General features: G+C 70.2%; 49 protein-coding genes (1 of these 49 running past the window's edge). 25 read left to right on the top strand and 24 right to left on the bottom strand.

The genetic code is table 11. The features are described from left to right. Positions 1 to 643, bottom strand: the 5' portion of a protein-coding gene (locus tag ACIA1L_RS21060) for a LacI family DNA-binding transcriptional regulator (protein WP_396074537.1). It extends 422 nt beyond the left edge of the window; 643 of the gene's 1065 nt are visible here — the first part of the coding sequence; its start codon is at positions 641 to 643; the stop codon falls past the left edge of the window. 111 nt (positions 644 to 754) lie between these two features. On the opposite strand from ACIA1L_RS21060, the gene ACIA1L_RS21055 reads away from it, so the two are divergent. Both ACIA1L_RS21055 and ACIA1L_RS21050 read left to right on the top strand, forming a co-directional pair. After that, positions 755 to 1357, top strand: a complete 603-nt coding sequence (locus ACIA1L_RS21055) for a DUF2975 domain-containing protein (RefSeq protein ID WP_396074536.1) — start codon at positions 755 to 757, stop codon at positions 1355 to 1357. Beyond that, positions 1357 to 1605 carry a helix-turn-helix domain-containing protein gene (locus tag ACIA1L_RS21050; RefSeq protein WP_396074535.1) on the top strand — a complete coding sequence of 83 codons (249 nt, stop codon included), beginning with the start codon at positions 1357 to 1359 and terminating at the stop codon, positions 1603 to 1605. Before ACIA1L_RS21055 ends, ACIA1L_RS21050 begins: the two co-directional genes overlap by 1 nt. A 1-nt stretch (position 1606) precedes the next feature. On the opposite strand, the gene ACIA1L_RS21045 is transcribed toward ACIA1L_RS21050, so the two are convergent. The 4 genes from ACIA1L_RS21045 to ACIA1L_RS21030 form a co-directional block, all read right to left on the bottom strand. Further along, positions 1607 to 2524, bottom strand: coding sequence for a methyl-accepting chemotaxis protein (locus ACIA1L_RS21045; RefSeq protein ID WP_396074534.1), 918 nt, complete (start codon positions 2522 to 2524; stop codon positions 1607 to 1609). Next, positions 2521 to 3078 (bottom strand): PAS domain-containing protein, encoded by a 558-nt coding sequence (locus ACIA1L_RS21040; protein WP_396074533.1) that lies wholly within the window; start codon positions 3076 to 3078, stop codon positions 2521 to 2523. Before ACIA1L_RS21040 ends, ACIA1L_RS21045 begins: the two co-directional genes overlap by 4 nt. A gap of 133 nt (positions 3079 to 3211) precedes the next feature. Next, positions 3212 to 3802 carry a DUF6461 domain-containing protein gene (locus tag ACIA1L_RS21035; protein WP_396074532.1) on the bottom strand — a complete coding sequence of 197 codons (591 nt, stop codon included), beginning with the start codon at positions 3800 to 3802 and terminating at the stop codon, positions 3212 to 3214. Between the two features lie 44 nt (positions 3803 to 3846). Continuing rightward, complete coding sequence (locus ACIA1L_RS21030; protein WP_396074531.1) at positions 3847 to 4419, bottom strand: TetR/AcrR family transcriptional regulator; 573 nt, start codon at positions 4417 to 4419, stop codon at positions 3847 to 3849. Between the two features lie 58 nt (positions 4420 to 4477). Between ACIA1L_RS21030 and ACIA1L_RS21025 the strand changes: the two genes are divergently transcribed. Beyond that, positions 4478 to 5461: a DUF2867 domain-containing protein gene (locus ACIA1L_RS21025; protein WP_396074530.1), complete on the top strand. Its 984-nt coding sequence runs from the start codon at positions 4478 to 4480 to the stop codon at positions 5459 to 5461. On the opposite strand, the gene ACIA1L_RS21020 is transcribed toward ACIA1L_RS21025, so the two are convergent. From ACIA1L_RS21020 to ACIA1L_RS21010, 3 genes are read right to left on the bottom strand one after another with little or no spacing between them, the layout of a single operon-like run. Beyond that, positions 5427 to 6101, bottom strand: coding sequence for a DUF6891 domain-containing protein (locus ACIA1L_RS21020; RefSeq protein ID WP_396074529.1), 675 nt, complete (start codon positions 6099 to 6101; stop codon positions 5427 to 5429). The genes ACIA1L_RS21025 and ACIA1L_RS21020 overlap by 35 nt on opposite strands. 34 nt (positions 6102 to 6135) lie before the next feature. Further along, the gene (locus tag ACIA1L_RS21015) at positions 6136 to 7089 is read right to left on the bottom strand and encodes an anti-sigma factor RsbA family regulatory protein (protein WP_396074528.1); all 954 of its coding nucleotides are present in this window, start codon (positions 7087 to 7089) and stop codon (positions 6136 to 6138) included. Continuing rightward, on the bottom strand, positions 7086 to 7871 hold the full coding sequence (locus ACIA1L_RS21010; RefSeq protein ID WP_396074527.1) for an MEDS domain-containing protein: 786 nt from the start codon (positions 7869 to 7871) through the stop codon (positions 7086 to 7088). Before ACIA1L_RS21010 ends, ACIA1L_RS21015 begins: the two co-directional genes overlap by 4 nt. 347 nt (positions 7872 to 8218) lie before the next feature. Between ACIA1L_RS21010 and ACIA1L_RS21005 the strand changes: the two genes are divergently transcribed. Then, positions 8219 to 9028 carry a hypothetical protein gene (locus ACIA1L_RS21005; protein ID WP_396074526.1) on the top strand — a complete coding sequence of 270 codons (810 nt, stop codon included), beginning with the start codon at positions 8219 to 8221 and terminating at the stop codon, positions 9026 to 9028. Positions 9029 to 9089: 61 nt separating this feature from the next. Here ACIA1L_RS21005 and ACIA1L_RS21000 read toward each other — a convergent pair whose 3' ends face one another. After that, the gene (locus ACIA1L_RS21000) at positions 9090 to 9917 is read right to left on the bottom strand and encodes a metallophosphoesterase family protein (protein ID WP_396074525.1); all 828 of its coding nucleotides are present in this window, start codon (positions 9915 to 9917) and stop codon (positions 9090 to 9092) included. Positions 9918 to 10061: 144 nt separating this feature from the next. Between ACIA1L_RS21000 and ACIA1L_RS20995 the strand changes: the two genes are divergently transcribed. Genes ACIA1L_RS20995 through ACIA1L_RS20985 form a run of 3 tightly spaced genes read left to right on the top strand, consistent with a single transcriptional unit; the run spans position 10062 to position 14178 of the window. Beyond that, positions 10062 to 10679 (top strand): RNA polymerase sigma factor, encoded by a 618-nt coding sequence (locus ACIA1L_RS20995; protein WP_396074524.1) that lies wholly within the window; start codon positions 10062 to 10064, stop codon positions 10677 to 10679. Next, entirely contained in the window at positions 10679 to 13339 is a 2661-nt protein-coding gene (locus tag ACIA1L_RS20990; RefSeq protein ID WP_396074523.1) for an EAL domain-containing protein, read from the top strand. The genes ACIA1L_RS20995 and ACIA1L_RS20990 overlap by 1 nt, the downstream gene beginning before the upstream one ends. Before the next feature lie 29 nt (positions 13340 to 13368). Then, positions 13369 to 14178 (top strand): SAM-dependent methyltransferase, encoded by an 810-nt coding sequence (locus ACIA1L_RS20985; RefSeq protein WP_396074522.1) that lies wholly within the window; start codon positions 13369 to 13371, stop codon positions 14176 to 14178. Positions 14179 to 14802: 624 nt separating this feature from the next. Here the strand turns inward: ACIA1L_RS20985 and ACIA1L_RS20980 are convergent. Then, positions 14803 to 15291 carry a hypothetical protein gene (locus ACIA1L_RS20980; RefSeq protein ID WP_396074521.1) on the bottom strand — a complete coding sequence of 163 codons (489 nt, stop codon included), beginning with the start codon at positions 15289 to 15291 and terminating at the stop codon, positions 14803 to 14805. Between the two features lie 348 nt (positions 15292 to 15639). Then, positions 15640 to 17019, bottom strand: a complete 1380-nt coding sequence (locus tag ACIA1L_RS20975; RefSeq protein ID WP_396074519.1) for a hypothetical protein — start codon at positions 17017 to 17019, stop codon at positions 15640 to 15642. Between the two features lie 354 nt (positions 17020 to 17373). Between ACIA1L_RS20975 and ACIA1L_RS20970 the strand changes: the two genes are divergently transcribed. From ACIA1L_RS20970 to ACIA1L_RS20960, 3 genes are all read left to right on the top strand, one after another. Next, a complete protein-coding gene (locus tag ACIA1L_RS20970) occupies positions 17374 to 18063 on the top strand; it encodes a hypothetical protein (RefSeq protein ID WP_396074518.1) in 690 nt (229 codons plus the stop codon). Between the two features lie 17 nt (positions 18064 to 18080). Beyond that, on the top strand, positions 18081 to 19385 hold the full coding sequence (locus ACIA1L_RS20965; protein ID WP_396074517.1) for a primary-amine oxidase: 1305 nt from the start codon (positions 18081 to 18083) through the stop codon (positions 19383 to 19385). A 61-nt stretch (positions 19386 to 19446) separates the two neighbouring features. After that, positions 19447 to 20070 carry a DUF305 domain-containing protein gene (locus ACIA1L_RS20960; protein ID WP_396074516.1) on the top strand — a complete coding sequence of 208 codons (624 nt, stop codon included), beginning with the start codon at positions 19447 to 19449 and terminating at the stop codon, positions 20068 to 20070. Here the strand turns inward: ACIA1L_RS20960 and ACIA1L_RS20955 are convergent. Beyond that, the gene (locus ACIA1L_RS20955; RefSeq protein WP_396074515.1) at positions 20067 to 21179 is read right to left on the bottom strand and encodes an acyltransferase family protein; all 1113 of its coding nucleotides are present in this window, start codon (positions 21177 to 21179) and stop codon (positions 20067 to 20069) included. The two genes, ACIA1L_RS20960 and ACIA1L_RS20955, sit on opposite strands and share 4 nt — an antisense overlap. Positions 21180 to 21230: 51 nt before the next feature. Further along, the gene (locus ACIA1L_RS20950; protein ID WP_396074514.1) at positions 21231 to 23456 is read right to left on the bottom strand and encodes a putative bifunctional diguanylate cyclase/phosphodiesterase; all 2226 of its coding nucleotides are present in this window, start codon (positions 23454 to 23456) and stop codon (positions 21231 to 21233) included. A 128-nt stretch (positions 23457 to 23584) separates the two neighbouring features. Between ACIA1L_RS20950 and ACIA1L_RS20945 the strand changes: the two genes are divergently transcribed. Continuing rightward, positions 23585 to 24427 carry a GDSL-type esterase/lipase family protein gene (locus ACIA1L_RS20945; protein ID WP_396074513.1) on the top strand — a complete coding sequence of 281 codons (843 nt, stop codon included), beginning with the start codon at positions 23585 to 23587 and terminating at the stop codon, positions 24425 to 24427. Positions 24428 to 24434: 7 nt separating this feature from the next. On the opposite strand, the gene ACIA1L_RS20940 is transcribed toward ACIA1L_RS20945, so the two are convergent. After that, on the bottom strand, positions 24435 to 25547 hold the full coding sequence (locus ACIA1L_RS20940; protein ID WP_396074512.1) for a sugar ABC transporter substrate-binding protein: 1113 nt from the start codon (positions 25545 to 25547) through the stop codon (positions 24435 to 24437). A gap of 211 nt (positions 25548 to 25758) precedes the next feature. Here ACIA1L_RS20940 and add point away from each other — a divergent pair, with 211 nt between their 5' ends. Both add and ACIA1L_RS20930 read left to right on the top strand, forming a co-directional pair. Beyond that, positions 25759 to 26727, top strand: coding sequence for an adenosine deaminase (gene add, locus ACIA1L_RS20935; protein ID WP_396074511.1), 969 nt, complete (start codon positions 25759 to 25761; stop codon positions 26725 to 26727). Between the two features lie 126 nt (positions 26728 to 26853). Next, the gene (locus tag ACIA1L_RS20930) at positions 26854 to 27624 is read left to right on the top strand and encodes a hypothetical protein (RefSeq protein WP_396074510.1); all 771 of its coding nucleotides are present in this window, start codon (positions 26854 to 26856) and stop codon (positions 27622 to 27624) included. A 6-nt stretch (positions 27625 to 27630) separates the two neighbouring features. Here the strand turns inward: ACIA1L_RS20930 and ACIA1L_RS20925 are convergent, their stop codons facing one another. Beyond that, positions 27631 to 28899 carry a hypothetical protein gene (locus ACIA1L_RS20925; RefSeq protein ID WP_396074509.1) on the bottom strand — a complete coding sequence of 423 codons (1269 nt, stop codon included), beginning with the start codon at positions 28897 to 28899 and terminating at the stop codon, positions 27631 to 27633. Positions 28900 to 28984: 85 nt separating this feature from the next. On the opposite strand from ACIA1L_RS20925, the gene ACIA1L_RS20920 reads away from it, so the two are divergent. From ACIA1L_RS20920 to ACIA1L_RS20900, 5 genes are all read left to right on the top strand, one after another. Next, positions 28985 to 30079: a diguanylate cyclase domain-containing protein gene (locus ACIA1L_RS20920; protein ID WP_396074508.1), complete on the top strand. Its 1095-nt coding sequence runs from the start codon at positions 28985 to 28987 to the stop codon at positions 30077 to 30079. A gap of 37 nt (positions 30080 to 30116) precedes the next feature. Continuing rightward, positions 30117 to 31148, top strand: a complete 1032-nt coding sequence (locus ACIA1L_RS20915; RefSeq protein WP_396074507.1) for a delta-60 repeat domain-containing protein — start codon at positions 30117 to 30119, stop codon at positions 31146 to 31148. Positions 31149 to 31337: 189 nt separating this feature from the next. Beyond that, entirely contained in the window at positions 31338 to 31679 is a 342-nt protein-coding gene (locus ACIA1L_RS20910; protein ID WP_396074506.1) for a PadR family transcriptional regulator, read from the top strand. Next, on the top strand, positions 31676 to 33094 hold the full coding sequence (locus ACIA1L_RS20905; protein WP_396074505.1) for a hypothetical protein: 1419 nt from the start codon (positions 31676 to 31678) through the stop codon (positions 33092 to 33094). Before ACIA1L_RS20910 ends, ACIA1L_RS20905 begins: the two co-directional genes overlap by 4 nt. 51 nt (positions 33095 to 33145) lie before the next feature. Beyond that, a complete protein-coding gene (locus tag ACIA1L_RS20900) occupies positions 33146 to 34627 on the top strand; it encodes a diguanylate cyclase (protein ID WP_396074504.1) in 1482 nt (493 codons plus the stop codon). Positions 34628 to 34693: 66 nt separating this feature from the next. Here ACIA1L_RS20900 and ACIA1L_RS20895 read toward each other — a convergent pair whose 3' ends face one another. The 6 genes from ACIA1L_RS20895 to lysS form a co-directional block, all read right to left on the bottom strand. Further along, positions 34694 to 37054 carry an ATP-binding cassette domain-containing protein gene (locus ACIA1L_RS20895; protein ID WP_396074503.1) on the bottom strand — a complete coding sequence of 787 codons (2361 nt, stop codon included), beginning with the start codon at positions 37052 to 37054 and terminating at the stop codon, positions 34694 to 34696. Between the two features lie 117 nt (positions 37055 to 37171). Beyond that, positions 37172 to 38647 carry a sulfatase gene (locus ACIA1L_RS20890; protein WP_396074502.1) on the bottom strand — a complete coding sequence of 492 codons (1476 nt, stop codon included), beginning with the start codon at positions 38645 to 38647 and terminating at the stop codon, positions 37172 to 37174. Between the two features lie 18 nt (positions 38648 to 38665). Then, entirely contained in the window at positions 38666 to 39739 is a 1074-nt protein-coding gene (locus ACIA1L_RS20885) for a sensor histidine kinase (protein ID WP_396074501.1), read from the bottom strand. A gap of 49 nt (positions 39740 to 39788) precedes the next feature. Beyond that, positions 39789 to 41561, bottom strand: coding sequence for a carbohydrate-binding module family 20 domain-containing protein (locus tag ACIA1L_RS20880; protein WP_396074500.1), 1773 nt, complete (start codon positions 41559 to 41561; stop codon positions 39789 to 39791). Between the two features lie 174 nt (positions 41562 to 41735). Beyond that, positions 41736 to 42788 carry a LacI family DNA-binding transcriptional regulator gene (locus tag ACIA1L_RS20875; protein ID WP_396074499.1) on the bottom strand — a complete coding sequence of 351 codons (1053 nt, stop codon included), beginning with the start codon at positions 42786 to 42788 and terminating at the stop codon, positions 41736 to 41738. A gap of 70 nt (positions 42789 to 42858) precedes the next feature. After that, on the bottom strand, positions 42859 to 44595 hold the full coding sequence (lysS, locus tag ACIA1L_RS20870) for a lysine--tRNA ligase (RefSeq protein ID WP_396074498.1): 1737 nt from the start codon (positions 44593 to 44595) through the stop codon (positions 42859 to 42861). Positions 44596 to 44727: 132 nt separating this feature from the next. On the opposite strand from lysS, the gene ACIA1L_RS20865 reads away from it, so the two are divergent. After that, entirely contained in the window at positions 44728 to 46239 is a 1512-nt protein-coding gene (locus ACIA1L_RS20865; protein WP_396074497.1) for a putative bifunctional diguanylate cyclase/phosphodiesterase, read from the top strand. A gap of 7 nt (positions 46240 to 46246) precedes the next feature. Here ACIA1L_RS20865 and ACIA1L_RS20860 read toward each other — a convergent pair whose 3' ends face one another. Beyond that, positions 46247 to 46912: a response regulator transcription factor gene (locus tag ACIA1L_RS20860; RefSeq protein WP_396074496.1), complete on the bottom strand. Its 666-nt coding sequence runs from the start codon at positions 46910 to 46912 to the stop codon at positions 46247 to 46249. 120 nt (positions 46913 to 47032) lie between these two features. Between ACIA1L_RS20860 and ACIA1L_RS20855 the strand changes: the two genes are divergently transcribed. Then, positions 47033 to 47626, top strand: a complete 594-nt coding sequence (locus tag ACIA1L_RS20855) for an RNA polymerase sigma factor (protein ID WP_396074495.1) — start codon at positions 47033 to 47035, stop codon at positions 47624 to 47626. A 52-nt stretch (positions 47627 to 47678) separates the two neighbouring features. Beyond that, the gene (locus tag ACIA1L_RS20850; RefSeq protein ID WP_396074494.1) at positions 47679 to 48194 is read left to right on the top strand and encodes a hypothetical protein; all 516 of its coding nucleotides are present in this window, start codon (positions 47679 to 47681) and stop codon (positions 48192 to 48194) included. Positions 48195 to 48248: 54 nt separating this feature from the next. Here ACIA1L_RS20850 and ACIA1L_RS20845 read toward each other — a convergent pair whose 3' ends face one another. Continuing rightward, positions 48249 to 49559, bottom strand: coding sequence for a S8/S53 family peptidase (locus tag ACIA1L_RS20845; protein WP_396074493.1), 1311 nt, complete (start codon positions 49557 to 49559; stop codon positions 48249 to 48251). Between the two features lie 67 nt (positions 49560 to 49626). Between ACIA1L_RS20845 and ACIA1L_RS20840 the strand changes: the two genes are divergently transcribed. Continuing rightward, a complete protein-coding gene (locus ACIA1L_RS20840) occupies positions 49627 to 52317 on the top strand; it encodes a CHAT domain-containing protein (protein WP_396074492.1) in 2691 nt (896 codons plus the stop codon). Between the two features lie 47 nt (positions 52318 to 52364). On the opposite strand, the gene ACIA1L_RS20835 is transcribed toward ACIA1L_RS20840, so the two are convergent. Beyond that, positions 52365 to 53204 (bottom strand): aldo/keto reductase, encoded by an 840-nt coding sequence (locus ACIA1L_RS20835; protein WP_396074491.1) that lies wholly within the window; start codon positions 53202 to 53204, stop codon positions 52365 to 52367. Positions 53205 to 53632: 428 nt separating this feature from the next. Here ACIA1L_RS20835 and ACIA1L_RS20830 point away from each other — a divergent pair, with 428 nt between their 5' ends. The 3 genes from ACIA1L_RS20830 to ACIA1L_RS20820 are packed head-to-tail and all read left to right on the top strand — an operon-like array spanning position 53633 to position 57582. Further along, on the top strand, positions 53633 to 55024 hold the full coding sequence (locus ACIA1L_RS20830) for an aldehyde dehydrogenase family protein (protein ID WP_396074490.1): 1392 nt from the start codon (positions 53633 to 53635) through the stop codon (positions 55022 to 55024). Beyond that, positions 55014 to 56306, top strand: a complete 1293-nt coding sequence (locus tag ACIA1L_RS20825) for an aminotransferase class III-fold pyridoxal phosphate-dependent enzyme (protein ID WP_396074489.1) — start codon at positions 55014 to 55016, stop codon at positions 56304 to 56306. The genes ACIA1L_RS20830 and ACIA1L_RS20825 overlap by 11 nt, the downstream gene beginning before the upstream one ends. Before the next feature lie 22 nt (positions 56307 to 56328). Then, complete coding sequence (locus ACIA1L_RS20820) at positions 56329 to 57582, top strand: ATP-grasp domain-containing protein (protein WP_396074488.1); 1254 nt, start codon at positions 56329 to 56331, stop codon at positions 57580 to 57582. The last annotated feature ends 89 nt before the right edge of the window (positions 57583 to 57671 follow it).

Here is a 57671-nt window from a genome sequence, read left to right as displayed (position 1 = left end):
GGACGCCGGCCGTGGCGAGGACGTCCCGCCAACCCGCGACGCGTTCCTGAGCTTCCGGCCAGTCCTGCGGGCCGGCGACGTGATGGACAGTGTGGTGGCCCAGGTCCAGCAGATGCCGGGTGGCGAGGCGGGCGCCGTTGACGTTGTCGCCGCGAACAGTGGAGTCGGCGGCGGGGTCGTGCGTGCCGCCGATGGCGACAACCGGAAGGCCTGACCGTGCCTGGAGGATGCCGCTGGTCACCGCTGGCTGAGGAGTGGCGGCAATGATGCCGTCGACGCCGTGCTGGGCGAGACGGTGGACCGCGTCGACCACCTCGCGGTGTTCCCGGGTGCGGATCGTCGCGATGCTGACCAGGTATCCGGCGGCACGGGCGGCTTCCTCGACGCCGTCCAGCAGGGCGGCCGGGCCGAACCGCGCGGTCTCGAAGCCGATCAGGCCGACCAGGTGGGAGCGCTTGGTGACGAGGGCGCGAGCGGCCAGATTGCGGCGGTAGTTCAGTGACTTCATCGCCTCGAGTACGCGGGTGCGGGTCTCGGCTTTGACGTTGGGGTGCTCGTTCAGCACGCGGGACACCGTCTGGTGCGAGACGCCGGCGAGTTGGGCGACATCGCGCATGACCGTGACCCGCTTCTTCGGTGGCACCCGGCCCCCTCGCCGATCTCCTCGTCGTGGCCGGTCACAGTCTAGATCGGGTTGACGTGACGACCCTCTTTATCGATACTCAATGCATCGACTTTCGATAAGGAGCTTCCTGTGGCGCCAACCCCTCGCCGCTCTGGCCCCCTGCGCCCGCTGCGGGTCCTGTTGACCCTCACCATCTTCGGCAACGTCGTGACTCTGCTCCTCGCGGTCATCGACTGGATCAGTGGTGGGCGGATCCGGACCGAGTTCCTTGCACCGCCCGAGGCGCTGAACAACCTGCTTCCCGACCCGCTGCAGCCAGCCTTCACGTCGAAGCTCGACGACCTCGTGGTGGTCACTATCGCCGAGCCCACCCTGGTCCAGAGAATGCTGGAAGTCGTCGCGGGGGGCGCGGTCGGCGCCGTTGCCTGGTTGGTGATAGCCGTCCTGGCCCGCCGGATCGTCGATTCGGCCCTGCGCGCGGATCCGTTCACCGTCAGCACCGCCGTCCAGCTCCGAAGGCTGGGCGTCATCATCCTCGCCGCCGGTGGACTCGCCGAAGTCATCGGCATGGCGGCGGCGTACGCGCTCTACCGCAGCGTGTTCTCGGACTCCGCCTACACCGGCCCCATCCTCGGCTTCTGGTGGTTGCCCCTGGGCCTCGCCGTGCTGGCGTTCGCCGCTGTCGTGCGACACGGCTGCGCGTTGCGCACCGAGCTCGACGAGGTCATCTGATGCCGCCCGAGGAAGACCACCGCATCGAGATCCACATAGACCGGCTGCTGGCCGCCCGCGGCATGACCCTCACCGAGCTCGCCGGCCAGGTCGGCCTCACCCTGGCCAACCTGTCGATCCTGAAAAACGGACGTGCCCGCGCCATCCGGTTCAGCACCCTGACCGCACTCTGCGACGCGCTCGACTGCCAACCCAGCGACCTGATCACCGTCCGACGCCGACCGTCGGTGCCCACGGGCGACCAATGACCTAGGCGCTGCCGGTGAGCCGCTGGATTTCGGCGCGCAGCTGCTCGGCCATGTCGGACAGCCCCTGCTGTCCGTCATGGTTGCCGCCGCTCGCGGCGGCGGCCACACCAACCACCTGATGGTCCATCTCACCAATCACCCCGGCGACCTCGTTGATCGCCACCAGCGCGTCGGAGGCAGCACGTTGCGCCGCCTCGACCTGGGCGGCGATGTCGTCCGACGACCGGTTCACTTCGTCGGCCAGGGTCTTCACCTCGCTGGCGACCACGGCGAATCCGCGGCCCGCGTCGGCAGCCCGGGCGGCCTCGATGGTGGCGTTGAGTGCCAGCAGCCGGGTCTGCGCGGCGATCCGCTTGATCAGCGCGACCGCGTCGGAGATCTGCTGGGAGGACCGCTCCAACGTCTCCATGGTGATGACGGCGCTCTGCGCCCGGTCCACCGCGTGGCGCGCGGACGTGGCCAGGGCGTCAGATGACGCGCCCAGCTCCGTGGAGGCGGCCGCGACCTGTTCCGCGACCGCCTGGACGCGGCCCGCCAGCTCGACCCGCTCCGTTTCACCCTGCGCCACCAGCTCCGCGGTCCGGTGCATGTGCTCTCGGGCTTCGTTGATGCCGTTGGCGGCGTCCCGGTAAGCGCCGTGCAGGCCGCGGGCGAGGAACTGCCGATGGTATTCGCCGCGCCGGACGGCTGCGAGCGACGCCGCCGATTCCCGGACGAACGCGTCGTTGACGTCGATCACGTCGTTGAAAGCGTCCCGGAGGCGCTGCAGCTCGGCCGGCCCCTCCTGGTACGGCACGCGCGCCTCGAGGTCCCCGGCCTGCAGCCGGGCCAGGGTGGCGAGCACCGCCCGAACCGTGGACCTGTACGCCTCGAGCTCGGTGGTCGTCTCCGTCGTGACGGGACGGGTCAGCAGCTTCATCGGTTGGCTCCCGGGGTGGTCGTGCCGGTGGTCAGGGCCCAGACGAACTCGTCGTAGTTCTGCCCGCGTTCGGTGAGCATGCTGTCGAGCAGCCGGCCCGAGGCCTCCAACGCGTCGGCGGGTCGGGAGTGCTTCTGTTCCTCGGCGCTGAGGCGGGCGTACAACGCTTGGATCGCGGTCACCGCTGCCCGGTCGGGGGAGCGCCGGTTGGAGTGGAACCCGGTGATCTGACCGTTCGCGTCGAACGAGGGCGTGACGTGCGCGAACACCCAGTAGTGGGCGCCGTCGCCGGCCAGGTTCACCACGTACGCAAAGATTTCTTGCCCGGCGAGTAGCCGCTCCCACATCAGCTTGAAGATCACCCGTGGCATGTCGGGGTGCCGGATCATGTTGTGCGGCTGGCCGATCACCTCGGACTCCGGGAACGCCGACAGCTCCAGGAACAGCGCATTGGCGTACTGGAGCACGCCCTTGCGATCCGTCTTGGTGACGATCAGCCGCCCCTGGTCGAAGGTGCGTTCCACCCCGGTGGGGCGTACGGCCAGTGATCGCATCTCAGCTCCGCGAGGCTAGGGCTAGGTGACGTCTGAGCCCATCGGTCCCGCCATGCCCGCCTTGAACGTCGGCAGCCGTTCACCACCCGCTTTCACCGCGCAGCGTTGCCGTACGGTTGCGCCGCGCCGATTGTCAGAACGGCACTGTGGCACACAGGTACGCAGAGTCGTCGAGAAGTTCTGCGGTGAGGGTCACCCCGGTGATGATGTCGGCCAATGCCATGGCGGCCGCCAGGTAGTTGCTGTCGTAACCCCATTCTCCGCCGTCCGGGCCTTCGAATCCCGCTCGCTGGAGCATGTCGTCGAGCTGACCTGCTCGGACACCGGTGGCGTTCTCGGGCGCCACCAGGTCGAATTCGGCCTGCACGATACCGTCCTCCGCCCACATGAAGGTGGTGTCCAGGTTGATTGTCCGCAGGTGTGACACCAGGGTCGTGCCCGTGGAGAGCCGCTCGGCGACGTCCCGGATCACGCCGCGGTATCCGAACGGCTCGAACAGGAGCGTCCAGTTCGCCACGGTCGACGCTGCGACGACACCTCCGGCGTCGCCCACCTCCTGCGTTTCGTGCCACACCGCTGTCATGTTCGGCACCGTGCGGAGGTGATCGCCGTCCAGCAGTGTCAGGACCTCCGCGGGAGCGCGGTCTTTCACCAAGGTCAGGCAATAGGAGTCGGAACCGTCGTCGTCGGCGAACCAGGCGTACTGAGCGGAGAGGCTGGTCATCAGGCCAGCTTCGCAGAGGGAGCGGAGTCAGCTCAGGTCGTTCGTCAACGGGCGGTGAGCAGGGTGATGACCTGGTCGATGTAGCGGCGGCGGTCAGCTTCGGTGGTGGGTAGCGTGCCTGGCGCGACGTGAGCTGTCTGGGCGTGGCCGAGGTAGGCGGTCACCGCGAGCAGTCCCCGGTGCCGGGCCTCGGCGGCAGGCCAGCCGAGCGCGGCGAACAGCCCCGCCGTGTACGCCACCCGACGCTCGGTGACTCGGGCGAGCACCGGGGCGACGTGCGGATGGTCGGCGGTAGCCAGCATCGCCAGTTCGATGGACCCGTCCGCCTCCAGCACCGTGGACTCCAGGACCAGGCCGATGAGTAACCGGAGCCGGGTCAGTGGATCGGGCTCCGCGTCGACGTGGCCGATCACGGCGTCGGTGTGTTCGCGTTCCCAGCGCAGGACCGCAGCCTCGATCAGGGCGTCCCGGTTGGCGAAGTGCCAGTAGAAGCTGCCTTTGGTGGTCCCGAGTCGGACCGCGAGCGGTTCCACCGCGATCGCCGCTAAGCCGCCGCCGGCCATCACGTCCAGCGCCGCCGCGGTCCAGTCGTCCGCGGTCAGTCGTCGCCCACCCATGACCGTACGGTACCGTATGGAAAACCGTACGGATGCGTATGGAAGTGAGGTGGTTGTCATGGTGCTCAATGTCCACGAACGCTCGCTACCGGCTTCCGCGGCGGAGGTAGGCCGGCTCATCGACCGGATGGGTTCCCCCGGTGATCCGCTCTGGCCGTCACCCGCCTGGCTGCCGGTGCGCTTCGACCGGCCGCTCGCGGTCGGCGCCGACGGCGGGCACGGGTCGATCCGCTACCACGTCACCGGGTACGAGCCGGGCCGGCGGGTCGAACTGACCTTCCATCCGCGAAGTGGTCTGCTCGGCACCCACGTCCTGGAAGTCGAGGAACATGGCCCGAATGCCTGCGTGCTGCGGCACCGGCTGGCCGGGAAGCCCATCGGCCCTATGCGGTTACTCTGGCCCACTCTCGTCCGGGTCTGTCATGACATCGTCATCGAACACCTGCTGGACAACGCCGAGCGTGCCGTGACGGGCACAGTGGCGCGGCCCGTCCGCTATCCCTGGCGGGCACGCCTCGCCGTCGTCGTGGAAAGCGTCCGGGTTCGCGAGGTGCCTGTCCCCGCCGAAACCCTGCTGTCCGGCTCGCTCCCGCAGCCAGACCTGGCCGACGCCTTCGCGCTGCGAGTGCCGCCCGGCACCACCACGGATCCCCAAGAGTGGGCAGACGCGGTGTTCCGGGATCCGCCCCGGGTCGTGGTCGCCCTCCTGCACCTGCGGAATTGGCTCGTCACGCCGTTGGGCATCGAGCGCGGCGACGAGTCCGCCTTCGACACCATCGCCGCCACGGAGCGGGAAGTGCTGCTGGGCACCGACGCCGGGCACCTGAACTTCCGGGCGGGTGTCCTGGTCGAGCCGGACGCTGACGGGGCCACGATCACCGTATCCACGCTGGCCGCCACCCGGTCTCGTGCCGGCCGCGCCTACCTCGCGGTCGTACGCATGGTGCATCCCCTGGTGGTCAAGGCGATGCTGCGGCGGGCGGGCCGGACCGCCGTCGCGCCGTGGCTCAGATCAGTGGGGCGTACCAGCGTGCGCCGGTGAGCAGAATGCGGGTGCCCTGATCACGGTTCCACTCGACGTTCATGCCGTGCCTGCGGAGCACCGGGAAGACGCGCTCGTCCAGCAGCCGCTCCAGGTCGAGCTGGTAACGCGCCTCCTTCTCGGCCTCCGGCAGTGCGTCGTACGCGACGTCGTCAAAGTCCGCGGGCGGATAGACGCCGTAACCGAGGTAGACCGAGCCTTCCGGGCTGGTGATCAGCGACTCGGTGTCCTGCTGATGGAACCAGACGAAGCCGTGCCAGTGCCGGGAGTCGTCACGCTCGTCGTGGATCTCGGCCGCAGCGCAGGTGCCGCAACAGGAAAAGTTCTCCCGGGCCAGCACGCCGAGACTGTTGAGCTCGCTGAAGGCCGACGACAGGTTGCTGCTGACGACACCCCAGGCCCGTTGCTGGTCGCGGCGGATGCCGAGCGCCGTTGCGTACGCCGCTGCCAGCTCCGCATCGGTGACGCCGTGCCGTTCCTCGTCGTCGTCGAGATATTCGACAAACTCCGCAGCGTCGACCTCACCGCGGACGATCCACTCCCAGATCTCGGCCTCGAGCTGGGCGCGGCCCGGGTCCGCGATCCGGTCAGGCAGGAAGCGGGCGCCCTCAGGACGGTCGTTGTAAACCCAGGTATTCACGCCGGCGATCATGACATGGCCGCAAGCCGGCCGCTCAGCCGGTGGCGCCTGCGATCATGCGGATGGTCCAGCCCTCATCGTCACCGGCCGCGGCGACGTGGGCGCAGGCCTGGTGGGCGATCCATAGGCCGCGTCCGCCGGTCGCCGTGCCGGTCGCCGGCAGGAGGCCCGCAAACGGGTTCTTCGGCCCCGTGCCGGCGTCGGTCACCGTCACCACGATCCGGTCGGCGCCACCCCACACCCGCAAACGGACCGGCGCGGTGCCGTACCGAAGAGCATTGGTGACCGCCTCACTCACCGCGACCACCAGGTCGTCCACGTCGTCCGCCGGCACGCCGCCGCGGTCGGCGTCGTGCACCGCACGCCGCGCCGAACTCGGCGTCGGCGCCTCCAACAGCACGGTCGGCTCCTCCGCCTGCAACGGATCGGGCACCGGAGGTCGCTGCTCACCGAGATAAAGCCGAGGATCCGTGTACGCGACGCTGTCCTCATGCCGCCCGCCCGGCACCGCGAACCGCGGATGCGTCCGGGCCACATCCGACAGCACCGCCTCCGGAGTCGTCCGGGTGTCGTACGCGCACATGCTCCACAGCGGGAACTCGTCGTATGCATGGTTGATCGCCGACTCGTAGCGTGCCCACCAGTCCCAGGTCGTGCCGAGGGACTCGGTCGGCACCTCGCCGATGATCCGGATCTGACCGGCCCCGTCGGCAACATGACCGGCCAGCAGATCCCGATAGCTGCGAATCGCGGCGGACGGCCGGGCGTACATGGCGCCGCCGGACAGGAAATCCACCTTCGCCCCCACCGGCAGCGCGTCCCGGATCAGGCTGCCGGTGCGCTCGCCGAGAGCCACGATGGTGGGCTCGCCGGCCTCGATCCCACCGAGCAGGAACGGCACGGCGACCGTGAGCAGCTCATCGTCCGAGGCGTACCGCACGGCGGCGTGGAAATAACCCGGGTGCCCCGCGGCCGCTCCCGTTCTCATCGGACGTGCTCCACCCGCAGCGCGGTGAGGCGCAGCAGGGCGGTCAGCCGGGCGGGGACAGAGCGCCGGGTGCGGAGGACGGCCGTCACGCCGCGGCGGCGGGCGTACGCGTCGAGGTCGGCCAGACTGTTGTGGTCGATGAAGGTGAGCTGTCTCGCGTCGATGATCAGCTCCTTGCCCTCGGGCCGCAGGTCGGCGCGGTCCAGGGCCTGGTCGAACAGGTCGCGACAGGACCAGTCCAGCTCCCCGGCGAGCCCGGCATCCACGTCTCCGGGCACGGCGAACAACCGGAACGGCGCGTCGGATATCGGATGGAGGCAGGCGAGCTCGGCCACCGCGGCGCCGCCGAGCTCACCGCGGTTGTACCCACACAGCGCCGAGAAAGGTGCGTCCCGCATGTAGCGGTCCACCAGGTGCTCGTAGCGCGTGAAGGCGGCGAGCTGGTGCGGTGTGCGTACCAAATTGGTGGCTTCTGCAGCGATGCGCAGCCCGCGATAGCCGGCCGCGATAGCCCGCTCGGTGGCGGCCGCGTAGGCGGCCACGCCGGCCGCCGGGTCGATCACCGCGCCCTCCGGGTAGTGATCACCGAGCCGCACCAGCTCCGGCGCGAAGTCCCAGCCCCGCGGTGCCGGTGTCGGTGCGATGTACCAGAGCTGTTCGCCTGCGGCGATGCCCGCGGCGAGGAACTCCCGGGCCGCGCTGTCGAACGCGGCGGGCTCGTCGTAGGCCACGCAGACATGCTCGCCCGCGCGTTGCCGCGGAGAATCGGTCGTCGTCGCCATGCTCCGATGATAGGAGCTTCGGCCGCCGCGGTGAAACGCCGGAATATGCGGGGGTACGCCCGTTTGTGGCAGCCGGCCGGCGGGACGCGCACCCGCTGGGTTGGTCGGCACCGTCTGTCGTGGAGCGTGCGTCGACTCGCTGGTACGAGAAAAATAATGCAAATAAAAGTCGCCGAAATTGAACCGCCTTAATCTGCGCGTGATCTGAACTGATTCGCCGTCCGCACTCGTACCGACTGCCGTACGCCGATACCGAAGTGCGACGACGAGGAGTGGTGATGAGACTGCGTCAGCGACGGGGTTCCGGGGTCAACCGTAAGGCGATCGGCGCCGCAGTCTTCGCCGGCGTGCTGGTGGCCGGCGGATTGACCGGCCTCCAGTTCGCGAACGCCGGTGAGCAGGCCGCGGCCGCGGAAATCGTGGTAGTCGAGGGTCAGAACTTCGACATTGCCGGCTGCGACAAGCTGGAGATCAACGGCGGAGCGGTGGTCTGCGACGGTAAGCAATTGCAGGCCGAGGACCAGGCCGGTGCCGCCGAGGCGGCAGCGCAGTCAGCGGCGCAACTGGAGCTGGCCTGCACCCAATTCGCGACCGACCAGGCCGCGGCAGAAGCCGAGGCTGCCGGCGAGGAGCAGGCAGGCGCGGGCGAAGAGCAGGCAGGCGCGGCCAAATCCCAGCGGGTGAAGCGAGCTATCGCGAAGCGCTGGGCCAAGAAGGCGGAGCAGATCGCTGCCAAGCGCGCGGCCGCAGGTCAGCAAGGTAAGGGCAACGCTGGCAAGGGCAAGGGCAACGCTGGTCAGGATGAGGCTGGTCAGGACAACGCTGACCAGGACGCCGCTGACCAGGATGCCGCTGTCGTCGCGGCGCGGGAAGCGTTGCTGACCGCCTGCCTGACCTTGGAAGAGGCCAAGGCTGCCGCGGGTCAGGACGCCGGTGACAACGCCGACGACAATGGTGACAACGCCGGCAACGACAATGCCGGCAATGACGACGCTGGCAACGACAATGCCGGCAACGACAACGCCGGTGGCAACAAGGGTGCCGATGCCGGTAAGGACAACGCCGGCGGGAACAAGGGCGGCAACGCTGGCGAGCAAGAGGACAACGCCGGCGCGCAAGGCCACGGTAACGCCGGTGGCAACAGCAAGAAGGGCTGACCTTTCAGCGGTGTGAGACGGGTGGCGCGGTCCTGGGCGGGGCCGCGCCACCGCACTGCGTTCAGGCGGTGAACACCCTGTTCAGCAGGGTCGGTGCGCCGGGACGCTTGCCCCACTCCCGCGGGTAGCCCAGCGAAACCTCGTGGAACGGCACCCCGTCCTGCCACGTCACCCGAGGAATATGCAGGTGACCGTAAATCGCGGCGGCGGCACGGAAACGGACGTGCCAGTCCGCAGTCAATTCAGTGCCGCACCACTGCGCAAACTCCGGATACCACAGCACCTCGGTGGGATGCCGGTGCAGCGGCCAGTGACTGACCAGCACGGTCGGCAGCTGAGGATCAAGCGCGGCCAACCGCCGCTCCGTCGCCGCGACTCGGTCCCGGCACCAAGACTCCCGATCAGGGTACGGGTCGGGATGCAGCAGTTCCTCGTCCGTGCACACCACACCGGTGCGGTACGCGTACGCCAGCGACTCCTCCTTCGTGGTGGTTCCCGGCGCACGGAAGGTGTAGTCGTACAGCAGGAACAGCGGTGCCACGATCGCCGGGCCACCCTCGCCGGTCCAGATTGCGTACTCGTCCTCCGGGGTGCGTACCCCCAGGCCGCGGCACATGTCGACCAAACGCTCGTAGCGCGCCACGCCGCGCAGCCGGACCGGGTCTTTCGCATGCGTCCAGAGTTCGTGGTTGCCCGGCGCCCAGATCACCTCGGCGAACCGCGAGCGTAGTGTCCGCAGCGTGGCCTCGATCTGCCCGAACGTCTCGGCGACATCCCCGGCCACGATCAGCCAGTCGTCCGCGGACTCCGGGTGCATGTCGTCCACGAGGCGGCGGTTCTCCGCGTACGCGACGTGCAGGTCGCTGACGGCGTACAGGGTGCCCGGCACGGCGCCTCCCAGTCTTCGACGGCTTTCGATCACGATCTTGGCAGATCGGCACCCACGTTGGGAAAAATCTCGTCCACCTGTGTCACGCCACTGCTCTCCAGTGGACCTAATGATGGGGAGCGGAAACGGAGAACGGAGCGATGGGTGGTCAAGGCGCATGACGTGGACGACAGCGAGGTGGACAGCGGCGGGCCGGGTGCACCGCGGCCGCTGATCGCTGACCCGCCCCCAGCGGCCGAGATCGAGGAGTTTTTCCGGCGTTACTGGGCCGGACTCGTGCGTCACCTGCTCAGCGAGGGCGCCGACCGGTGGGAGGCGCAGGACGCGGTCGCCGAAGCCATCCGCGAGGCGCTGCGACGCTGGTCCGAGCTGACCCACCCGGTCGCCTGGGTGCGTGCCGCCGCCCGCTCGCACTGGCTCAAGCAGCGCCGCGCCACCGGTCGCGGCGACGTTGAGGTGCTGGTCGCCGACGTCACCGAGCTCAACGAGGGTCGCACCGACGACCCCGAGCTCATGACGTACGAATTGACCGAATGGTTTACCGGTGTTCTCGCCCAGCTGCCGCCAGCCCGCCGCGAAGCCCTCGAACTCTCCGCTCAGGGCCTCACACCCTCCGAGATCGCCCGCCACGTCGGGAAATCTCCCGAGGCGGTCCGCACCGCTCTCAAACTGGGCCGTAAGCAGGCCGTCGCCCTCTGGCGTGCCGTCCCGGGTCCACGCGTCGCCCGCCGCCCCGGCAACCCGGCGGGAGGTGACAACTGATGGCACCTGTCCCGCACAGTGGCCGGCCCGATCCCGACCTCACCCACGCGATGATGATTGCCGCGCTCAACCGGGCCCTCGCCGACTGCGGCTACCCACCCGTCCCCGACGACCCCACCGGCACACCTGGAACCGGCGCCTCTGCACCCCCTTCTCCGTGGGCTACTGCGTCTGCCTCGGCCCAGCCCTCGTTCGGCTCGTCGGCCCCCGACTCGCCGCTGCCCTCATCGGCTGTCCCCGCCAACCCGGCCGTGTCGCCCGCCAACCCGGCCGTGTCGCCCGCTGACCCGGCCGTGTCGCCCGCTGACCCGGCCGTGTCGCCCGCTGACCCGGCCGTGCCGCCCGCCAACCCGGGGGTGCCTGCGCTGCCCGCCAACCCTGACGTGACGGGCGTGCCCGCTTTGTCGCCTGCTGCATCTGGGGGTAGCGGTGCCGGGACCGCGGATGCTCTTTGCCGGGGAAACGATTGTCCTTTGGTGGCCGGGGCGGTGGACTGCGGCTGCCTGCCGCCAGGGGAGCTCGGCGACCTGGTGGGAAGTGCCGCTGACCGGCTCATCGACGAGGCCCGGCGCCGCGCCGACGGGATCGTCGCCGCCGCCCTGGAAACCGCCGTCGAGTACACCGATGCCGCCCTGCACCAGGCCGCGCGCACAGTGCAGACCGCCGGTCTAGTAACCCCGGCCGTGACGACACCGCCGGGTGTGGCCGCGCCAGTTCTGCAGGCGTTGTCAGACGGCGCAGGCGGCGGCCGATCTGTCGGCGAGCGATGGCTCGCGGCCGCCACCGCCGCAGGCGTCTACCTGCCCCTGGACGAGTGCGGTGCGGCTCAGGCGTTGGACACCTTTGCGGCCCGCATGCGCAACGCTGCCGGTGCCGTTCCGCCCGATCTGGACGCCGCGTACCGCGTTGGTGGCGAGGTCGTCGCTCTCGGTCTCGGCCGTCCTGAGGCCTTGCCCGCCTCGCTGACCGTCCTGCTCGACCACCTCGCTGACGGAGATCGGGTCCACCGCGGTGCTCGGCAAGCCACGGGCGGGTTCGCGGCAGGCTTCGCGGCCGCCCTCCAGGCGAACATTCTTGCCCAGCAAGAGTCGCTGCACCGGGCCACGCAGCGGGCGGCGCGGGAGTTTCAGCTTGCCCTGCACACCAGTGAAGCCCGGCATCGACGGCACGCCTACTACGACCCGGTCACCGGCCTGTCCAGCCGCAGCCGCCTGCTGCACCGCTTGCGGCAGGCGGTGCACGGAGACGACACGACTCGACACGCCGGGCTCTGCCTCGTCGAACTCGGCGGTCACGGTTCCGCCGGCGAACGGTTCGGTGTCCACGTCGCCGACCAGGTGCTCGCCGAGGCAGCCCGTCGCCTGCAACTCGCGGTCCGGCATCCCGACTACCTGGCCGCCCGCTACGGCCCGCACAGCTTCGCGGTCCTGGTGCAGGACAGCGGCGGCGTCGCCCACCTAGTTGACCTGGCGGAACGCATCGTCCTAGCCCTGCGCGAGCCAGTGTTCCTGCCCGCGGCCGGCCACACCGTCACCCTGCTGACCCACGTCGGTGTCGTCGACATGCCCACCGCGGTTCTCGACCCCGGCAGCCTGCTGATCGACGCAGAGATCGCCCTTCGCCGAGCCCGGTGCACACCGCATGGCTGGGCGGTCCACGACAACCAGCCTGCCGCCCACCAGCCTGCCGCCCACCAGCCTGCCGCCCACCACCCGCCCGGCTCGGCAGCAGACACAGCTGATCTCCGTGCCGTTACCCAGTCTGTTTCCCCCACGGTGAGGGCTGGTTCTGCCCTAGGCACACCTCGGAGCATCGAGACGGCTACGGGATGGGCAGCTCCCGCTGGCAAGACCAGCCCCGGCGCTGCGGCCGGGTTGGTCACCGGACCGCCGGCCTACCAACCGATCATCGACCTGGGCGGCGGCCGGATCGTCGGGCTGCACACCCGCACCACCTGGCGGCATCCCCATCTCGGTGCCCTCGACCTCGCCCAGATCGGCCAGCTCACCGGCGATCAGCACGCCGTTGCCCGGCTCGCCGCAGCCCTGCTGCACCAGGCCTGCCGCCAAGCAATGCAGTGGGACGGCGGCGAGTCAGGCCCCTTCATCGGTGTCGATGTGCCGATCCGCCAGATCGGTCACCCCGAAGCCGCCGACGTCGTTCAGCACGCCCTGACCACCAGCGGCCTGCCACCCCACCGCCTGCACCTCCACCTATCCGGCCCGGACGCGGTGCCTGCCGGTGCACACAGCCACGCCGTGCTCCATACGCTAGCCAGCCTCGGTGTGCGTCTCATCCTCGACGACTTCGGCACAGGCTCCAGCAGCCTGTCCTACCTGCGCGGACTTCCGCTGCACGGGCTGCGCACCCCAGCCGGCCTGTTGCACCCGGCGAGCGACCGCGACCCGTCGCTCGGTGCGGCGGTGGCCGATCATGACCTGTTGGCCGGTATGGCGGGAATCGCCCATGCGCTCGGACTGACCTTGACCGTGCACGGCGTCGACGATGAGCTGCGGGCGGACATCCTCGCCGGCACTGGCTGCGACAACGCCCAAGGCCTTCGGTATGTCGCACCGGCCACACCACATCAGGTGCCGGTTCTCCTCCGCCGGTCTCTTGTCGGGTTGTCCGGCCGGGATTGCGGGCTGGTGACCCTGTGATCGACCACAGTGGAGTAAGCTTTCCGGGCATGTCGAATGCCGAGGCGGATCCCGCGCACCGGCCCAGCAGCGCGCGAATCTACGACGCTCTGCTGGGCGGCAATCACAACTTCGCTGCCGATCGTGCGGCGGCGCAGCAACTCCTTGCTGTCATTCCCCGCGCCGGGGAGATGGCCCGGGCCAATCGGGCGTTCCTCCACCGGGCGGTGCGCTACCTCCTCGACCGGGGCGTTCATCAGTTCCTCGACATCGGCAGCGGCATCCCTACCGTCGGCAACGTCCATGAAATAGCCCAGCGTGTCGTGCCGGACGCTCGGGTGATCTACGTGGACATCGACCCGGTGGCGGTGGCGCACAGCAACGACATCCTCCACGGCAATCCGAACGCGGCAGCCATCCAGGCCGACATGCGTTTCCCCGAGGCCATCCTCCACCATCCGCAGGTAGGCTCCCTGCTCGATCTTGGCCAGCCGGTGGGGCTTCTGCTGGTTTCCATGTTGCACTTCGTCCCCGACGACGACGCGTTCACGGCGGTTGCCCGGCTCCGGGCAGCCCTGCCCGCCGGCTCCTACATCGTCATCTCGCACGGCGTTTCCGAAACACCCGCGGATGCGGCCGAGGATCAGATCACTGCGCTTTACCGCCGTACCGACGTCTCCAACGCCCACGGTCGCAGCCGAGCCGAGATCCTCTCCTTCTTTGGCGACGCCACGCTGGTGCCGCCCGGCCTCGTCTGGGTGCCCGAGTGGCCGCGAGGGGGCTCTGGCGACCCCCACGACATGGCAATCGTGGCGGCGGTCGGTCAGTTGGGTGCGTCCGAACCCGCCGCGCAGGGCTGAAGAGGACGCCGGGGGCGGGGGGCTGCCGGCGCCTTGACGAAGTGCCGAGGCGACCGTCAACCCGGTCACACGGCAAAGCGAGCGGCTCGACGCCTCCCTGACCGCCGGCTGCGCGTCGCTCACCGGGGACCGGACGACGACCATCGCGGCACCCGCCGAAGGCGACGACGGCTGAGAGCCTGTTCTTGAACTTCTCGATCAGGTTTTAGGCAGTCGTACGCTCGCGGTATGACCGGTGGCGGGGCGTCGTGCTCGGGGTTGGTTGTCGCGGGAGCCGAAGCCGGCCGGTGCCGGGCGGGCTCCGGCGCAGCCGCCGCGGTGGTGTCCGGTCTGTGGTGGGTTCCCGCTCGGCGAGCGCTCGCAGATTAGCCGCCATCATGGCGTCGCGGACGCCGAGAGAGCGGGTTCCTGGCGGTGGGCCTTCTCTGCCGCGCCACGGGCGGCTGGTGGTGACGCAGATGTCGGAGCAGATCGGCAGTGTGACCCGGGACCGTTACGACGCGATCGTGGTCGAGGTCCGAGCGTTGGTGCAGCAGCGCAATCGCATCCAGTTCGTCATCGGTGACCGGGCGTTGGAGATTGCAGCGGTGAGTAGCGGGACAGCATCGATCTGGCTCGGCGGGGTCAGTGCCAGTTCTGGTCATAGAGGACCCGGCAGAGCACGATGGGCGCGGCGGTGCGCGCGGACAGTTGGAGGGCGTCGGCGACGGCGAAGCGGACGGGGTGCGCCGCGCCGAGGTCGAGGTATTTGCCGTCCACCGGCGGCAGGATCAGCCGGTACGGCGAGGACGCCGAGATGGCTCGCGGGCCGTGCGGCCACAGTCGCAGGAGCTGCCCGCCGGCGACGATCGCCAGCTTCTCCAGCAGCTGGAGCGTGGTGTACCCCATCGGAATGGCTGGGTAGGGGTCCGGGTCGGGGACGGTCGGGTCCATGCCGAAGAGCCTCGACGGTGTATTGCGCGCCCAGTACAGGCGGGCGGTCTGCTCGTGCCGTAGGTCGAACAGGTCCGGTCCGCCGCCGGGCCAATCAGTGCCGGGTCCGCGTTCGAGCCTGAGCTTCGGCAGAGCCGGCGCGACGTACGCGGATGTAGGCCGGATGTCGGTCAGTCGCACGGTGATCTCTCTCTGGTCGGTCCTGGATTCCGGTGGGGCTACGGGCCGATGGTAGGGGCATGCTGGCAACGTCTTCTCGCGTTCATTCGCCCGGCGGGCAGCAACCAGCTCGACGCGTTCGCGCGCAAGCCGCCAGAACGAAGGACTGCCGCGCCAAGCTCAGCGGAGCACCACCGACCGAAACGCTCCAGCGGCGTTCGGATCGGCAGCACCGTGACGGCGATCCGAACGCCGCCGGCACGCCCTCGCCAGGCGAAAACGGCGCCACCTGCGGAAACGCGGGTCGAGCCTGGACCTTCATGATGCTGCGCGCCACCAGTCCCGTGACCTGTCCCGATCGGGGGAGGGTTAGGCCTGGGCTTCGGTCCAGGCGCGGCAGGTTTTGTCGACGGCCGGGAAGGGTCGACCAAATGCCTGTTCTGAGGCGCGGTCCAGGTCTGTGGCTTCGCGCAGGTACAGCCGGGCGAAGGTCATGAGTGCCCGGTCACCGTACTTGTCGGCGAGGCAGTTCGCGGCGAAGTGGGCCATGCCGTAATACGTGTCGCCTTCCTCGAGGTCGGCGTCCTCTGCCAGCTCGGGAAGCGCGATGGAGGGGGGCCGGTCGCCGCTGTCCAGGGCTTCGCGGACGGCGGGACGGGACGAGCTGTCGGTGGCTCGTTGGGGCAGCCAGCCAATGTATTCGGCGAGGCCTTCCTCGAGCCACATGCGGCTGCCCGCGGACTCGTCGTCGAACAGGCCGCCGATGGTCGCCACGTGGGCGAGTTCGTGCTGGATCGTGACGGCGAGGAGTTCGGCGTCCGATTCCAGTTCGGCCATGTTGAGGACCACGTCGGTCGTCGATTCGGTGAGGGTCTGGGCATAGCCGATGCTCGTTGACTCTTCAGGGTTGGCATACCAGGTGGTCCATTCCTGGGGTCCCGCGACGTAGATCCGATAGTGCCGCTGCGGGTTGTCGATCATTCCGGCGTACCGGTCGGCGACCGTGGCGGCGCGTTCCGCGATGGGGAGCAGGCGTGGGAGGTGGCTGCGCTGGCCGGCGGACGCCACCAGGGTGAGCCGCTTGCCGTGCAGCGCGAACAGTTTGCTCACCTCCCACGGCGCGGGCATGGCGGCGTTGTCGTCTTTGGTCGACTCTGCTGAGGTGATCACCATGTCGCCGTCGCGCCGGGTGAGCGTGATCCTCTGGCTGGCGTCGGCCATGTTTTCCCAGGTGGGATCGCTGGCGCAGGCGTCGCCGGTGAGGCAGTAGTCGATGTCGACCTGGGCGAGCACCGAGTTCTGGCCCTGCGGAACGACCTCCGGGACGTTGACGTGGAACTCGCGGACGCCGAGTGCACGTAACGACGTGAACATGGCTTGGTAGCGGGCGACGAGTGGGGGGCTGCCCGGATCGACCAGCTCCAACCAGCCCTGCTCGTCGCCGCGGAGCAGGGCCTCCGCCTGCTCGTCGAGGTACGCGAGCACCGTGTCGGCCGAGGTGTCGGAATATCCGCTCTGTACGAGGTTGTAGAACGCGCGGCCGCCGATGGCGAGCACAGCCACCAGAGCGAGCACGCCGGCAATCCACCGGCGGCTACGGCGTGGGGTGGGTGTCGGATATTGCGGCCACTCGGGTGCCGCCGGAGGGGTGGGCGGTGCACCGAGGTACGGCTCTGGTGCCCGGGGTGCCGGAACGAACACCGGCGCTGTCTGGCCCGCCGCGGGGAAAGGGCCGTCGCGGTCGGACACCGGTGCTCCTCGAAGGTGAATCCAGTTGTGTCGGGCTCATCCTGACAGGTGGTGCCCGGTCGGCGCTGTCCCCCGGAGGACCGGCCGTTCCACCGACAAGCCCACCGTCCGTACCGATTCGGTCACTGAGTCATCCTCTCGCCGGGCGCGATCGGGCCGCCGTTCGGCTGGAGCTGAGAAACTTGCCACAGCAAGTAAGGAGAATGTGACGGATTGCTCGTCCTGTTTAGACCTTCATGATCAACCTCCTCACTCCGCCCTTACGCCCAGGGCGGCATCCTCGGGTCGAACCACTGACGAGGGGGAGGAATCCGACTAGTGGGGCGACACATGAAATGGGCCTGGGGTGCCGGCGTGGCGAGCGTGACCGCGGTGGCCGCCTTCGGGCTGGCCGCGTGGCAGGCGAATGCCGCGCCGCCGACCACACCGCCGACGGTTTCCGCCGAGCAGCCGAAGGTGACCAATCCGCAGCCGGGACCAGTTCCCGCGACGGGTACGGGCACCGACGCACTGACCACCAGTGAGGTGGACAAGGCCCGCAAAGCGGCCGTGACGCCTGAGCTCGCCACCGCGGCCAAAGACGTGACGGGAGCCGCGGGTCCCGAGTACCTGTCAGCCGACATCACGGCCAAGGGTGACGGGCGGCAAGCCGAGATGTACTTCTACGACTACCAGGCGAACAAGCTGGTCAAGCAGGTCGTCGACCTGAGCACCGGCAAGGTGGCGGCGTCGTACTCGGCCGCCGGAATGCAGCTGCCGGCGTCGGAGCGCGAGGTTGCCACGGCGCTGGATCTGCTGCTGGCGAACCCGCTGGCGACCGAGCTGAAGGACGCCTACCAGAAGTCGACCGGCAAGCCGTTCGCCGGCAAGGACGACATCAAGGTCACGGCGCACGTCTACAAGGCCAAGCCTGCCGACACCGGGGCCAAGCAGTGTGGTGAGCACCGCTGCCTGCAGCTGGTCGTCGAGACGAAGGTCGGCTTCATCGACGTCAATCACATCATCATCGACCTGTCCGGGCGCACCGTCGCCCGCCTGGCGTAATCGGAGAACGGGTAAGCATGACGTTCCGAACAACGGCCGGCGCTGCCGCGCTGGTGACACTCGGCTCGCTCGGCCTCGCCGCGACGCCCGCGACGGCTGCCCCCGCCGCCGCAGCATTGCCCGTGACCGCGGCCAAGGCGCCGCCGGAGCCTGCGCCGTGTGCCGAGGCCTCCATGGTCAAGGAGACGCTGCCGAACGGCACCACGTGGCAGCTCTGCTGGCGGATGGACCGGCGGGCCGGGTTGGTGCTGGAGAAGGCCTTCGTGTCCTCGAAGCGCTACCCGCAGCCGACCCAGGTGTTGGAGTCGATCCGGGTCGCCCAGCTCAACGTGCCGTACGACTCGGGCAAGACCGAGTACAACGACATCACCGAGTACGGGTTCGGCGGCGTTTACGCGCAGGACCTCACGGGCGACGACTGCAAGGGTGGCTCGGTCCGGGAGGGCTTCGACGGCGACGACCAGCCGCAGCGGCGCAAGCTGCTGTGTGTCAGCGCCGAGGCCAGCGGCCTCGCGTACCGGCTGAACGCGCCCGACGACCAGGGCAACCCGACGGTGTTCTCCAAGGAGGGCCACGACCTGGTCCTGCGGACGATCGCCAAGGTCGGCTGGTACGAGTACGTGACCGAATACCGCCTGCACGACGACGGCCAGATCTCGGCCCGGCTCGGTGCGACCGGCGACCTGTCGCCCAGCGACTACGTCAACGCCGACCGGGGCTGGCCGATCGGTAAGGGTGCCAAGGACTTCTCGTCGAATCACTACCACAGCGCCTTCTGGCGGGTGGACATGAACATCGACGGCAAGGGCAACGAGAAGGTCGAGCAGTACGACACCAAGCACGACGGCCAGGGCGAGCGTGCCCCGAAGCTGGTCACCACGAAGACGGCGATCACCAAGGAAGGCACCTTCGACAAGGTGAACCGCCGCTGGTGGCGGCTGGTGAGCCCGACCAGCAAGAACGCCGACGACCACGCCCGGTCGTACGAGCTGGTCACCGGCGGTGGCGACCGGTACGAGGCGCACCCGGAGACCAAGCCGGACGTCACCTTCACCGAGAACAACGCTTGCGAGAAATTCGCCACCGGCAACGACGACCCGCAGTGCGCCACCATGAAGTCGATCCTGGACTTCGCGCGGGACAAGCAGAACCTGAAGGACCCGGTCATGTGGGTGCGGGTGGGCTTCCACCACGTCCCGCGTGACGAGGACCAGAGCCCGATGCCGCTGCACTGGCAGGGCTTCGACCTGGTGCCCCGGGACTTCACCGCGACGAACACGCTGACCCCGGACGGTCGCGGGAACGTCAACGGCCAGAACTGATCTCCGCCCGGCCCGGTCACCCAGACCGGGCCGGGCGCGCTCGTCGCAGGAGGACGACCCCTTGACCGTACGACGCATCGCCGCTGCTTCCGTGTTGGCGGCCACCGCTGCCGCCGTGTTGACCTTCACGCTGGGTGGCGCAGGGTCGGACGCGCGCACCGAGGAGAAACCGACGCCGGTTGCCGCGCCGGTCGCCGCCCCGTCAACCACGGATCTGGCCTACGCGCACATGATGATCGCCCATCACGCGCAGGCGGTCCGGATGAGCCGGGGCCTGGTCGCCAAGCCGGCGGTGCCGGAGCGGGTCCGGGCGATCGCCGAGTTCATCGCCAGCGACCAGCAGCGGGAGATCGACGAGATGACCGCTTGGTTGGACGCCTGGGGGCAGAATGTGGGCCGGCACGAGGACCACGCCGAGCCCGGCAAGCACGGCATGCTCACCGAGACGCAACTGGCCGATCTGGACGCCGCGCCTGCCAAGGCCGCGACGCCGAAGTTCCTCCAGCTCATGATCGAGCACCACACGGGCGCTATCGGCTCGTCGCGGACGCTGCTCGACGAGGGCAAGGGCCGCAACACCTACATCCACACCATGGCCAAGCATGTGATCAACGAGCAGTCCGCGGAGAACGACGCCATGCGCGCTCTGCTCCCCGGCGGCGCCAACGCGCTGGCGGCCGGCTAACGGGGGAGTGGCCGGTTGAGGTGCTGGCGGAGCAGTTTCGCGGCCGGGCGTTCGGCGTACCGATGAATGAGCCAGGCGGCGAGGGTCACGACCGTGACCACCGCGGCCAGGGTGGCGTAGCGCGGCAGGTGGGGGTGCAGCAGCGCGATGAGCGTCCATCCGATGTACTCGTGGATGAGGTACAGCGGGTAGGTCAGTGCGCCCGCCACGGTGAGCCAGCGGCCGCGGATGCGTGCGAGCTTGCCGGTCGCGACGAGTGCCAGCACCGCGAAGATGCCGGTGACCAGCGCCAGGGTGGGCAGTGTCGGCAGGGGACGGCCGAGCACATTGCGGGCCACGTGGTGCAGTTGGTCGACGACCTGATGCTGGGCCAGCAGAAACGACGAGCCGACTAGCGCCCACAGTGCCAGGTGGCTGCCGCAGCGGTGGATGAGGTAGAGCGCGATTCCGGCCGCGAAGTACGGCGCGTGCTCGGGCATGACCAGCACGTCCAACGCCGGTACGTCCGCCTGGGTGGCCAGCGCCGCCGCGACCAGCCAGCCGTAACCGAACAGCGTGGCCGAGCGCACGGTCAGTCCGCGCCACACCAGGAGCGCGAACAGCAGGTAGAAGCGGGCTTCCACCCAGAGCGTCCAGTAGACGGCGTCGACGGATCGGACGCCGAGCGGTTCCTGCAGCATGGTCAGGTTGACCAGGAGGTCACCGCCGCTGACCGGCTTGCGGACCAGCGGCCACACGGTCAGGACGGCGAACGTGAGCAGCGCCGCCACCCAGTACGCCGGGTAGAGCCGGACGACTCGGGAGCGCAGGAAGTCGCCGGGGGTGCGGTCCCACGCGCTGAGGCAGATCACGAAACCGCTGATGAGGAAGAAGAACTGCACCCCGAGCCAGCCGTACGACGCGGGGAGGTGCAACCATCCGAACGCACGGTCCGCGGCTTGGCCCCAGGGCGGGACGGTGCCGCGGTCGTACGCGATGAAGTGGTAGCCGACCACCATGAGCGCGGCGACCAGCCGCAGCCCGTCGAGCACCTCGATCCGGTGCCGGGGTCGCGGCCCGGCGGTGGCGGCGGTCCGGCGCTGCAGGGGAGTGGTCACGAGCACGGCCATGCCGAGCCCAACCCGCGGACGGCCGTCCCGGCAACGCCCGGGGCCGCAGTTTCAGACGGTCGTGAGTGCGGCGCGCTGGTGCAGCATCGCGTCGAAGTCCGCCGCGGCGAGCGGCTTGCTGAACAAGTAGCCCTGGATGGCGGGGCAGTCGACGGCCCGCAGCGCGTGCCAGTCTTCTTCTTCCTCGACACCCTCCGCCACGACGGTCATGCCCAGCGACCGGGCCAACCACAGCACCGCGGAGATGATCGAGGACTTGCGGACGTCGGCGGCCAGGCCGGCGACGAACGAGCGGTCCAGCTTCACCACGTCGGCGGGGACGGACTGCAGCCAGGTCAGCGAGCTGTAGCCGGTGCCGAAGTCGTCCAGGGCGATGCGTACGCCGAGCGCCTTGATGGCGTGGAGCCACTCTTCGAGGTCACCGGTGGTGGACAGCAACGCCGTCTCGGTGATTTCCAGGACCAGGCGGTGCGGCTCCAGGTCGGGAACGCGGGCCAGCAGCGCGGCGAGCATCGGTACGAAGCCCGGCTCGGACAGCTGCCGGGGGCTGACGTTGACGGACACGTAGCCGAGCTCGTCGCGCCACAGGAGCAAGTGCCGCAGCGCCGAGGTCAGCACATGCTCGCCGAGCGGCACGACCAGGCCGGTCTCCTCGGCAGCGGCGATGAAGTGCCCGGGCGCGAGGATGTCACCCTGCCGCGTCCGCATCCGGACCAGCGCCTCGGCACCCACGATGCGGCCGTCGGCGGCGGCGACGATCGGCTGGAACCAGACGGGAAGGTTGACGTCGCGGTCGCCGTCGAGTGCCTGCCGGAGCCGGGTCTCCGCGAGAATGCGGTTCTGGACGCTGACGCGCATCCGGTCGTTGAAGATTTCGAGGCGGTTGCCGCCGGCGCGCTTGGCGGCGTACATGGCGGTGTCGGCGGCGAGGACGCCTTCCTCCGCCTGGTCGACGCCTTCCGCGACGGCGAGGCCGATGCTGGCGGCAAGTTGCAGGCGGCCGCCGGTGAGGTCGAGGGGCTCGGCGAAGGAGGCGAGGACGGCCTGGCCGACGCGGACGCCGTACTCGAACGGCAGCGGTAGGGCGACGACGAACTCGTCGCCGCCGAGCCGGGCGACCAGGGCGTCGTCCGGGACGACCCGCTTGATGCGGGCGGCGAGGGCGCGCAGCACGTCGTCGCCGGTGGCGTGCCCGCCGCCGTCGTTGATCGACTTGAACCGGTCGACGTCGAGGTAGAGCACGCAGGCGGGGGCCGGGCGCTGGGTGAGCATGGTCGCGAAGTCCTGCTCGAAACCGGAGCGGGACAGCAGGCCGGTCAGGGAATCGTGGTTGACCTGGTGCCGCAGTTCGGCCTCGTGTTCGCGGGCCTGGGTGACGTCGATGCAGTGCACGAAGATCATCTGCAGGTGGCCGTCGGGGTCGCGCAGCGCGGTGCTGTGGATCTCCACCCAGATGAGGTCGCCGTTCGGCCCGTGCTGGAACTGCCGGGTGACGGTGACCGGCTCGGTCGCCTCGGCCAGCTGCTCGAACAGCGTGTGGTCGGTGCTGTCGACGGGCAAGAGCGGCAGGTCGGCCACGCTGATCCCGGCGGGCAGGTCGTCGGGCAGGCTGAGCCAGCTTCGGTACGCCGCGTTGGTGCGCAGCAACCGCCCGTCCGGCGCCAGCATCGCCATCGGCAGTGGCGTCTCGTCGAAGGCCAGCCCGAACTGGGCCTGACTCTCGTCGAAGCTCTTCTTGGCCCGGTCTTCCTCGGCCTCGGTGAGCCGCCACGCGATGATCTGGAACGCCGCGGCGAACAGGACGGCGACGCCGTGCAGCAAGGCCCAGAGCAGTGGGTGGGCGACCGCGCTGTGGTGGTCGTAGGTGCGGTGGCTGACCAGCGAGCCAAAAACTGCATGATGCAGCGTCGTCGCGGTCAGGAACATGCCGAACGGTGCCCAGTCCCGGTACAGCGCGAGGGCGCCGACGGCGATGAAGAAGGTGAAATGCGACTCGGTCAGGCCCTCCGCCATGGCGACGAATCCGCCGCAGGCGATGGTGAAGCCGAGCGCCACGAAGATGGACGGCAGTCGACGCGGCGGCAGCACGACGGCCGCGATCACACACGGCAGGATCAGCAGCACGGTCCACAGCCAGGACTGGGTCAGCCCGGTGCCGAGTGCTCCGAAGACGGTCAGCGCCACCACACAGGCGGCGAGAAGTGTCGTCAGCAACCGGTGCCGGCGCACCCAGTCTTCGTCCCGAAGTCCGCCTCCGGTGGGAATCCAGCCACGCATCACGTCCGGAATTGATCGGATGCCGATCCGGTGGCATGAGCAGAAGCGGCCTGTGAGGTCCCCGGCCCGCGCCGAAAAATAGCCTAAAGTGCTTGTGTCGTCGCATTCAGCGATCATCTGGAGGTTCGGTGCCCCGTCGCCGGCACGCCGCCGCCCTGGCCTTACTCGGTGTGTTCGCCCTGGGCTGCGAGGGGGCCGACGCCGGACCCGCACCCACCGGAGCGCCGAAACCCGGACGGGCGTCGTCCATGGCGGCCCTCGGTGACTCCATTACCGCAGGTCTCGGCAGCTGCCGGGTCTACGTAGCGTGCAGCCGCAACTCCTGGTCCACCGGGGGCGCGGAAGCGGTGGACAGCCACTACCAGCGGCTCCTGGCCGGCAACTCCACGATCAAAGGCCGAGTCCGGAACTTCGCGGTTCCCGGCGCGCGGGCCGCGGACCTGCCGGCACAGGCGGCCTCGGCCGCCGATGCCGGAGCGGCGTACGTGACGGTTCTCATCGGCGCCAACGACGCCTGCACCGATGACGTCGACGCCATGACCCCGGTGCGCACCTTCCGGTCGCACCTCGACAAAGCGTTCGGCCGGCTGGGCAAGGGGCTGCCCGATTCCCGCATCCTCGTGGCGAGCATTCCGGACGTGTACCGGCTGTGGGAGCTGGGCCGCGAGAACGCCGACGCGGTCCGCGCCTGGCGCCGCGGCATCTGCCCGGCCCTGCTCGCCGACCCGACCTCGACGCTCCCCGCTGACGACGAGCGCAGACGTCGGGTCGCCGACCGGGTCGACGACTACAACGACCAGCTTGCGCAAGCCTGCGAGGCGTACGGCCGGCGCTGCCACTGGGACGGCGGCGCCGCGCACGGGGTGCGGTTCTCGCTGGACCTGGTCAGCAAGGCCGACTACTTCCACCCCAGCGTGGCCGGCCAGAACCGCCTCGCCGACGTCACCTACGCCGGGCGGCCCGACTGGTGACGAGTCCTCAGACCCCGTTCTCCGCGCACGCCTGAGCGAACTTGCCGGCGCAGACGGCGGCCCGGGTGACGAACCCGTCCTTGATGACCACGTTCACGGTGTCCTTGAAGACATCCTGCGGCTCCAGCAGCACGGCGGGCACGCCGGCGCCGGATTCGGGGTCCTTGATCCGGTCCTTCACCAGGTCGTCGGTCGGCTCGCCCTTGAAGAGGCGGATCGCGAGCTGGGCGGCCGCGTCCGCTTCCTTCTTGATCGGCTTGTAGACCGTCATGCACTGGTCGCCGACGAGAATGTTCTGCAGGCCCTGGATCTCGGCGTCCTGGCCGGTCACCGGCACGATGCGGTTCTTCTTCTTCTCGCGCAGCACGCCGATCGCGGCGTTGCCGAGGCCGTCGTTGGCCGCCACCACCCCGTCGATCTTGCCGTCGAACTGGTTCAGCATCTCGATGAAGACCGACCGGCCGATCTTGTTGTCCCACTTGTCGACCGACTGATCCGGCCCCGCCAGATACGTGCCGTCGTCGAACTTCGGCTGCAGCACCCGGTCGTAACCCCGTTTGAACAGGGTCGCGTTGTTGTCGTCCGGCGCGCCGTTGAGGTAGGCGATGCGCGGCGTGCCTTCGACCTTCTGCTCGGCGAGGCAGCGGATCAGGCCCTTGCCCTGCAGCTCGCCGACCGCCTCGTTGTCAAAACTCACGTAGTAGCCGGCACCGCCGTTGATGGTCAGCCGGTCGTAGTCGATGGTCTTGACGCCCTCGGCGCGCGCCTTGTTGAGGACGTACCGGCCGCTGTCCGGGGTGAGGCTGGCGATGATCAGCACGGTGACACCCTCGGCGATCATCCGGTCGCCGATCCGCTGGAAGTTCGCCGGGTCGCCCTGGGCGTTCTCGATCTCGACCGGCACACTTGCCGCGTCGAACGCCTGCTTGAGGAGCTTCGGGTCGTCGGTGCCCCAGCGCTGCGACGTTGTCGTGTCGGGCAGGATCACCCCCACCTTGCCGGTGCCGTCCCCGCCACGGATCTTGACACCGACGTTCTTCACCTCATCGTCGGTGCAGGCGGTCAGTCCGCTCACGGTCAACAGCGCGACCGTCGCAAGGGCCAGCAGGTTCCGGCGCACGTCTTCTCCCTTGATGCGAAAAACGCGGCAAGGTTATCAGTGCGGCGGGCAAATGGCTGAATGTGCTTCATACTTCGGGCTGCGAGGCGTCGCAGGTGGGCAATCGCGGGTTGGTCGATCTTGTGTCCCGGGCGGCCTGGCAAGATCCATTGGTGCGGGACGACACGGACGGAACCCGCCGCTGTGCACCCGATATCCCGGAGGACGAGCAATGCCGCTCCCGCTGATCGACCTGCACCGACACCTGGAAGGTTCGATCCGCTCCAGCACCTTCCTGGACCTCGCGCGGCGCGACGGGCATCCCTTCGCCCAGGCTGACCGGCCGCGGGACGAGCTGGTGGCGAGTGGGCCGCTGGGTGGGCTGCTGCCGTACCTGGCCAAGGTCGATGACCAGATCGGCGTGATCGCCGGGCTCGGTGACTGGCGGCGGGTCGCCCGGGAGGCTGTCGAGGACGCCTTCAACGACGGGCTCGACTACGTCGAGTTTCGCTTCAGCCCGTACTTCATCGAGCAGCGGACCAGCCTCGACCCGTTAGCGGTCATCGACGCGGTCGCCGCCGGCGTCGCGGACGGGTCGGCGGTGACCGGCCTGCCGGTCGGCCTGATCGCGACGATCCTGCGCGACCTCGGCCCGGACGCGGCAGTCAGCCAGGTGACGACCTTCCTCGCCCGACGTGACCTGTTCTGCGGGGTCGACCTGGCGGGCAACGAGGCCGGGTATGCCGCCGACCTGTTCCAGCCCGCCTTTGCGCGAGTTCGCGACGCCGGACTGCACATCACGGTGCACGCGGGCGAAGCGGCCGGTCCGGAAAGCGTTCGCGCCGCGGTGCGCGACCTCGGCGCCGAGCGCATCGGCCATGGCGTCCGCTCCGCGGAGGACCCGATGCTCATGGCCGAGCTGGCCGCGGCAGGAGTCACCCTCGAGGTGGCACTCACCAGCAACACGCAGACCGGCGCGGCGCCCGGTTATCGCCAGCACCAGATCCACACCCTGTTGGCTGCGGGCGTTCCGGTCACTCTCAACACCGACAACCCGCGGGTCAGTGACGTCACCCTTTCCCAGGAACATGCCCTGGCCCGCTACGCCACGGGACTGTCCGACCAGCAATTGCGTACGGTCGCCGAGCAGTCCGTCCGTGCCGCCTTTACCGACCTGCAGCTTCCAGCGGTGCGTACCTGACGGCAGCGGCGGCAACCGTATGGCACTTCACCAGCACCGCCACCTCGACCCGGCGGGTGAAAGGCTGATCTTCCCCGGTGGCGTCCGTGCTGTGGCGTCGCCAGTTCCCGTCGAGGGTGGTCCCAGATGCTGCGTCGCTCGTTCCGGTCCGCTTCCGCCCTGGCGGCGACGGTGGTGATGTGTGGCTCGCTGGCGGCCCCGACCGGGCCGGCGTCGGCTGCCGGTGCCGACCCCTCCGGAGCCGGCAATGCCGCGGCGGATGCGGCTGACAGCAAGGTCGTTTCCTATCTGGATGTCCGATCCATCTCGCCGCAGGGTTTCCAGGACTACGGGACGACCGTCACTGTCTCAGGCCAATTGCAAGGCCCGAATGTGCCCAGCAGGGTGTCCATTCAACAGCGGCAGTTCATGACCACCAGGTGGGTCGAGGTCGCTTCGGCGATCACGTCCAGCATCGACTTCGACGACAGCCCGGAGGGCTACGCGCGAGGCAGCTATTCGGCCCAGTTCACGCGGCGAGTCTGCGCTGACATCCGGGTCGTGTACGCGGGCAGCGCCACGGTGGCACCCGACGTCGAGATCGGCTCCGGCGGCATCCTGTCGGTAGCCACCCTCAGCGGCTGGGCGACCGCGGGCACCTCCAAGCGGAACGCCACCACGTCGATCACAGTCAAGACCGTGCCCGGTGCCGGCCGCAAGGTCATCCTCAAGTACATGCCGCCGAACAGCACCCGGTGGGTCCGCAACGCCTACATCGCCAAGACGAACAGCACTGGCGTGGCCACCGTGCGGTTCCGCCCCACCGCCAAGGGCACCTACAAGCTGCGGCTTTACGTGTGGCGGGAGAAGGGCATTCTCGACGTCACGTCCAAGATCCGCCTGCAGCGCGTCAGCTGATGCTGCTCATGCGGCGGCACCGGCCGCCCGGACCAGGGCGACCGTCTGATTGATGGTCGCGGCGCGGTCCGCGGTGAACGCAGCGTCGATGATCACCAAGGGATTCGTCGGGTAGACGAGTGCGGAGATGTGCAGGTGGCCGCCCGGCACATCGGACGCACCCAGCTCGCGGCGCAGCCGGTTCGAGCGGTACATGCTCTCGTTCGAGAGGTAGTTGCCGCCGCCACCCGCCTGTGCCTGGCTGCCCGCGGACGGGCCGTTCGGGTGGCAGCGCACTGGGCCGGTGGGTCGTGTGCCGGCCGCCCACTCGCAGATGTTCTGGTTGAGCGAGGTCGGCCACGGTCCGGTGCCCGCGCCGATCATCGCCTGGTGCGGCAGCGTCGTCTCGATGAACTCCGGGGTCGGCGCCGGCTGCGGCCAGCGGGGCGCCGCCGGGATCAGCTCCGCCTCGCCTACATTGTTGTTGTCCGCGAAGCCGCCCCGCCACGCACCGGCCCACCGCTCGACGACCATTGCGCCGCGGTTGCCCTGGCTGATCGTCATGATCAGGTCGGCACGCTCGGGCGCGGTGCCGGTCAGGTGCGGGCCGAACGCGTCCTCCACGATGCCCGCGTCGAACCCACTCCAGGTCACTGGCAGCACCACCGCCCGCACCCGGACGGTCTCGGTGCCCACCCGGTAGGTCAGGCCGTCGAGCTGCAACGCCGAGCCGCCCGACGGGTTCGAGCGGCGGATCTCGCCATTCAACTGGTACGGGTCGAAGCCGCTCACCAGCACCCGCTTCACCCCGGTGCCGTACGACGAGTGCGCGACTCCGCGAGACGCGTACTCGTAGGTCTTGAGCAGGGCCGCACGGTCGGCAGCGCTGAGCGGGAAAGCCGGCCGCCACTGCCGCAGGTCCCGGGTGCCGATCAGCCGGGACCAGTAGAGCGGACGGTCGTCGTATCGGTCGATGGTGCCGAGCTGGATCCGGCCCTGCGCCCGGGCGACGGCGGTCTGCCACAGACGGGTGCCCTGCTGCTCCAGCATCCGGCGGGCGGTCTCGACCGAGGTGGCCCGGCACAGCTCCTGCTTCAGCGCCGCCACGTACGGATCGAAGCCACCCACCCGCACCAACTCGTACGGCACGCGGGTCCCGCCGGGCAGGGCCGGCGTTTCGATGCGACTCTCCTCATAGGTGACGGCCGCCGCACGGTCAAAGCAGCTGGCGGCCGTGGCAGCCGACGGAACGCTGAGGAACGTGGCGCAGACGGCCAGCACCGTGAACAGGCGCAACGGAAACCTGCCTTCCCATAAGGGCATCGACGCCGGTGACTATAACGCGACAGGCCGGCCGGGCGTCCCCCCGGCGGGTGAATTCATGGACTACCGTCAGTCGTCGGACGCCCGGAGGGAGACCGGATTGCACGCGGCCGACGCCCAGTTGCAGGCGCTGCGGACCCTGCACGCGGTCACCAAGCGAGTGCACGCCAGCCTGGACCTGACCGAGACGCTGGAAGCCGTGGCGTGCGGCGTTGTCGAGGCCGCCGGATTTGGCCTGGCCGCGGTCAACCTCGCCGAACCGAACGGCGACTACACCACAGTGGCCGTGGCCGGCAGCGATGACCTGCGCCGCGACCTGCTGGGCGCCCGCGGCTCCGCGGAGAACTGGCAGGAGCTGTTCCGGCGCTCCGAGCGTTGGGGTGCGCTCTACTTCGTCGACCATCGCACCGGCGTGCCGGAAACCCTCTACACCTGGATTCCGGACATCGAGGAGACCGAGGACCCGGACGGCTGGCATCCCCGGGACTGCCTGTTCGCGCCGCTGCGGGCGCCCTCGGGGGAGTGGGTCGGCGTCCTCAGCGTCGACCTGCCGGACGGGCTGCGGAAACCCGGCCCCGAACAGCAGGAGATTCTCGCGCTGTTCGCGGAGCACGCCGCTATCGCCATCCAGCATGCCCGGCTGCATTCGGCGCTGGAACGCAGCCGCGCCGAGGCCCAGCATGCCGCCGCTCATGACAGCCTCACCGGACTCGCCAACCGCACCCTGCTGCGGACCCGCTCCGAAGCGATCGTCCAGCATCCCGGTCGTCAGGTCGGCGTCCTGGTCGTGGACCTCGACGGGTTCAAGCGGGTCAACGACGCCGCCGGGCACGAGGCGGGCGACGAGGTGCTGTGTGCGGTCGCCGAACGGCTACGCCGTCAGCTGCGCGGCGCCGAGGTGATCGCGCGTACGGGGGGCGACGAGTTCGTGGCCGTGCTGACCGGAGCGGGGTTGTCCACCCGGATCGCCAGCGCCGCGGAACGCCTGCGGGCGGCCATCGCCGAGCCCGTCTCGGCAACCACGGGCATTCACCGGGTGGGGGCGAGCGTCGGCTGGGCGGTCGGTGCCACCGGCGACGACGTCCAGGCCCTGGTCGCTCGCGCCGACGAGGCGATGTATCGGCGCAAGCGTCGCTCCGGGGCCGGCGTCTGACCGCAACCTTCTCGCCGACTCGGCAGTTGATCAACAAGTGCGCCGTCTTTCCGTGATCATCGCCCTGACCTGCGCCGTGGCCGTGCCGGTCCCCGCCTACGCCCGGCAGCCCGCCGTCCCCGCGGCTGCAGCTGTTCTCGCGGCGCCAGCGGTGGGCGCCGGGGCCGTGGCGGCGCCCACCTTCAACTCGACGGTCTGGGCGCTCGCTTTCCGCGGGAACGTGGTCTATGCCGGCGGATCGTTCACCGAGGTCAGCTTCCGAGGCCGAACGTACGCCCGCAAGCGGCTGGCCGCATTCGACGCCCGTACCGGCGCGGTCCTGGCCTGGAATCCCACCGCCAACGGCACCGTGCGATCCCTGGCCGTCGTCGTGACCGGCCGCCCGTCGGTGTACGCCGCCGGCGATTTCGACGAGATCGCGGGCGCCCGTCGCGACGCCGTGGCCCGCCTCGACGCGACCACCGGCCGAGCCGCCGCGTTCTCGCACACCGTGTCGGGGACGGTGGCCGACGTGGCGATCGGCAACGGCCGGATCTACGTCGGCGGTGCGTTCACCAAGGTGGATGGCGTTCCCCGGCGCAGCCTGGCCGCCTTCACCCACCGCACCGGCACCCTCGACCGTGGCTTTCGGCCTGCGGCGGACGGCCGGGTACGTGCACTCGCGGTGACCCGCACCCGCGTGTATGCCGGGGGCGACTTCCACCGGATGTCCGGCGTTGCTCGTGCCCGGCTGGCCGCGGTGACGACGACCGCCGGACGGACCGTGGCGGCGTTCCGGCCGCACGCGCCGGCACCGGTTCTGGACGTCGCGATCTCGCCCACCGGCATCTCGACGGCCACCGGCGGTCCCGGCGGCCGCGCCGTCGCCTACACCCGTCCGGCGGCGTCCGCTGGACCCACCTGTTCGACGGCGACGTGCACAACCTCGCGGTTCTGCGCGGCATCACCTACGTGGGCGGCCATTTCGACCGCGCCTGTCGGACCACCAGCACGATTCGCCAGCTCGGCTGCCCGGCCGGGTACGCCGCCCGGGTCAAGCTGGCCGCCCTCGATGCGGGTGGCCGGCTGACCGGCTGGAATCCCCGTGCGAATGGCACGGTGGGTGTCCATGTGCTGACCGCCGACCCGGCTCGCGTTCGCCTCGCCGCCGGTGGCGCCTTCACCGCCGTCGGTGGCCGCGCCAGATCCCGGTTCGCCCTCTTCTCGGCGTGAGCTCCCGGGCTTGCTCTATATAAAGATCATCTTTATATTGGCGGGCATGCCCACACCGATGCGGGAACCCACCTTCTGGATCCTCACCGCCCTGGCACCCGAAGCGCGGCACGGATACGGCGTGATCCGACAGGTCAGCCAGCTGTCCGGCGGCCAGGTGACCTTGCAGGCCGGCACCCTGTATGCCGCCCTGGACCGGCTCGCCGCGCTCGGCCTGGTCGAGCCGGCCCAGGAAGAGGTCATCGACGGTCGGCCGCGACGGTACTACCGGCTGACCAGCGACGGCGCCGCCGCCTTGGAAGACGAGACCGAGCGCCGCCGGGCGAGCGTGGCGGCCGCATCCGCGCAACTGTCGGCCCGCCGCCAACTCGGGTTGAGCCTCTCGTGACGGATCGGCTGGCACGCCGGTACGCCCGCTGGTTGCGGTGCTACCCGCCAGGCCGGCGCCGGGTCGAGATGCTCAGCACTCTGCTGGACTGTGCCCCGCCTGAACGCACCCGGCCCACCGCCCAGGAAGCCGGCAACCTGCTGCGATTCGGACTGCGCGCGCGGCTGGGCCGTCCGGCGAGCCGATCGGTCGTGGCGCTGTCCCTCCTGGTCGCGCTCACCGCCGGGTTGATGGGCGCAGCGGCGGCGGCCCGGATCGCCTGGGAGTTCGCCCCGCCGCTGCCCAGCGGCGCGGCAGCGCAGGAGCTCAAGGAAACCGCGTTCCCCGGGCTGCCCGCGTACGGCGGCGACGACGCGGAGATCTTCACCACCCACCCCTTGGAATGGGTACCGCAGTTCGGCGCGGCTGAGTACTGGGTTCGGCACACGCCAGAAACCCGCAACGTCAAGGCGTACGCCGAGGGTGTCCGCGACCGTCTCGCCGCAGCCGGCTGGCAAATTCGCAGCGACATCACCGTCGTCGACGACACCGCCGGGTCGACGCAATGGGCGCAATTCTGGGCCACCCGCAACGGCCTGGCGCTGTACTACGACAACAGCTACACCTCGACGGACCCGCCATCCGACGACTCCGACGGCACGGTCAGCTTCGAGCTGTCCCGCTCTTCCGCGCCGCCCTGGTTGGCCGGGTCCGCGGTGTCCGTGGGGCTGCTCACCGCGGTCGCCGGCTGGCTGCTCTTCGGCTGGGCGAGCCGCCGCAGCGAGGGCCATCCGCTGCGCACCGCAGGCAGCGCCTGCCTTGCCGTCCTGCCGGTCCTGTTGGTCGTAGTCGCCGCGCTAGCCGTCGCCGAAGAGACATCGCTGTCGAACCGGCCCGCGCAGGAGGCGCTGTGGGGCGGCCTGCACATGCTGAACGACGGGTTCGGACTGCTGGCACTGCTCTGCACGCTGGGCGCACTGGCCGTCGCAGCCCCGCCGTCCCGCGTCCGGGTGGCCGTCTCGGCGAGCATGGCCGTGCTGGCACTGGCTATGGCGGGGATGGCGGCCGGAGTGCCGAGCCGGCTCCGTGGCACGTGTGCACCCACCGGACCGCCTGCCGTGACGCCTGCGGCCGCCCAGTCGCCGCGAGCGTGGATCTACGTCGTCCAGGGCGCCACCGACCAGCAGCGCAAGGACGTCGAGGACGCCATCAACCGGACCGGTGAGCTCAGCCCGATGTTGATCGTCGACCCGGCGGACGAGGCGTACCGGTACGCGTACTGCGACGGCCGGGAACTCGCTGGCGACTCGGGCTGGCGAGTGCCGCACGTCTGGCGGATCTGGCTGCCGAGCACGGACGTCTACCCGGAGTTGGTGGCGGCGGTGAGTCAGCTGCCCGGGGTGGTGGCAGTGCGACAGACCCGACAGGAGGACTGAGGTCACCACCGAGGTGGCTCAGGGTGGCTCCGAATGTGCCGATAGGCGGACGTGTCACAACCGCGCGGTGCCGGCTGGTGGCGGCCGTGGCTCCTGATCGGTGCGGCTGCCACGGTGGTTTGTCTGCTGCTGCCAGCTGACATCCGTTTCCTCGGCAACGCGACGCTGGGCGCACTGTCGGTCGCTGCCATTCTGACCGCCGTCCGTGCGTACCGGCCGGAGCGCGCCACGCTGTGGGTGGTGTTCGCCGGCGCCATTGCCTGCTGGACGACGACCGGGGTCGTCGACCGCATCCATACGCACGTCCTGCACCGTCCGTCCCCGCTGTGGGCAGAGGTGCTGTTCCTGTGCGGCTACCCGCTGCTGGGCGCCGCGCTGGCCCTGATGCTGCGCAGCCGTACGCTGCGCGGGGACCGGACAGCGCGGATCGACGCAGCCATCGTCGCGGCCGGACTCTTCCTGCTCTTCTGGGTGGGATACCTGCGTCCCGTCGCCCTCGACTCCTCGATCTCCGCCCTCGACCGGTTCTTCCAGCTGGCCGAACCGGCCGGTGACATCATGCTCATCGCACTCGGCGCACTGCTGCTGACCACCCCCGGAGCGCGATCCGCGAGTTTCCGGCTGCTCACCGGCGCGCTCCTGCTCTCCACCGCCGGCAACATCGTCTCTGCGCTACCACTCGAGGAAGCGCCCTGGCAGCAGGCGATCGTCGACGGCACCGCCCTGTCCGGCTACCTCGTCGCCGCAGCGGCAGCCCTGCACCCATCGATGCGCTCGCTGTCGATCCTGCCGTCGCGGGTACCCACCTTCGTCCGGCCCCGGCTCCTGCTCCTCGCTTTCGTGTCGGTGCTGGGACCCGTCGTCGGCATCTACCAGGGCCTGACCCGCGACGGCCGGGTCGACTGGCTGGCTACCAGCGTGGGTTCCATGGTGCTGACGCTGCTCATCGTGCTGCGCACCGCGGACCTCGTACGCCGGGTCGCCCAGCAGGCCGCGCAGCTCGAGGAACTGGCCCGCAACGACGGGCTGACCGGGGTCGCCAACCGCCGCACGCTGGACACCGAGCTGCCGCGGATCCTGGCCCGGGCCCGGCGCTCGGGGGAGACCGTCACCCTCGGCATGATCGACATCGACCACTTCAAGCGCTACAACGACACGTACGGCCACGCCGGCGGTGACCGCCTGCTCAAGGAAGCCACCGCTGCCTGGCAGTCCGACCTGCGTGCCGACGACCTGCTGGCCCGGTACGGCGGCGAGGAATTCACCGTCGTCCTGTCCGGCACCGACCACAACGTGGCGACGGCGCTGTTCGAACGGCTGCGACGCAAAACGCCTCGGGAGCAGACCTTCTCGGCGGGCCTGGCCGAGTGGGACGGCACGGAAAGCCCGGACGCGTTGCTCGCGCGCGCGGACCGTGCGCTCTATCGCGCGAAGGAGGCGGGCCGCAACCGCGTCGAGGTGGACCACCAGGCGCGCAACGACCAGGACACGAGTGCCCCTAGCGGCGCTGGCAGCCGCCCGGCGGCCCGCTGACGACGATCGAGTGGCACGCCCCTGCCGCGGGACCCGGCCGCAGTGGCGGATCCCGCAGCGGCGCGGTCAGGCGCCGACGTAGTCGGCGAGATGCTGGGCGGTCAGGGTCTTGTGGGCTTTGACCAGGTCGGTCGGGGTGCCCTGGAAGACGATCTTGCCGCCGTCGTGGCCGGCGCCCGGGCCGAGGTCGATGATCCAGTCGGCGTGGGCCATGACGGCCTGGTGGTGTTCGATGACGATGACGGACTTACCGGAGTCGACCAGGCGGTCGAGCAGGCCGAGGAGCTGCTCCACATCGGCGAGGTGCAGGCCGGTGGTTGGCTCGTCGAGGACGTAGATGCTGCCCTTGCCGGCCATTTGCGTGGCGAGCTTGATGCGCTGGCGTTCGCCGCCGGACAGCGTGGTGAGAGGCTGGCCGAGGCGGAGGTAGCCGAGGCCGACGTCGGCGAGCCGGTCGAGGATGGCGTGGGCGGCCGGGGTGCGGGCGTCGCCCGTACCGAAGAATTCCTCGGCCTCGGTGACCGACATGGACAGCACTTCGCTGATGTTGCAGCCGCCGAAGGTGTGTTCCAGCACCGCGGCCTGGAAGCGCTTGCCGCCGCAGTCTTCGCAGGTGGTGGCGACGCCGGCCATCATGCCGAGGTCGGTGTAGATGACGCCGGCGCCGTTGCAGGTGGGGCAGGCGCCTTCGGAGTTGGCGCTGAACAGGGCGGGCTTGACGCCGTTGGCCTTGGCGAAGGCTTTGCGGATCGGTTCGAGCAGGCCGGTGTAGGTGGCCGGGTTGCTGCGCCGGGAGCCCTTGATTCCGGACTGGTCGACGGACACCACGCCTTCGGTGCCGGCGACCGAGCCGTGGATCAGGGAGCTCTTGCCGGAGCCGGCGACGCCGGTGACGACGACGAGGACGCCGAGCGGGATGTCGACGTTGACTTTCTTCAGGTTGTGCGAGGTGGCGCCGCGGATGGGGAACTTGCCGGTGGACTTGCGTACCGAAGGCTTCAGGGTGGCCCGGTCGTCAAGGTGCCGACCGGTGAGCGTGCCGGCCTTGCGGAGCCCGTCGACCGTGCCTTCGAAGACCACCTCGCCGCCACCGGTGCCCGCGGCCGGGCCGAGGTCGACGACATGGTCGGCGATCGCGATGGCTTCGGGTTTGTGCTCGACGACCAGGACCGTGTTGCCCTTGTCGCGCAGCTGCAGGAGCAGGTCGTTCATCCGCTGGATGTCGTGCGGGTGCAGGCCGATCGTGGGCTCGTCGAAGACGTACGTGACGTCGGTGAGCGACGAGCCGAGGTGCCGGATCATTTTGGTGCGCTGGGCTTCGCCGCCGGAGAGAGTGCCGGACGGCCGGTCGAGGGACAGGTAGCCGAGGCCGATCTCGGCGAACGAGTCCAGCAGGTGCTGCAGGCCGGCAAGCAGCGGGGCCACCGAAGGGTCCTTGATGCCGCGGATCCACTCGGCCAGGTCGCTGATCTGCATGGCGCAGACGTCGGCGATGTTCTTGTTCTTGATCTTCGAGGAGAGTGCGGCCTCGCTGAGCCGGGTGCCGCCGCAGTCTGGGCAGGTCGTGAACGTGACGGCCCGTTCCACAAAGGCGCGCACGTGCGGCTGCATCGCCTCGACGTCCTTGGACAGGAACGACTTCTGGATCGCCGGGATCACGCCCGAGTAGGTCAGGTTGATGCCGTCGATCTTCAGCTTGGTCGGCTCGCGGTAGAGCAGGTCGTGCATTTCCTTCTTGGTGTACTTGCGGATCGGCTTGTCCGGGTCGAAGTAGCCGCAGCCGCGGAAGATGCGGCCGTACCAGCCGTCCATGCTGTAGCCGGGGATGGTCAGTGCGCCCTCGTTGAGGGACTTGCTGTCGTCGTACAGGGCGGTGGTGTCGATGTCGTTGATCGAGCCCATGCCCTCGCAGCGGGGGCACATGCCGCCCAGCCGGGTGAAAACCACCTTCTCGGCCTTGGAGCCGGCACCCTTGTCCACCGTGATCGCGCCGCTGGCCTTCACGGACGGGATGTTGAACGAGTACGCGTTCGGAGAGCCGATCTGCGGCTTGCCGAGCCGGCTGAACAGGATGCGCAGCATCGCGTTCGCGTCGGTCGCGGTGCCCACGGTGGAGCGCGGGTTGGCACCCATCCGCTCCTGGTCCACGATGATCGCGGTGGTCAGGCCCTCCAGCAGGTCGACCTCCGGGCGGGCCAGCGACGGCATGAAGCCCTGCAGGAAGGCGCTGTACGTCTCGTTGATCAGGCGCTGCGACTCGGCGGCGATGGTGCTGAACACCAGGGAGCTCTTGCCCGAACCGGAGACGCCGGTGAACACCGTCAACCGCCGCTTGGGGATCTCGACGCTGACGTCCTTGAGGTTGTTCTCCCGGGCACCCTGCACGCGGATCAGATCATGGCTGTCGGCGGCGTGCGGCTTGCTCATCGTCTCTCCAGATTCTCGGTCGGCGGAACATTCTCATCGGCGGAGCCAGGGGCCGGTCCACGGCGATCACGCTACGGGTGGCAGTGTGCGATTGCTTCTTGATTCCTGATCGGAAAGTCAACCCCGGACCTGGTCCGCCGTACGGCACGCCGCGCCCCGGCACATGGTCAGCTTCTTCAGCGCCCGGTGCAGGGCGGCGCGGCGGCTGGCGCTCAGGTCGGCGTAGATGTTGCGCAGCTGGTGCGGGTCCTTGCGCCGGTTGTAGTACTCCCGTGCGCCGTCAACGTACTCGACGTAGGTGTAGGTGGCGGTGCGGAGGGCCGCGTACGTGGGCGGATTACCGCTGAAGGGGCGGGGCCGGTCGGGGTCGGTGGGGTCGAAGTCGGGGCCGTGGTGTTCGACGAGTGCGGCCGTACGCCAGTCGGGGGATGTCTTTCCGGCCAGCAGCGGGCGGAAGTCGCGGCCGTGCACGTCGGCGGGCACGGTCGTCCCGGCGAGGCTCGCGAAGGTGGGCCGCAGGTCGACGTTCTGCACCGGGGCGTCGACCTGGCGGCCCGCCTCGACGCCCGGCCCGGAGATGACCAGTGGGACGAGGATGTCGCTGTCGAACGCGGTCTGCTTGCCGGGCATCAGCCGGTACTCGCCGGTGTGGAAGCCGTTGTCGGAGGTGAACATGATGAGGGTGGTGCCGGCGACACCCGCTCGTCGCACGGTGTCCAGCAGCGCGGCGAGCATCCGGTCGATCGACTGGACGGACTGGGCGCGTTTGCGGAACACGGTGTCGATCTCTGCCTGCTGGTCGACGGTCAGCGGCGTCCGGCTCGCCAGCCACGGCGGCGCGTTCTCGCCCATCGCGTCGAAGGCGGGACCGCGGGGCGCCTTGAGCCCGGGGAACAGGTTGGCGTCGCGCGGGGCCGGCGTGTACGGCGAGTGTGGCGCGAACGTCGCCACCTCGAGCAGGAACGGCGTCCGGTCCGCCGCCGACTTTTCGATGAAGGCGGAGGCCTTCTCGCTGAGCACATCGGTCAGATAGTCGCCCGGGGCGCTGCCGTAACGGCGGACCGTGCCGTTCTCATTGAGGGCGTAGTCGAACTGGGCGTACCCGTTGCCGCCCGCGTGCCATTCGGTCCAGCCGGGGGGCACGTGTTTGCTGCTCGGCTGGTACCGGTTGAGGTACTTGCCGAAGAAGGCGGTGCGGTACCCGGCGGTGTGCAGATCCGTGGCGAAGGTCGACCGCTCGTGTCCGCGTCGGCGGAACTGCACGAATCCGCCGTCGATGCCGTCGTTGGTGTAGATGCCGGTGCCGTGCGGGAACTTGCCGGTCAACATCGAGGCGCGGGACGGGCAGCACAGCGAGTTCGACACGGTGTAGTTGGTGAAGGTGGTGCCGCGGCGTTGCAACTCGAGGACCTGCGGCATGTGCCGCACCAGGTTCATCGACAGGTCGTCGGTCAGCACGAGCACGATGTTCGGCCGGGCGGCCGCGGCGGCTGCGGACGAGGCGGTCGGGGTGGGGGGACGGTCTGCCGTGCAGGCCATCAGCAGGCTGACGGCGGCGAGCACCCCCGCAGCGGCGCGGAGTCGAAAACCCATGACCCGGACATTACGGGCTCATTCGCCGGGGAGGCGAACCTCCACGCGCAAGCCACCGTCCTCGCCTGGCACCGCGGTGATCGTGCCTTCGTGGGCGTGCACGATCGAGCGGGCGATGGCGAGTCCCAGGCCCGCGCCGCCGCTGTGGTCTATGCGGTCGGAGCCCAGGCGCTTGAACGGCTCGAAGAGCCCGGCGACCGCGTCGGCGGGCACCGGGACGCCGGTGTTGACCACGGTCAGCGCCGGTGTGCCGCCGGTCCGGACGTGGATCGTGCCACCCGGCCGGTTGTACTTGATCGCGTTCTGCACCAGGTTGGTGATCAGTCGCTCCAGCAGCACCTCCTCGCCGGGGACGATCCGGGGTGCCAGGCTGCTGGTGATCACGACCTGCGCCCGCGCGGCCTGCTCCAGGTGGGCCTCGACGACTCCGCCAGCGATCTTGTCGAGCTGCTGCGGGCTGCTGCCGGCCAGGCCCTGTTCCACCTCGGTCAACACCAGCAGGCCCTCGATGAGCCGTTCGTTGCGTTCGTTGGTCTCCAGCAGTTGCGCGGTGACCAGGGCCAACTGATCGGCGTTCATCACCCGGCTCAGGCCTACCTCGATGAGGGTGCGCTGCACCGCGAGCGGGGTACGCAGCTCATGCGAGGCGTTGGCGGCGAACCGGCGCTGACCCTCGTACCCGGCGGCGATCCGGTCCATCATCGTGTCGAGTTCCACCGACAGCGCGCTCAGCTCGTCACGGCCCCGGCCTGGGTGGCCGACGCGGAAGCCGAGGTTCTGCGGGCCGACCTGGGCGATGACCGGCACCAGGTCGCGGACCGGCCGCAGCGCCCACGGCGCCAGCGCCCACCCGATCAGCAGCAGCAGGATCACCATGGCCGCGTAGACGCCGAGGTCGGTTTTCCAGCTGAACACCACGATCCGGCGGCAGGGGCGGAGCTGGTCCGGCAGGGAGGTCAGCTCGCAGCCCCAGCCCTGGTCGACCCACAACAGCAGGTCGTCTTTGTAGATGGCCAGGAAGAAGCCGACGCTGACGACGGCGATCCAGCAGATCAGGAGCCGCAGGCGCAGGCTGTGCCGGACCGGGTTCATCCGTTGCATCATGCCGGAGGCGGGCAAGCGGGCGCCGGCGCCGCCCCGGTCACCGCCAGGTATCGGACCAGGTCACGCCGCAGGGCGAGCTGCCCGGCGGCGTGCGGGTGCGATTGGCGCCGCTCTCCCAGACGACCGCCGAGCCCTCCTTCTTGACGTATTTGTACTGCACCGGGACGCCGCCGGGCAGCGGCACAGTCGCGGTCCAGACCGGGTAGCCCGCCGAGGAGAGCGGGACAGCCGCGGACGGGTTCCAGTTGCCGAGGGCGGGCGTATCGCCGGTGACGAAGACGTTCTGGCCCCACGTCGTGCTGACGGTCGCCGCGAAGGAGACCGGCGCGGTGGCGCAGTCGGTGGTCGGCCCGCTGCCGCGGGCACCGATGTGCAGCGCGAGCCCCGCGTTCGCCGGGATGGTCGCGGTGAATCGGCCTGCGGCGTCGACCGGGTACGCCGCCCCGGTGCAGGTGCCGTCAGTCGCGTCCCCGCCGATGACGTCGCAGTAGGTCCCCGCCGCCAGCGAGGTCTGGAAAGTGCGGGTCAGAGCGGAGCCTGAGCGGTTGAACGCGACATACGCCGCCGTGCCACGCCCGAAGGCGATCTGGTGCGAGCCGTTGCTCCACCACTGGGTCACGGGTGCGCCCGCGGCGGCGTTGCGCAGCGCCACCAGGTTGGCCGTGGTTCGGTTGCGGTGTTCGCAGACCCAGCCGTTTCCGCAGCTCACCGCCGTGGTGGTCCCGTCGGTCGCGGTGGGCGGGCCGGCTTCCGGGTGGGTGAAGGCAAAGCTCGACATGACCTGCGGGACACCGTACGGCCACGCGAGCAGGAAGGCTTCCGCCAGCGCGTACGGGGCGCCATCGCGGTAGGTCAGCTTCGCGCGACCGTTGCGTTGGGTGTCGTGGTTGTCGATGAACGCCACCGCGTCCGCCGACCCGACTCGCATCCGACCCGCGAGCTGCTGAAGCTCCGCCAGGTTCCCGTCGCGGAAGGCCCCGCCGACTACGTCGCCGTAGCGGAACTCGGTGACGGCGCCGATCCCGGCGTACTCCTCGGGGCCGGGCTCGCCGCTGCCGCCCTCGATGACTTCGGAGTAGACGTACGGGTCGCCCTGCACCGCCGTCATGATGGCGGCGAGGTCGCCGGCGGGCAGGTGTTTGGCGGCGTCCACCCGGAAGCCGTCGACTCCGAGGGAGACCAGGTCGTTGAGGAAGGCGACGAGTTTGCCGCGCACGTACGCTGATTCGGTGCGCAGGTCGGACAGGTCGACCAGTTCGCAGTTCTGCACTTCCCACCGGTCGCCCCAGTTGGCGATGTCGTCGGTGCCGTTGCGGCCGCAGTGGTGGAAGTCGCCGTGGCCGTACGGCACTGCCGGGTAGGCGTACTGGGTGTAGGTCGAGCCGCCGGTGCCGGCGCCGGTGGAGGCTCCGCCCGCCATGTGATTGACGACCGCGTCGACGTAGATCTTGACGCCGGCGGTGTGGCAGGTGCGCACCATGTCCGCGAACGCGGCCCGGTCGCCGCGGCGGCTGGTGAGCTGGTAGCTGACCGGCTGGTAGTCCTGCCACCAGGGGTATCCCTGGGTGGGTAGGACGACGTGTTCCTGCGGCGGCGAGACCTGCACCGCGCCGTAGCCCTGCGGCCCGAGAACCTGGGTGCACTCGCGGGCGACCGACGCCCAGGGCCACTGGAAGAGGTGCACGATCACGTCCCGGGTGCCGGACGTGGTGTGGGAAACGGTGACTTTCGCGCGCTCCTGGACGACGGCGAGGGACATGGCGGCGAGGAGCGCGGAGATCGCGGCGGCCAGGACCGGACGGGTGCGCATGGGGGTCCTCCAGAACGCGGGAGTGGGTGAAACTCCTTGCGTAAGTGGAGGGAAAGTTATCAGCGTGTTTCGATGAGGTAAAGCGATGGCAGTCTATGCAAACCCGTCATCGACCGCGTAAGCGCAGGTGGCGGCAGGAACGTGCCGATGAAAGTGCGGTAACCGCTTACCGGATCATGCCGCGGAGAACGTCATGCTCTCCGGACCACGACCGCTCCGGTTCATCGCCGTCGAGCCGCGCACCACCAGCTCCGGCGGGAAGACGTACTCAGACCGGGGTGCGCCGTGGCCGTTGATCTCATCGACCAGCTGCCGGATGGCGGCGTTGCCCATCGCGGCGACCGGCTGGCGCAGCGTGGTCAAGGGCGGGTCGGTGAAGGCGATGAGCGGGGAGTCGTCGTAGCCCACCACCGACAGGTCCTGCGGCACGCTCAGTCCGCGTCGCTTGGCGGCCCGAATCGCGCCGAGCGCCATCAGGTCGGAACCGCACACGATGCCGGTCACTCCGCGCTGCAGGAGCTGGCTCGCGGCCACCTCGCCACCCTCGACGCCGAACAGGGTCAGGGCGATCAGCTCGTGCAGCTCCTGATCGCGCAGGCCGAGCTCGCGGCGCATCGCCGTCCGGTAACCCTCGATCTTGCGTTGCACGTTGAGGAACCGGTCGGGGCCGGAGATGAAGCCGATCCGCTGGTGGCCGAGGGCGACAAGATGGCGGACCGCGGTCTCCCCGGCGAGCCGATCGTCGCAGGAGATGAACGGGGCGTCCAGCCCCTCGGCATAACCGTTGATCAACACGATCGGCAGCGGCCGGCTCACCAGTTTCCGATAACGCTCGTGGTCCGCGGTGGTGTCGGCGTGCAGGCCGGAGACGAAGACGATGCCGGAGACCTGCCGATCGAGCAGCATCTCCACGTACTCGTCCTCGGTCACGCCGCCCGGCGTCTGCGTGCACAGCACCGGAGTGAACCCGGACTGGGCCAGTGCGGACTCGATGACCTGCGCAAACGCGGGAAAGATCGGGTTCTCCAGCTCGGGCACGATCAGGCCGACCAGCCCCGCGCTGCGCTTGCGCAGCCGTTCGGGGCGCTCGTAACCGAGGACGTCGAGCGCCGTCAGCACCGCCTGACGGGTGTCGGCGGACACGCCGGGCCGGTCGTTGAGCACCCGCGACACCGTCGCCTCGCTGACCTCGGCCTGGCGCGCGATGTCGGAGAGTCGTGCGCGCATGGCCGTCACTGTAGACCCTGGAAGTTCTTGCAGATGTTCCGCAAGCACTTCCAGGGATCGACGGTGCCGGTTACCCGCCGAGCAGCGCCCGGATCCGCTCCGCGCCGACTGCCAGCAACAGCGTAGGCAGCCGAGGACCGGTGTCCTTACCGATCAGCAGCTGATAGATCAACACGAAGAACGACCGCTGCGCGACCTTCAACTCCGGCGTCGGCTTCGTGTCCGGCGGCAGACCCGCCATCTTCTTCGGTACGCCGTACACCAGCGTCGTCAGCCCGTCCAACGACCAGTTGGCGTCCAGGCCGGCGCTGAGCAGCCGCAGGGACTCGCGCTGGGAGTCGTCCAGCGAGGCCAGCAACTCCTTGTCCGGCTCGGTGCGGACCTGGGTGCGCGCCTCCGGCGGGAGCTGGGTCAGCACCCAGGTCTGTGCCCGGTCCAGTCGCGGCCGCACCTCGGCCAGGTCGGTCACCGGCCGCTGCGGGTCGAGGTCGCTCAGGATCCGCAGCGTCTGCTCGTCGTGCCCCGTGGTGATGTCCGCGATCGAGGCCAGCGTCCGGTACGCGACCGGCAACGGCGTCCGCGGCAGCGTGACCGTGGCCGTCCGGGTCGCGCGGTCGTACGCCGACGCGTCACCGGCCGGAGCGGTCCCAGCGGCGATCTTCGCCTCCAGGGCATCCCACTCGTCGTAGAGCCGCTGAATCTCCGCGTCGAACGCCACCTTGAACGACTGGTTCGGGCGGCGGCGCGCGTACATCCAGCGCAGCAGCGGCGCCTCCATGATGGCGAGGGCGTCGGCCGGGGTGGGCACGCCACCGCGGGAGCTGGACATCTTCGCCATGCCCGTGATGCCGACGAAGGCGTACATCGGGCCGATCGGCTGCTCGCCGCCGAAAATCTCGCCGACGATCTGGCCGCCCACCACGAACGACGAGCCGGGGGAGGAGTGGTCGACGCCGGAGGGCTCGAAGTGCACGCCCTCGAACGCCCACCGCATCGGCCAGTCGACCTTCCAGACCAGCTTGCCCCGGTCGAACTCGCTGAGCTGCACCGTCTCGGTGAACCCGCACGCACACTCGTACGTCAGGGCAGTGGTGGCATCGTCGTACGCCGTCACCGTCGTGGTGTCCTTGCCGCACTGAGCGCAGTACGGCTTGTACGGGTAATACCCGGAGCCCGCGGCGCCGTCGTCCTCGTCCGCGGCGCCCGAGCCCTCCGCCGCCTCGGCTGCCGCAGCGGCGTCCGCCGCGTCCAGCTTCGCGTTCGCCTTCTGCCCGGCAGCGGGACCCTTCGGCCGGCCCTTGGTGCGGTAGCGGTCCAGGATCGCGTCGATCCGCCCACGCTCGCGCATCGCCAGCAGGATCTGCTCCCGGTACGCCCCCGAGGTGTACATCTCCGTCTGCGAGATGCCCCGGTAGTCGACGCCCAGCTCAGCCAGTGAGTCGATCATCGCGGCCTTGAAGTGTTCGGCCCAGTTCGGGAACCGGCTGCCGGGCGGGGCGGGAACGGCGGTCAGCGGCTTGCCGATGTGTTCGGCCCACGACGGGTCCACCCCGGCGGGCACCTTGCGGAACCGGTCGTAGTCGTCCCAGGAGACGAGGTGCACGACCTCGTGCCCGCGCCGGCGAATCTCGTCCGCGACCAGGTGCGGGGTCATCACCTCCCGCAGGTTGCCCAGGTGGATCGGCCCGGACGGGCTGAGCCCGGACGCGCACACCACCGGCTTACCCGGCGACCGGCGCTGCGCTTCGGCGATCACCTCGTCGGCGAACCGGCTCACCCAGTCGACGGCTGCTGCTGCTTCCACCACGCGATCTCCACCTTCTCGTTCGCTACCCGCCCATTTTCCCGGATCGGCTTCCACCGGCCGTGCACCGGGTCCGGCAGGGCCGGCTGCCCGCGAATCCTCAAGTCGGTGCCGGGCGCGGTCGATGGTCGCCTCGTGACGACCAGGCGAGCACTCGGGCACCACGCCGCGTCCGTGGCGATCGCCATCGGCGTCGTGCTGCTGGCCGCCCTGATCGGTGCGTACGTCGCGGGCTGGGCGCGGGCGTACCTTCCCCTCGCTGCGGTGCTGCCGCTCGCCCTGATTTGTGCTTCCCTCGGCTTCCGAGCCGGCAAACGCAGCGCCGACGCGGCCCGCCGGCCGGATCATCGGCAGCGCACCGACCCGCTGACCGGCCTCGCCGACCACGCAGCGATCGCCGACCGGCTCGCCGACCTCAGCGCGCAACCGCTGCACGCCGGCCGGCACTCGGCCGTCCTCGCCATCGACCTGGACCACCTCGCCACCCTCAACCGCCAATACGGGCGCGCGGCCGGCGACGCGGTGATCGTCACCGCGGCGGCCGCCGTCCGCTCGGTCCTGCGCACCGGCGACACCGCCGCCCGCCTCGGCGGCGACGAATTCGCGATCATCCTGCGTGACCTGCCCGCACCCGCCGCCGCGGCCCGGGTCGCCGAGCGGCTGGTGGACGCTCTGCACACGCCGGTGATCGTCGGCGAGCAGGTGGTCGCGGCCGGCGCCAGCATCGGCGTGGCGGTCCGCGACGAGCTCACCCTGGGTGGTGACCTGCTGCTGCGGCACGCCGGCACCGCCCTGGAAGCGGCCAAGCGGTCCGGCCGCGGGCGCCTCGAAGTGTACGGCGGCAAGCTCGACAACCGCGCCCGCGAGGCCGAACTGCGGCGCGCCATCGACGAGGGCGCGCTCGTCGTCCTGTTCCAACCCGTCGTCGGACTCTCCACCGGTGGCGTGGTGGCCGTCGAGGCGCTGGTCCGCTGGCTGCACCCACACCGCGGGCTGCTGCTGCCGCAGGAATTCCTGGAGCTCGCCGAGGAGACCGGGGCGATCGTGCCGCTCGGTGAGTGGGTGCTGCGCGAAGCCTGCCGGGAAGCCGCGCACTGGCGGGCGACCGTACCGGCCACCGAACACGTCCGGCTCAACGTCAACCTCTCACCCCAGCAAATACGCCGACCTGACCTGAGCGAGACGGTCCGGAGCATCCTCGCCGAAACCGGGTTCCCGGCCGACCGGCTGGTGCTGGAACTCGCCGAGGACGCGGTTCGGCATCCGGACGAGCAGGTTCTGGTCGGCTTGCAGGGCCTGCGCGGGCACGGCATCGGCATCGCCGTCGACGACGTGGGCGCCGGCCGGTCCGGGCTGGGTCACCTGCGCGGCCTGCCCGTCGACACCCTCAAAATCGACCGGTCCTTCATCACCGGCATCGCCGACGACCCGCAGGCCCGTACGCTCGCCGAGGCGGTCGTCCGCCTGGGCGCGGCGGCGGACCTCACCGTGGTCGCCGAGGGGGTCGAGACGGCCGACCAGGCGCGGATCCTCACCGCGATGGGGTGCGGCTTCGGTCAGGGTTTCCACTTCAGCGAGCCGCTGCACGGGCGGACGGCCGCGCAGGCACTGCGCCGTACTTTCCAGGGCGCACCCTGGAAGGATTGACGTCCGGTCACGCGCTGCCGACGCGATAGCCGGACCGGTGCACGGTGTGCACTACGGCGGGATCGCCGAGCTTCTTCCGCAGGTTCATCATGGTGACCCGCACGACGTGCGTGAACGGGTCGGCGTTCTCGTCCCAGGCCCGTTCGAGAAGCTCCTCGGCGCTGACCACGGCACCGCGGGCGGCCAGCAGCACGTGCAGGACGGCGAACTCCTTGTTGGTGAGCTGGAGTGCCCGTCCGTCGCGGGTGGCTGAGTGCCGCGCGACGTCCAGGACGATGCCCTCCCGCTCCAGCACCGGCGGCACGGCCGGCGTCGACCGGCGGCCCAGCGCCTGCACCCGGGCGGCCAGCTCGGCGAACGCGAACGGCTTGGTGAGGTAGTCGTCCGCGCCCAGGCCCAATCCCTCGACCCGGTCGCGCAGCCCGGCCGCTGCGGTCAGAAGCAGAACTCGGGTGTCCACGTCCGGCGTGTCGGCCACCCACCGACACACCTGATCGCCGGTACGCCCCGGCATGTCGCGGTCCAGCACCGCGACGTCGTAGCGGTGTACGCTGATCCGTTCGAAGGCCATGTCCCCGTCGTAACAGACGTCCACCGCCATGGAGAGGCGCCGCAGCCCCTCGGCCACGGTGTCCGCCAGAAGTCGCTCATCGTCCGCCACCAGCACTCGCACGGGGCGAGTGTGCCAGCCGGGAGTTAATGCCTGCGTCAAAATCGTCGAGTACTTCGCCCGCCGCCGCTGGTCTATGGTGAAGCCGGGGCATCCATCCAGGGCCGCCGATCGGAGGCGGGGATGAGCGACGGCCGGGCGATCGACGAGGTGGCGCCGCTGGTCAGCCGGGCGGTGGCCGGCGACCCCGCGGCGTGGAACGAGATCGTGCAGCGCTACAGCGGTCGGGTCTGGGCGGTATGCCGGGTGCACCGGCTCAGCGCCCCCGACGCGGCCGACGTCTTCCAACAGACCTGGCTGCGCGCCCTGGAGAACCTCGACTCCCTGCGCGACCCGGCCAAGTTCGGCGCCTGGATCGGCACCACCTGCCGGCACGAAGCGTTGGCCGTCCTGCGCCGGGCCCGCCGCGCGCAGGTCGTCGACGACTCCTGGCTGGACGAGCGGCCCGGCGACCCCGACGACGATCCGGCGCTGCCGTTCCTGCTCGCCGCCCGCGACGCCGAGTTGTGGCAGGCCTACCAGCAGCTCAGCGGCCGGTGCCGGGACGTGCTGCGGGTGCTCGTCGTCGAGGCGGAGGACGGGCGGCCGTCGTACGAGCTGGCCGCGGCCGCGCTGGGCATGCCGGTCGGCAGCCTCGGCCCGACCCGGGGACGGTGCCTGGCACATCTGCGCCGATTCCTGACAGAAGGTATTCCCGACGCCGGTGGCGATTCATGACAGTGATGGACACGCTCCGCAACTTGTTATCCCACCGGCTGGAGGAGTCTCCGTGAGCGACGCGTACGACCCTGCCGACGGGCGCCTCCTCGCCCGGCTCGGCGACCTGTTCGCCCAGGCCGACCCGCCGCCGGAACCCCTGTTGGAGCTGGCCCGCCTCAGCTTCGGGCTGCGGACGCTCGACGCCGAGCTCGCGGCGCTCGTCGAGGATTCCGAGGCCGCCAACGACGGTGCCGTGCCCCGGCGCGCCGTTGCTGTCCGCGACCCGGGCACCGCCCCCCAGCCTCGCCAGCTCACCTTTCAAGTCGTCGGCCCGTACGGTAGCGACGAAGTCGTCATCGCCGTGCAGGTCGAAGCGCTCGGTGCGCGCCGCCGGCTCACCGGCCACCTGGCCCCGCAGGGGCCGGCCCGGATCGAGATCCGGCAGCCTGCGTCCGTCCAGCCGCGGCAGGTCGACGCCGACCGGCGGGGACTGTTCGTCGTCGAGGACGTGCTGCCGGGTCCCCTCAACCTGACCTGCCGCCGCGACGGCGTCCCGGCCGTCACGACGCAGTGGACCCTGGTCTGAACCCGCCCGCTGTTCGGGCCGCCCCGCCGTTTGCCGGCCGGGCGGCCCGCATCATCACGGCAGGGGAGTGCCCGGCAGCAGATGCACCACCGTGCCGAAGCCGGCCAGTGTCGGCCGCGGCCCCACCAACTGATCGAACGCCGACCGGGGGGTCAACGCCGGATCCTCCCCGCACAGGGCCGCCACCGCCCCGCTGATCTGCGGTGCGCTGAACGACGTCCCGCTCCAGGTCGCCCAGGAGTTGTCGCCGAAGGGGATGTCGGCGCCGACCCCCTCCTCGGGCGGCAACAGCCCCCGCACGAACGTGGACACCACGCCGACACCGACCGCGGAGCAATGCACCCAGGAGCCGCGGTTGGAGAACACCGCCGGGGTCAGGTCGGCGTTCAGCGCACCCACCGCCTTCACCCCCGGATATGCCGCGGGATACAGCGGCAGGTCCGCGCCGTCGTTGCCCGCGCTGGCGACGATCAAGGCTTTCGGGTACGCGCTGTGCACGTACTCCACCGCCTCCTGCATCGCCAGCGGCGGCACACCGTCCACCGCGGGTGCCCCGAACGAGGCGTTGATGACCAGTCGGCGGTCGCCGGCTTCGTCGACGGCCCGGATGAGCGTCTCGGCCGCCGCCTCGTCGGTGCCCAGCCCGTCCGGTCCGGTGAACCGGTACACCACCACCTCACAGTCCGGCGCGAGCTGCCGGACGATCCCCGCCGCGAACGTGCCGTGCCCGGCCATCCAGTCGATCCGGTTCTTCGGCGCCACCAGGTCCAGGATGTCGGTGCCCTGTCGCACCAGGCCGGTGTCCCACGCGTCGGTGCGGGCCTGATCGGTCAACCCGGTGTCGATGACGGCTACCCGGACCGGCGCCTGCGCCCCGTTCGACGCGTACGGCCCGGGTGCGCTGGTCACGCCGGGATAGGACTTGCCCTTGATCACGTAGCCCAGCGGCAGCAGCAGGTTGGGGCAGGCCGTGATGCCGTTGTCCCGGAGCCGGCGGGCATCCGCGCGCAGCTCCCGCTCGGTGCGCGCATTCCGGCAGCGCAGCACGCGGGTCCGTCGGCGCTCACTGCGACCCGGCACATCATCCGAGGCGTACGTCGGCAGCAACGTGCCCAGGCGGCCCAGCTGGTCGGCGGTGGCGTCCACCACGAGCTGATTCTCTGCGGTGAGGACCAGGCGGTCGTCGCCGGTCGTGACCACTTGAAATGGTCGACCTGCCGTCCGTCGGCGCACCCGGATCCGCTCCACGATGTCCTGTTGCGCGGAGGCCAGCACGGCGACCTGCCGCCGGACGTCCTGCTGATCGTGGGCGAGCTGCCCGGCATCCCGAGTGTCCGGAATCGGCCAGTCCGAAGCGATGGTCATGGATTTATCCCCCTGTCGGTCGGTACGCTGACGACGACCTGCCGCGCTCAACCTCGGGCGGTGCCAGATGGACACAGACCCGATAGCTGCAGACCTGGAAGACACCGGCCCGGTAAGCGCAGAGGCGAGCCTACGGGCGGAGGCCGACGCCGCTTACCGGAGAGTGCTGCGTGATCCGGCCAGATACGCGAACGCCGCAGAATCAACCCTCCGGCGGACCCGCACCGGTACGGACGTCGACGCCGAGCTCATCGCCCTGCGCGCCGTAGCCTGGGCCCGGCATGCCCGGCTCGACAACGAAGGCGCCCGCGACCTGCTCGACCAGGGCGTCCGTACGGCCCGGCGGCACGGCCTGTCGAGACGGCTCGGCGAACTGCTCGTCACCCGCGCCGTGGCCCTGCACGAACTGGGCCGCCACGACGCCGCTGCCCGCGACCTGCGCCACGCCGAACCGCTGATCGAGCCGGCCGACCGCACCGACCTGCGTCTGCAGCGGGCGGTTCTCGACCACAACCGAGGTCGCATCGTCGCCGCTGCGCAGGCCTATCGGAGCCTGCTCGCCGACCCGGCCACCCCCGCTATCGTCCTGGTCAAGGCCGCCAACAATCTCGCCCATGCGCAGACGTTGCTCGGCCGCCCGCACGAGGCCCTGGAACACCTTGACCGTGCCGCCGTCCTCGCCCGCGATCTCGGCCCCCAGCTGCCCGCCGTGATCGCCGGCAGCCGGGCCTGGTCCACCTTTCACGCCGGCCGGCTGGCCGAGAGCGTGCGCTACTTCGAGCAGTCCCGACGACTGCACGCCGACGCGGGTCTGCCGCTCGGCGAGCACCAGCTCGAGTACGCCGATGTCCTGCGCGACCTGCGCCTGCTCGACGAGGCTATGGTCGCTGCCCGGTCCGCCGCGGCCGACTTCGACTCCCACGGCGCTCGTCTCATGGCGGCGGAGGCCCGGCTGCGCGTGGCGGGCCTCGCCCTGGACCTCGGTGATCCCGCCACCGCATTGGCCGAGGCGCAGGCCGCCGCCCAGGACTTTCGCCGCCAGCGCCGTCCGGCGTGGACGGCACGCGCCACGGTCACCGAGGCCGAAGCCCTGGCCGCCCGGGACGGCTACACGACGGGGGTGCTTCGCCGGCTCCGAACGGCTGCGGCAACGCTCCGCAGCCAGGGTCTGCGCGCCGAGGCGGCGTACGGTCATCTCGCCGCTGGCCGGGCCGCCCTGGACCTGGGGCGCACGGCCGTGGCCCGCACCGAGCTGGCCGCGGTCAGCGAGGTCGCCGAAGGACAGTCACTGCTGGTTCGGCTGCGTGGCCGCGTCGCCCGGGTGCTGCTGGCCGAGGTCGACGGGGGCGCCGACGTGCTGCGCGAGTGCGCCCGCGGCCTGCGCGACCTGGCTCGGCACCGTGCCGCCCTGCCCTCCCTCGAGCTGCGCGTGCTCGCCTCCGGCCACGGCACCGAGCTGGGCGAGGCCGGCCTGCGGCATCTGCTTCCCGTGACCGCCGGCTCGCGCCGCCCGGCCGGCTCCCCGGCCCGCGTGCTGGACTGGCTGGAACGCACCCGGGCGGCGGCACTGCTGCGGGTCCACCCACCCGCCACCGGCGTCGACCAGGACGTCATCGCGCTGCGCGGCATCGCCCAGGAGCTGCGGGTCGCCCGCCTGGAGCGGGGTGAGGAACCGGCGGCGCTGCTGGCCCGGCAGAGCGCGCTCGAAACTCGCATCCGGCGTCGCTCCTGGAGCCGCGAAGACCCCGGCACCGAGGCGGCGGCGCCGGCCACGGGCGCCTCGCTGCGCCGCGCCCTTGCTGGCGAGTGGCTGGTCGAATTCGCGGTGACCGGCGACCGGATGTGGGCTGTGGTCGTCGAACCCCGCCGGATTCGCATTGTCGAACTGGGTGGTGCCGACCCGGTCCGGCAGGAAGCGGCGGCCCTGATGTTCGGCCTGCGGCGGCTGCTGCACGGCACCCGGTTCGCCTCGGTCGCCCACGGCGCGGCCCGCGATGCGGTCGACGCGCTGACCCGGCTGCTGGTCACTCCGCTCGGCGTACCCGCGGACACACCGCTGGTGGTGGTGCCGTCCGCGCGTGTTCCCGGCGTGCCGTGGTCGGCACTGCACCCCGCTCCGGTGACCGTGACACCGTCGGCGGCCCTGTGGGCACGTGCTCGCCGCACTCCGCCCAAAGGCCCGCCGGACGCCCACGGCCGCGCGCGGGTGGCCGTCATCGCCGGTCCCGATCTGCCCGGCGCGCTCGCCGAGGTGACAGCGGTCGCCGCGGCCCACCCCGGCGCCCGCACCCTGATCCCGCCGGACAGCACGGTGGACGCCACCATCGGTCTGATCAAGGACGCGGACCTGGCCCATCTCGCCTGTCACGGCCTGTTCCGCTCGGACAGCCCGCTCTTCTCCGCCCTGGAGCTCAGCGACGGCCGTCTCACCCTGTACGAAATGTTGTCGCACGGCGTCGCCCCGCACCGCGTCGTGCTGGCCTCCTGCGACTCCGGCGCTCAACGTTCCTACAGCGGGGACGAGGTCCTCGGCTTCGTCGGCGCCATGATGTCCACCGGCAGTGCGGGCATCGCGGCCACCGACCTGCCCATCCCGGACGGCGCCTGCGCCGGCTCGATGGCGGTCCTGCACGACCGGATTGCTCGGGGCGACTCGCTCGCCACGGCGGTCTGGCATGCCCGTCAGGCCCTGTCGGCTGGTGGCGGACCCGAGGAGTACGTCGCCTGGTGCGGCCTCACCGCCTACGGCCCCGGCTGACCGGCCGGCGGACTGAGACTCACCCTCAGCCCGCCAACGTGGTGTGGTCAGCCGGTCTCTGCGGTGAGTTCGGCGACCTGGTCGGCGCTGAGCCGCAGGGAGCCCGCGGCGACGTTCTCCTCCAGGTGCGCGATCGAGCTGGTGCCCGGGATCGGGACGATCACCGGCGAGCGGTGCAGCAGCCAGGCGAGGGCCACCTGCGCCGGGGTCGCGTCGAGCTGCTTCGCGATCCGGCCGAGTGCGCCGTCCGATCGTGCGAGGTCACCGCTGGCGATCGGCACCCACGGGATGAACACGATGTTCTCCCGCTCGCAGTAGTTCAGCACTTCCTCATGCTTGCGCTGGCTGAGGTTGTAGATGTTCTGCACGCTCGCCACGTCGATCTGGCGGCGCGCGTCTTCGATCTGCTCGACGCTGACCTCGGAGAGTCCGATGTGGCGGATCTTGCCCTGCTCCTGCAGCTGCTTCAGCGCGCCGAACTGCTCCTCGGCCGGCACCTTCGGGTCGATGCGGTGCAACTGGAACAGGTCGATGCGCTCGAGCCGAAGCCGGCGCAGGCTCAGCTCGCACTGCTGGCGGATGTACTCGGGGCGGCCGAGCGGGCGCCACTCGTCGCGCGACGGCCGACTCTGGCCCACCTTGGTGCCGATGACCAGCCCGTCCGCGTACGGGAACAGTGCCTCGCTCAGCGTCTCCTCGCTCGTGCCGGGGCCGTACGAGTCGGCGGTGTCGATGAAGTTCACCCCCAGCTCGACCGCGCGGCGTGCCACCGCGTGGGCGGCCGCGGGGTCGGTCGGGGGTCCCCAGACGTCGGGGCCGGTGAGGTGCATCGCGCCGAAGCCGAGACGGTTCAGCGGCAGGTCGCCGCCGAGCGTAAGCGTGGACATTCAGTGAACCCCTTGTGGTCGGGAACGGGCTTTGCCGCCATCTTGCCGCAGAACGGACGACCGACTCGTGAAACCTTGTGGACACTACTGTTCAGCGTTGCTTCGATGCCGAAGTCGGGTTTACGACCATCAATAGCGTAAACAAATTGTTTGTGCCGGGCTGACCTGCGAAAACGCGAAGCCAATGTACTCATGCACCGAGCATGCTGGTAAATGGCTGTGAATTGCGGTATTAAGCAAAGTGCCTGGTAGAAGCGCTCCGGTTGTCCGAAGTGGATGCCCGTTCAGCAGCGCTTAACTGTACTGGGAAGAAGCTTTCAGAGCCCGTACTCCGCCCGGTCCGGCAAACTGGCCCGGCGATGGAGATCGCGGCAGGACGGCTATCGGAAATGCGGGGTAGCCGCCGCGTGCGACGAAGGAGATGGACCGTGCACAACGGAGTCGAGGGGGTCCTCAGCCGCGCCCGGCAGGCCCAGGTCGAGTTCGCCGCGTGGCCGCAGGACCGGGTCGACGAGCTGGTCGCCGCCGTCGGGTGGTGGTGCTACCGCGAGGACAACGCCCGCACCATGGCCGCGATGGCCCACCGGGACACCGGTCTCGGCGACCCCGAGCATCTCTACGCTCTGCACCGCAAGCGCGTGCTCGGCACCCTGCGCGACATGCAGGGCGCCGCAACCGTCGGGGTCATCGCCGAAGACCCGACTCTCGGCCTGCGGACGTTCGCCAAGCCGCTCGGCGTGGTGGCACTGATCAGCCCGGCCACCGCACCCTGCTCCGCGGTCGTCTGCACCGGCCTGCAGCTGCTGAAAACCCGCAACGCCATCGTGTGCAGCCCCAACCCGGCCGCCCAGGCCGCCGTCGACTTCACGATCGACCTGATGCGTACGGCGCTGCGCGAGGTGGGCGCCCCGGCGGACCTCGTCCAGCGCGCCGCACCCAGCGAACGGCAGACCGCCGAGCAGCTCATGAAGGCTGCGGACTTCGTGGTGGCTTCGGGGGGTGCGCAGACGGTCCGCCGGGCGTACACGAGCGGCACCCCGGCGATCGGCGCCGGCGTGGGCAATCCGACCGTCATTGTCGACGAGACCGCCGACCTTGATCTGGCCGCCGAGAAGATCGCTGCCGGGTCGAGCTACAACAACGGCACCTCCTGCTCCTCGGAAAGCAACGTGCTGGTTGCCCGGGAGATCGCGGCAGAGTTCGAGGCCCGGCTGCGTGCCCTGGGCGTGCGCACCTGTGACACCGCGGAAACCGATCGGCTGCGCGCGGCGCTCTGGCCCGACGGCGTACGCCTCGACCGGGCCGCGATCGGCCGGCCGGCCACGACGCTCGCCGCGCGGGCCGGGATCACGCTCGACGACTCGGCCAAGACCACGTCGCTGCTGGCGGTGCTCGACCGGGTGGACGTCACCGATCCGCTGCTCGGCGAGAAGCTGTCACCGGTGTCCACCATGGTGGTCTACGACACTTTCGCCGAGGCCGTCGACGCCGTCGACGCCATCACCCGAAACTGCGGCAGCGGGCACAGCTGTGGCATCCACACCACCGACGACGCGCGGCCCGGCATCCTGGCCGACCGGATCGGGGTCGCCCGGGTCATGGTCAACCAGTCCACCGGGGCGGGCAACAGCGGCAACTTCGACAACGGGCTGGCGTTCACCTCGATCGTGGCCAGCGGCAGCTGGGGTGGCTGCGCCCAGTCCGAAAACGTGAACTGGCGGCACTTCCTCAACCGCACCACGATCTCCCGGCCGATTCCCGAGCGGATTCCGGCCGAGGACGAGATCTTCGGCGCGTACTGGGATCGTCATGGTGTCTGACCCGGTCTTCCACCCGTGGGCCGCGCAGGCGAAGGTGGCCCAGGCCGAGGTGACCCACGGTGCCGGCGCCTGGTTCGGCAACGATCACGGCGACCGCTGGCTGGATCTGCACTCCCAGCTCGGCAACCTGCACCTCGGTCATCAGCACCCGACCGTCGTCGCGGCGGTTGCCCGGCAAGCCGCGCAGTTGTGCACGCTCGCGCCGTCGTTCCGGACGCCGATCCGCGACGAGGCCGCCCGGCACATTCTCCAGGTGGCGCCGTCCGGCGCGCAGAAAGTGCTGTTCACCAACGGCGGCGCGGAGGCGGTCGAGCACGCGTTGCGGATGGCCCGGGTGACCACTGGTCGGCCGAAGATCCTGGCGGCGCACCGCTCGTACCACGGTGCCACCGACGGGGCGATGGGGGCGACCGGCGATCCTCGGCGCTGGCCGCTGGCCGCCACCGGTGCGGGGACCGTCCGGTTCTTCGGGCCGTACCGCTACCGCTCAGACTTCCACGCCACGACCGACGCACAGGAGTGTGAGCGGGCGCTGGAGCATATGCGCCGACTCCTGGCGTACGAGGGGCCGGAGACCGTCGCGGCGATCATCATCGAGCCGATCGTCGGCAGCAACGGCGTGCTGGTGCCGCCCGACGGCTACCTCGCGGGTGTGCGGGAGCTCTGTGACCGACACGGCATCCTGCTGATCGCCGACGAGGTGATGACCGGGTTCGGCCGGTGCGGCGCCTGGTTCGCCGTCGACCGGTGGGGCGTGCGCCCCGACCTGATGACCTTCGCCAAGGGCGTCAACTCGGGTTACGTGCCGGTGGGTGGCGTCGTGGTGGGCGAGGTGGTGGCCGAGCACTTCGCCGAGCGGCCGTACCCGGGCGGGCTCACCTACGCCGGGCATCCGCTGGCCTGCGCGTCGATCGTCGCGTCCATCGGTGTGCTGCGGGACGAAGGCCTGGTCGAGCGGGCGGAACGGCTGGGCACTGACGTCCTGCGCCCACTGCTCGACGAGCTGGCTGACCGGCTGCCGATCGTGGGCGAGGTGCGCGGCGCCGGGCTCGCCTGGGCCATCGAGCTGGTGGCCGACCGGTCCACCCGGGAGCCACTGGTGCCGTACGACGCGCCCGGCCGGGTGCATCCGCGGATGGCCGAGATCCTGCGGGCGTGCCAGGCGCGCGGGGTGTGGCCGTTCGTCGCGGCCAACCGGATTCATCTGTTCCCCCCTCTGGTCATCACCGAGGACGACCTGCGCGCCGGCGTGGCCGCGGTCGGCGCTGTCCTGGCCGAATGACCTTCCGACCACGGAGACGACGATGAGCATCCTGATCGTGCACAAGACCAATCTGAGCCGCCGCCAGCACCTGCAGCGGGCTCAGCGCTACGCCGCCGACCACGGCGAGGAGCTGGTGTTGCTGATGAGCGACGCCACCTGGGAGGCGGACCTCGTCGACCGGGTCGTGTCGGTCGACGTCGGCGACGCCGATGCGGTGCTGGCCGCGGTCAAGGCCGAGACCGCCCCGGTCTCCGGTGTGATCACCTTCGCCGAGGCGCTGGTGCCCGCGGTGGCCCGGGTCGCCGCAGAGCTGGGCTTGCCCTGGGTGGGCGAGCGCACCGCGATGCTCGCCCGGGACAAGTTCAAGATGCGCGAGGCAGCCGAGGCCGCAGGCGTGCCGCAGCCCCGATTCGGGCTAGCCCGCACGGTGGCGGAGGCGTTGGACGTCGCTGAGCGAGTCGGTTTCCCGCTGGTGCTCAAGCCGGTGCTGGGCACCGGAAGCATGTTCGTCCGCAGCGTCGCCGACCGCGCCGAGCTGACCGCGCACTTCGAAACCTTCCGTGCCGGGGCTTGGGACGCGTTCACCAAGGATCCGCTGCACGACGCCGCCGAACGCGAGTACGCCGGGGCACTGCTGCTCGAAGAGTTCGTGCCCGGCCCGGAGATCAGCGTCGAGTCCCTGGTGGTCGACGGTGTCACCCATTCGTTCGCCGTGCACGACAAGCCACTGCCGACCGGCCCGACCTTCGAAGAGGTGTACGCCTGCACCCCGACCCGGCTGCCCGCTGACGTGGTCGCCGCGGCGTACCGGGCGGCGGCCGAGGTGCACGCCGCGCTGGACATCACGGTCGGTGGCACGCACGTCGAGTTCCGGCTGCGGCACGGCACCGAGCCAGTGCTGTTGGAGGCAGCGGCCCGACTGGGCGGCGGGCCCATCTACAAGTCGGTGCTGTTGAGCACCGGCGTGGACATGGTGGCGGCGGCGCTGGACCTCGCCACCGGCCGGACCCCGGTGATCGAGCCGCGCGAGCAGCCGGTCGCCGTCGGTTTCTGGAACATCTTCCCGGCCCGGGCCGGCCGGCTGGTCGCGACGCACGGTGTCGACGAGGCCCGCGCCGACGACCGGGTCGCGGAGATCGACATGTACCGCAACCCCGGCGACCTGCTGAACGTGCCGCCGCAGACCTTCCAGGGACACGGCCACCTGATCTTCCTCGCCCCGTCGGTCGACGACCTCGACGCCACCTTCACCGAGCTGACCCACCTGGTCCGACTCGAGACCGAACCGGCATGACACCCCCTGTGTCAACCTCACGCCGCTTGAGCGAGCGGCGGGGAGGTGGTGAACCGCGAGGCTCCGCCGTGTTTGGCGGGGTCGTAGGG

Origin of the sequence: Actinoplanes sp. NPDC051859, from assembly GCF_044452725.1 — a bacterium.
Taxonomy (GTDB): Bacteria; Actinomycetota; Actinomycetes; order Mycobacteriales; family Micromonosporaceae; genus Actinoplanes.
The sequence above is the reverse complement of the archived record's forward strand: the minus strand, read 5'-3'. Positions and strand labels throughout refer to the sequence as shown.

Coding starts and splice junctions, on each gene's coding strand:
- ACIA1L_RS21030 (WP_396074531.1), bottom strand. CDS start 4,419: ATGGGTGGGCGACGACTGACCGCGGACGACTGGACCGCGGCGGCGCTG.
- ACIA1L_RS21045 (WP_396074534.1), bottom strand. CDS start 2,524: ATGAAGCTGCTGACCCGTCCCGTCACGACGGAGACGACCACCGAGCTC.
- ACIA1L_RS20950 (WP_396074514.1), bottom strand. CDS start 23,456: ATGCGTGGCTGGATTCCCACCGGAGGCGGACTTCGGGACGAAGACTGG.
- ACIA1L_RS20920 (WP_396074508.1), top strand. CDS start 28,985: ATGGACTACCGTCAGTCGTCGGACGCCCGGAGGGAGACCGGATTGCAC.
- ACIA1L_RS20835 (WP_396074491.1), bottom strand. CDS start 53,204: ATGTCCACGCTTACGCTCGGCGGCGACCTGCCGCTGAACCGTCTCGGC.
- ACIA1L_RS20855 (WP_396074495.1), top strand. CDS start 47,033: ATGAGCGACGGCCGGGCGATCGACGAGGTGGCGCCGCTGGTCAGCCGG.
- ACIA1L_RS20930 (WP_396074510.1), top strand. CDS start 26,854: ATGCTGCGTCGCTCGTTCCGGTCCGCTTCCGCCCTGGCGGCGACGGTG.
- ACIA1L_RS20825 (WP_396074489.1), top strand. CDS start 55,014: ATGGTGTCTGACCCGGTCTTCCACCCGTGGGCCGCGCAGGCGAAGGTG.
- ACIA1L_RS20910 (WP_396074506.1), top strand. CDS start 31,338: ATGCCCACACCGATGCGGGAACCCACCTTCTGGATCCTCACCGCCCTG.
- ACIA1L_RS20895 (WP_396074503.1), bottom strand. CDS start 37,054: ATGAGCAAGCCGCACGCCGCCGACAGCCATGATCTGATCCGCGTGCAG.
- ACIA1L_RS20820 (WP_396074488.1), top strand. CDS start 56,329: ATGAGCATCCTGATCGTGCACAAGACCAATCTGAGCCGCCGCCAGCAC.
- ACIA1L_RS20985 (WP_396074522.1), top strand. CDS start 13,369: ATGTCGAATGCCGAGGCGGATCCCGCGCACCGGCCCAGCAGCGCGCGA.
- ACIA1L_RS20840 (WP_396074492.1), top strand. CDS start 49,627: ATGGACACAGACCCGATAGCTGCAGACCTGGAAGACACCGGCCCGGTA.
- ACIA1L_RS21040 (WP_396074533.1), bottom strand. CDS start 3,078: ATGCGATCACTGGCCGTACGCCCCACCGGGGTGGAACGCACCTTCGAC.
- ACIA1L_RS20990 (WP_396074523.1), top strand. CDS start 10,679: ATGGCACCTGTCCCGCACAGTGGCCGGCCCGATCCCGACCTCACCCAC.
- ACIA1L_RS21015 (WP_396074528.1), bottom strand. CDS start 7,089: ATGAGAACGGGAGCGGCCGCGGGGCACCCGGGTTATTTCCACGCCGCC.
- ACIA1L_RS21050 (WP_396074535.1), top strand. CDS start 1,357: ATGCCGCCCGAGGAAGACCACCGCATCGAGATCCACATAGACCGGCTG.
- ACIA1L_RS20965 (WP_396074517.1), top strand. CDS start 18,081: ATGACGTTCCGAACAACGGCCGGCGCTGCCGCGCTGGTGACACTCGGC.
- ACIA1L_RS21025 (WP_396074530.1), top strand. CDS start 4,478: ATGGTGCTCAATGTCCACGAACGCTCGCTACCGGCTTCCGCGGCGGAG.
- ACIA1L_RS21035 (WP_396074532.1), bottom strand. CDS start 3,802: ATGACCAGCCTCTCCGCTCAGTACGCCTGGTTCGCCGACGACGACGGT.
- add (WP_396074511.1), top strand. CDS start 25,759: ATGCCGCTCCCGCTGATCGACCTGCACCGACACCTGGAAGGTTCGATC.
- ACIA1L_RS20885 (WP_396074501.1), bottom strand. CDS start 39,739: ATGAACCCGGTCCGGCACAGCCTGCGCCTGCGGCTCCTGATCTGCTGG.
- ACIA1L_RS20845 (WP_396074493.1), bottom strand. CDS start 49,559: ATGACCATCGCTTCGGACTGGCCGATTCCGGACACTCGGGATGCCGGG.
- ACIA1L_RS20880 (WP_396074500.1), bottom strand. CDS start 41,561: ATGCGCACCCGTCCGGTCCTGGCCGCCGCGATCTCCGCGCTCCTCGCC.
- ACIA1L_RS20955 (WP_396074515.1), bottom strand. CDS start 21,179: ATGGCCGTGCTCGTGACCACTCCCCTGCAGCGCCGGACCGCCGCCACC.
- ACIA1L_RS20890 (WP_396074502.1), bottom strand. CDS start 38,647: ATGGGTTTTCGACTCCGCGCCGCTGCGGGGGTGCTCGCCGCCGTCAGC.
- ACIA1L_RS20875 (WP_396074499.1), bottom strand. CDS start 42,788: ATGCGCGCACGACTCTCCGACATCGCGCGCCAGGCCGAGGTCAGCGAG.
- ACIA1L_RS21010 (WP_396074527.1), bottom strand. CDS start 7,871: ATGGCGACGACGACCGATTCTCCGCGGCAACGCGCGGGCGAGCATGTC.